This window comes from Nocardia amamiensis NBRC 102102 (assembly GCF_001612745.1).
In the GTDB taxonomy this organism is placed as follows: Bacteria; Actinomycetota; Actinomycetes; order Mycobacteriales; family Mycobacteriaceae; genus Nocardia; species Nocardia amamiensis.
The window spans coordinates 1-43,784 of sequence record NZ_BDBA01000110.1; the positions used below are offsets into that span (position 1 = coordinate 1).

At 67.3% G+C, this 43,784-nt stretch carries 46 protein-coding genes and 2 pseudogenes; 21 read left to right on the forward strand and 27 right to left on the reverse strand.

The window, feature by feature from the left end; all coding sequences use genetic code 11:
• Positions 1 to 11: 11 nt before the first annotated feature.
• Positions 12 to 587: a GNAT family N-acetyltransferase gene (locus tag NA4_RS20460; RefSeq protein ID WP_067472151.1), complete on the reverse strand. Its 576-nt coding sequence runs from the start codon at positions 585 to 587 to the stop codon at positions 12 to 14.
• Between the two features lie 103 nt (positions 588 to 690).
• Between NA4_RS20460 and NA4_RS20465 the strand changes: the two genes are divergently transcribed.
• On the forward strand, positions 691 to 1,602 hold the full coding sequence (locus NA4_RS20465; RefSeq protein WP_067472154.1) for a sigma-70 family RNA polymerase sigma factor: 912 nt from the start codon (positions 691 to 693) through the stop codon (positions 1,600 to 1,602).
• Positions 1,603 to 1,934: 332 nt separating this feature from the next.
• Complete coding sequence (locus NA4_RS20470; protein ID WP_067472157.1) at positions 1,935 to 3,101, forward strand: pyridoxal phosphate-dependent aminotransferase; 1,167 nt, start codon at positions 1,935 to 1,937, stop codon at positions 3,099 to 3,101.
• A 29-nt stretch (positions 3,102 to 3,130) separates the two neighbouring features.
• Here NA4_RS20470 and NA4_RS42685 read toward each other — a convergent pair.
• Positions 3,131 to 3,358: pseudogene (locus tag NA4_RS42685) on the reverse strand (hypothetical protein); the annotation flags it as partial.
• Between the two features lie 231 nt (positions 3,359 to 3,589).
• On the opposite strand from NA4_RS42685, the gene NA4_RS20480 reads away from it, so the two are divergent.
• On the forward strand, positions 3,590 to 3,793 hold the full coding sequence (locus tag NA4_RS20480; protein WP_067472163.1) for a cold-shock protein: 204 nt from the start codon (positions 3,590 to 3,592) through the stop codon (positions 3,791 to 3,793).
• Positions 3,794 to 4,348: 555 nt separating this feature from the next.
• Positions 4,349 to 4,708 carry a MerR family transcriptional regulator gene (locus tag NA4_RS20485; protein ID WP_067472166.1) on the forward strand — a complete coding sequence of 120 codons (360 nt, stop codon included), beginning with the start codon at positions 4,349 to 4,351 and terminating at the stop codon, positions 4,706 to 4,708.
• Positions 4,709 to 4,940: 232 nt separating this feature from the next.
• Here NA4_RS20485 and NA4_RS20490 read toward each other — a convergent pair whose 3' ends face one another.
• The 3 genes from NA4_RS20490 to NA4_RS20500 form a co-directional block, all read right to left on the reverse strand.
• A complete protein-coding gene (locus NA4_RS20490) occupies positions 4,941 to 5,537 on the reverse strand; it encodes a LysE family translocator (RefSeq protein WP_067472271.1) in 597 nt (198 codons plus the stop codon).
• A 190-nt stretch (positions 5,538 to 5,727) separates the two neighbouring features.
• Positions 5,728 to 6,231: a hypothetical protein gene (locus tag NA4_RS20495; protein WP_084497281.1), complete on the reverse strand. Its 504-nt coding sequence runs from the start codon at positions 6,229 to 6,231 to the stop codon at positions 5,728 to 5,730.
• Positions 6,232 to 6,387: 156 nt separating this feature from the next.
• Complete coding sequence (locus NA4_RS20500; protein ID WP_245671508.1) at positions 6,388 to 6,843, reverse strand: helix-turn-helix domain-containing protein; 456 nt, start codon at positions 6,841 to 6,843, stop codon at positions 6,388 to 6,390.
• A 391-nt stretch (positions 6,844 to 7,234) separates the two neighbouring features.
• Between NA4_RS20500 and NA4_RS40545 the strand changes: the two genes are divergently transcribed.
• Entirely contained in the window at positions 7,235 to 7,417 is a 183-nt protein-coding gene (locus NA4_RS40545; protein ID WP_157129171.1) for a hypothetical protein, read from the forward strand.
• A 98-nt stretch (positions 7,418 to 7,515) separates the two neighbouring features.
• On the opposite strand, the gene NA4_RS20505 is transcribed toward NA4_RS40545, so the two are convergent.
• On the reverse strand, positions 7,516 to 8,160 hold the full coding sequence (locus NA4_RS20505; protein ID WP_067472176.1) for a LysE family translocator: 645 nt from the start codon (positions 8,158 to 8,160) through the stop codon (positions 7,516 to 7,518).
• A 220-nt stretch (positions 8,161 to 8,380) separates the two neighbouring features.
• Here NA4_RS20505 and NA4_RS40550 point away from each other — a divergent pair, with 220 nt between their 5' ends.
• Positions 8,381 to 8,626, forward strand: a complete 246-nt coding sequence (locus NA4_RS40550) for a hypothetical protein (protein WP_169811077.1) — start codon at positions 8,381 to 8,383, stop codon at positions 8,624 to 8,626.
• Here the strand turns inward: NA4_RS40550 and NA4_RS20515 are convergent.
• The 3 genes and pseudogenes from NA4_RS20515 to NA4_RS20525 form a co-directional block, all read right to left on the reverse strand.
• Positions 8,612 to 9,181 (reverse strand): annotated as a pseudogene (locus NA4_RS20515) (NsdA family TPR-like regulatory protein); the annotation flags it as partial. The gene NA4_RS40550 and the pseudogene NA4_RS20515 sit on opposite strands and share 15 nt — an antisense overlap.
• Positions 9,182 to 9,234: 53 nt before the next feature.
• Positions 9,235 to 9,441, reverse strand: coding sequence for a DUF397 domain-containing protein (locus tag NA4_RS20520; RefSeq protein ID WP_067472184.1), 207 nt, complete (start codon positions 9,439 to 9,441; stop codon positions 9,235 to 9,237).
• The gene (locus NA4_RS20525; protein WP_245671509.1) at positions 9,441 to 10,349 is read right to left on the reverse strand and encodes a helix-turn-helix domain-containing protein; all 909 of its coding nucleotides are present in this window, start codon (positions 10,347 to 10,349) and stop codon (positions 9,441 to 9,443) included. The genes NA4_RS20520 and NA4_RS20525 overlap by 1 nt, the downstream gene beginning before the upstream one ends.
• Positions 10,350 to 11,263: 914 nt before the next feature.
• Here NA4_RS20525 and NA4_RS40555 point away from each other — a divergent pair.
• Positions 11,264 to 11,500 (forward strand): hypothetical protein, encoded by a 237-nt coding sequence (locus tag NA4_RS40555; protein ID WP_157129173.1) that lies wholly within the window; start codon positions 11,264 to 11,266, stop codon positions 11,498 to 11,500.
• A gap of 100 nt (positions 11,501 to 11,600) precedes the next feature.
• Here the strand turns inward: NA4_RS40555 and NA4_RS20535 are convergent, their stop codons facing one another.
• Genes NA4_RS20535 through NA4_RS20545 form a run of 3 tightly spaced genes read right to left on the reverse strand, consistent with a single transcriptional unit; the run spans position 11,601 to position 13,643 of the window.
• Positions 11,601 to 12,131, reverse strand: coding sequence for a hypothetical protein (locus tag NA4_RS20535; protein ID WP_218022326.1), 531 nt, complete (start codon positions 12,129 to 12,131; stop codon positions 11,601 to 11,603).
• A 4-nt stretch (positions 12,132 to 12,135) separates the two neighbouring features.
• The gene (locus NA4_RS20540; protein WP_373862812.1) at positions 12,136 to 13,308 is read right to left on the reverse strand and encodes a DUF6973 domain-containing protein; all 1,173 of its coding nucleotides are present in this window, start codon (positions 13,306 to 13,308) and stop codon (positions 12,136 to 12,138) included.
• A gap of 35 nt (positions 13,309 to 13,343) precedes the next feature.
• Positions 13,344 to 13,643: a hypothetical protein gene (locus NA4_RS20545; RefSeq protein ID WP_067472196.1), complete on the reverse strand. Its 300-nt coding sequence runs from the start codon at positions 13,641 to 13,643 to the stop codon at positions 13,344 to 13,346.
• Positions 13,644 to 14,048: 405 nt separating this feature from the next.
• Between NA4_RS20545 and NA4_RS20550 the strand changes: the two genes are divergently transcribed.
• The 4 genes from NA4_RS20550 to NA4_RS20565 all read left to right on the forward strand — a co-directional run bounded on the left by NA4_RS20550 (position 14,049) and on the right by NA4_RS20565 (position 18,592).
• On the forward strand, positions 14,049 to 15,707 hold the full coding sequence (locus NA4_RS20550) for a DNA repair helicase XPB (RefSeq protein ID WP_067472199.1): 1,659 nt from the start codon (positions 14,049 to 14,051) through the stop codon (positions 15,705 to 15,707).
• 41 nt (positions 15,708 to 15,748) lie between these two features.
• Complete coding sequence (locus NA4_RS20555) at positions 15,749 to 16,417, forward strand: DUF3239 domain-containing protein (protein WP_067472202.1); 669 nt, start codon at positions 15,749 to 15,751, stop codon at positions 16,415 to 16,417.
• Positions 16,418 to 16,470: 53 nt separating this feature from the next.
• Complete coding sequence (locus tag NA4_RS20560; protein WP_067472205.1) at positions 16,471 to 17,109, forward strand: LysE family translocator; 639 nt, start codon at positions 16,471 to 16,473, stop codon at positions 17,107 to 17,109.
• 91 nt (positions 17,110 to 17,200) lie between these two features.
• Complete coding sequence (locus tag NA4_RS20565) at positions 17,201 to 18,592, forward strand: M1 family metallopeptidase (protein ID WP_245671510.1); 1,392 nt, start codon at positions 17,201 to 17,203, stop codon at positions 18,590 to 18,592.
• Between the two features lie 7 nt (positions 18,593 to 18,599).
• On the opposite strand, the gene NA4_RS20570 is transcribed toward NA4_RS20565, so the two are convergent.
• Positions 18,600 to 19,430 (reverse strand): hypothetical protein, encoded by an 831-nt coding sequence (locus tag NA4_RS20570; RefSeq protein ID WP_067472277.1) that lies wholly within the window; start codon positions 19,428 to 19,430, stop codon positions 18,600 to 18,602.
• A 292-nt stretch (positions 19,431 to 19,722) separates the two neighbouring features.
• Here NA4_RS20570 and NA4_RS20575 point away from each other — a divergent pair, with 292 nt between their 5' ends.
• On the forward strand, positions 19,723 to 20,253 hold the full coding sequence (locus tag NA4_RS20575) for an LppU/SCO3897 family protein (protein ID WP_067472212.1): 531 nt from the start codon (positions 19,723 to 19,725) through the stop codon (positions 20,251 to 20,253).
• On the opposite strand, the gene NA4_RS20580 is transcribed toward NA4_RS20575, so the two are convergent.
• Complete coding sequence (locus NA4_RS20580) at positions 20,254 to 22,548, reverse strand: helicase-associated domain-containing protein (protein WP_067472215.1); 2,295 nt, start codon at positions 22,546 to 22,548, stop codon at positions 20,254 to 20,256.
• A gap of 108 nt (positions 22,549 to 22,656) precedes the next feature.
• Here NA4_RS20580 and NA4_RS20585 point away from each other — a divergent pair, with 108 nt between their 5' ends.
• Positions 22,657 to 22,845: a hypothetical protein gene (locus tag NA4_RS20585; RefSeq protein ID WP_067472218.1), complete on the forward strand. Its 189-nt coding sequence runs from the start codon at positions 22,657 to 22,659 to the stop codon at positions 22,843 to 22,845.
• Between the two features lie 79 nt (positions 22,846 to 22,924).
• Here the strand turns inward: NA4_RS20585 and NA4_RS20590 are convergent, their stop codons facing one another.
• On the reverse strand, positions 22,925 to 23,554 hold the full coding sequence (locus NA4_RS20590) for a resuscitation-promoting factor Rpf1 domain-containing protein (RefSeq protein WP_067472280.1): 630 nt from the start codon (positions 23,552 to 23,554) through the stop codon (positions 22,925 to 22,927).
• 406 nt (positions 23,555 to 23,960) lie between these two features.
• Entirely contained in the window at positions 23,961 to 24,203 is a 243-nt protein-coding gene (locus NA4_RS20595) for a hypothetical protein (protein ID WP_067472221.1), read from the reverse strand.
• 187 nt (positions 24,204 to 24,390) lie between these two features.
• On the opposite strand from NA4_RS20595, the gene NA4_RS20600 reads away from it, so the two are divergent.
• Positions 24,391 to 24,810 (forward strand): cold-shock protein, encoded by a 420-nt coding sequence (locus NA4_RS20600; protein WP_039795090.1) that lies wholly within the window; start codon positions 24,391 to 24,393, stop codon positions 24,808 to 24,810.
• A gap of 144 nt (positions 24,811 to 24,954) precedes the next feature.
• Here NA4_RS20600 and NA4_RS20605 read toward each other — a convergent pair whose 3' ends face one another.
• Entirely contained in the window at positions 24,955 to 26,427 is a 1,473-nt protein-coding gene (locus tag NA4_RS20605) for a sulfatase family protein (protein WP_067472224.1), read from the reverse strand.
• Positions 26,428 to 26,618: 191 nt separating this feature from the next.
• Between NA4_RS20605 and NA4_RS20610 the strand changes: the two genes are divergently transcribed.
• On the forward strand, positions 26,619 to 27,221 hold the full coding sequence (locus tag NA4_RS20610) for a TetR family transcriptional regulator (RefSeq protein WP_169811078.1): 603 nt from the start codon (positions 26,619 to 26,621) through the stop codon (positions 27,219 to 27,221).
• A 77-nt stretch (positions 27,222 to 27,298) separates the two neighbouring features.
• Here the strand turns inward: NA4_RS20610 and NA4_RS20615 are convergent, their stop codons facing one another.
• The 3 genes from NA4_RS20615 to NA4_RS20625 form a co-directional block, all read right to left on the reverse strand.
• Complete coding sequence (locus NA4_RS20615; protein WP_067472230.1) at positions 27,299 to 27,880, reverse strand: DUF2771 domain-containing protein; 582 nt, start codon at positions 27,878 to 27,880, stop codon at positions 27,299 to 27,301.
• Positions 27,877 to 29,814 (reverse strand): MFS transporter, encoded by a 1,938-nt coding sequence (locus NA4_RS20620; RefSeq protein WP_067472233.1) that lies wholly within the window; start codon positions 29,812 to 29,814, stop codon positions 27,877 to 27,879. The genes NA4_RS20615 and NA4_RS20620 overlap by 4 nt, the downstream gene beginning before the upstream one ends.
• A gap of 72 nt (positions 29,815 to 29,886) precedes the next feature.
• Positions 29,887 to 30,660: a glutaminyl-peptide cyclotransferase gene (locus NA4_RS20625; protein ID WP_067472236.1), complete on the reverse strand. Its 774-nt coding sequence runs from the start codon at positions 30,658 to 30,660 to the stop codon at positions 29,887 to 29,889.
• A 17-nt stretch (positions 30,661 to 30,677) separates the two neighbouring features.
• Here NA4_RS20625 and NA4_RS43690 point away from each other — a divergent pair, with 17 nt between their 5' ends.
• Positions 30,678 to 32,537 carry a DUF3027 domain-containing protein gene (locus NA4_RS43690; RefSeq protein ID WP_373862811.1) on the forward strand — a complete coding sequence of 620 codons (1,860 nt, stop codon included), beginning with the start codon at positions 30,678 to 30,680 and terminating at the stop codon, positions 32,535 to 32,537.
• The gene (locus tag NA4_RS20635; RefSeq protein WP_067472239.1) at positions 32,534 to 35,377 is read left to right on the forward strand and encodes a sacsin N-terminal ATP-binding-like domain-containing protein; all 2,844 of its coding nucleotides are present in this window, start codon (positions 32,534 to 32,536) and stop codon (positions 35,375 to 35,377) included. The genes NA4_RS43690 and NA4_RS20635 overlap by 4 nt, the downstream gene beginning before the upstream one ends.
• Positions 35,378 to 35,385: 8 nt before the next feature.
• On the opposite strand, the gene NA4_RS20640 is transcribed toward NA4_RS20635, so the two are convergent.
• Positions 35,386 to 36,003: a TetR/AcrR family transcriptional regulator gene (locus tag NA4_RS20640; protein ID WP_245671511.1), complete on the reverse strand. Its 618-nt coding sequence runs from the start codon at positions 36,001 to 36,003 to the stop codon at positions 35,386 to 35,388.
• Between the two features lie 124 nt (positions 36,004 to 36,127).
• Here NA4_RS20640 and NA4_RS20645 point away from each other — a divergent pair, with 124 nt between their 5' ends.
• On the forward strand, positions 36,128 to 38,188 hold the full coding sequence (locus tag NA4_RS20645; protein WP_067472246.1) for a neutral/alkaline ceramidase: 2,061 nt from the start codon (positions 36,128 to 36,130) through the stop codon (positions 38,186 to 38,188).
• A 9-nt stretch (positions 38,189 to 38,197) separates the two neighbouring features.
• On the opposite strand, the gene NA4_RS20650 is transcribed toward NA4_RS20645, so the two are convergent.
• The gene (locus NA4_RS20650) at positions 38,198 to 38,437 is read right to left on the reverse strand and encodes a DUF2530 domain-containing protein (protein ID WP_067472249.1); all 240 of its coding nucleotides are present in this window, start codon (positions 38,435 to 38,437) and stop codon (positions 38,198 to 38,200) included.
• A 183-nt stretch (positions 38,438 to 38,620) separates the two neighbouring features.
• Between NA4_RS20650 and NA4_RS20655 the strand changes: the two genes are divergently transcribed.
• A complete protein-coding gene (locus NA4_RS20655; protein ID WP_067472252.1) occupies positions 38,621 to 39,058 on the forward strand; it encodes a MarR family winged helix-turn-helix transcriptional regulator in 438 nt (145 codons plus the stop codon).
• 24 nt (positions 39,059 to 39,082) lie between these two features.
• On the opposite strand, the gene NA4_RS20660 is transcribed toward NA4_RS20655, so the two are convergent.
• From NA4_RS20660 to NA4_RS20670, 3 genes are all read right to left on the reverse strand, one after another.
• Positions 39,083 to 39,346 (reverse strand): hypothetical protein, encoded by a 264-nt coding sequence (locus tag NA4_RS20660; protein ID WP_067472255.1) that lies wholly within the window; start codon positions 39,344 to 39,346, stop codon positions 39,083 to 39,085.
• Positions 39,347 to 39,535: 189 nt separating this feature from the next.
• On the reverse strand, positions 39,536 to 39,937 hold the full coding sequence (locus NA4_RS20665; RefSeq protein ID WP_067472258.1) for a YccF domain-containing protein: 402 nt from the start codon (positions 39,935 to 39,937) through the stop codon (positions 39,536 to 39,538).
• 71 nt (positions 39,938 to 40,008) lie between these two features.
• Positions 40,009 to 41,211 (reverse strand): GNAT family N-acetyltransferase, encoded by a 1,203-nt coding sequence (locus NA4_RS20670; RefSeq protein WP_067472262.1) that lies wholly within the window; start codon positions 41,209 to 41,211, stop codon positions 40,009 to 40,011.
• Positions 41,212 to 41,324: 113 nt separating this feature from the next.
• Here NA4_RS20670 and NA4_RS20675 point away from each other — a divergent pair, with 113 nt between their 5' ends.
• Both NA4_RS20675 and NA4_RS20680 read left to right on the forward strand, forming a co-directional pair.
• Positions 41,325 to 42,128: a TrmH family RNA methyltransferase gene (locus tag NA4_RS20675; RefSeq protein ID WP_067472265.1), complete on the forward strand. Its 804-nt coding sequence runs from the start codon at positions 41,325 to 41,327 to the stop codon at positions 42,126 to 42,128.
• The gene (locus NA4_RS20680) at positions 42,125 to 42,424 is read left to right on the forward strand and encodes a DUF2537 domain-containing protein (RefSeq protein ID WP_281180046.1); all 300 of its coding nucleotides are present in this window, start codon (positions 42,125 to 42,127) and stop codon (positions 42,422 to 42,424) included. Before NA4_RS20675 ends, NA4_RS20680 begins: the two co-directional genes overlap by 4 nt.
• A 24-nt stretch (positions 42,425 to 42,448) precedes the next feature.
• Here NA4_RS20680 and NA4_RS20685 read toward each other — a convergent pair whose 3' ends face one another.
• Positions 42,449 to 43,192: a DUF6928 family protein gene (locus NA4_RS20685; protein WP_084497287.1), complete on the reverse strand. Its 744-nt coding sequence runs from the start codon at positions 43,190 to 43,192 to the stop codon at positions 42,449 to 42,451.
• A 412-nt stretch (positions 43,193 to 43,604) separates the two neighbouring features.
• Positions 43,605 to 43,784: septation protein SepH (gene sepH / locus NA4_RS41955; protein ID WP_245671512.1), on the reverse strand; the 180-nt coding region annotated here is incomplete at its 5' end.

Genomic DNA, 43,784 nt, shown 5'->3' on the forward strand with positions numbered 1-43,784 from the left:
GGCGCCGCAAATCAAGCACAGAACTCGGCGGGCCAGCCGTCGGCCGGGCCAGGCGGATCGGTGCGCAGCCGGGCGGCGTACCAGTGGTCGCGGCGTCGGCCGCGCTGCATGCTGCCCAGCCGGGACATACCCTCGTACCGGAATCCGGCGCGTCGGGCGACCGCGGCGGAGACGTAGTTGCCCACGAACGCACGCCAGCCGATCCGCTCCAAGCCCAGCCCGTCGGCGCGGAATCCGAAGTCGCACACCAGGTTCACCGCCTGCGTCATCAGGCCGCGCGACCGCTGCGCTGCGCTGAGCCAGAACCCGATCTCGGCCGCGCTCTGGTCGCGTTCCCCGAGCCCGATCGTGCCGACGACCGGTCCGTCGGGGCGCAGCCGGATGGCCCAGACCGGGCTGCGAGCCGCCCAGCCGGGGATGACGATGTCCTCGATGAAGGTCACCGCGTTCTCGCGCACGTACGGCACCGGGATGGTCACCCATTCCCCGATGGACGGGTCCTGACAGCATTCGGTGATGGTGTCCACGTCGTCCATCGTCGGCGCCGACAGCCAGATCGTTCCGTTCGTCAGCACGTGATGGTCCATCGGCCCATGCTGTCACGGACGGCCCACGGGATCATCCGGTTATCAGCCGCCGCCCGGATACCGCACGGCAACGCTCCATCGGCGGACCGTAGACTTCCCCGTGATGGTTGCCGCGCTGCTTTCCGACCTGTTCGAGTCACATCGGGCGCATTTGCTCTCCGTCGCCTATCGGCTGACGGGCAGCGTCGGCGATGCCGAGGACGCGGTCCAGGAAAGCTGGCTGCGGCTGGCGGGCGCGCGGCAGTCCGAGATCGAGGATCTGCGGGCCTGGCTGACCACCGTGGTGAGCCGGATCTGCCTGGACCGTTTGCGTAGTGCGGCGGCCCGCCGGGAAAACTATGTCGGCCAGTGGCTGCCCGAACCCGTGGTCACCGCCCGCACGCCGTCGTTCGCGCCCGACCCGCTGGAGGCGGTGGTGCGCAGGCAGGAGTGCCGGTTCGCGGCGCTGGTCGTGCTGGACACGCTGACGCCACCGCAGCGGGTGGCCTTCGTGCTGCACGACGGGCTTTCGGTGCCGTTCGACGAGATCGCCGAGATCCTCGGCATCTCCGCCGACGCCGCACGTCAGCTGGCCGTGCGCGCCCGCAAGGCGGTGGCGCGGACGCCGCAGCCGGTGCCGGACGCCGAGCACGACGCGGCGGTGCAGCGTTTCCTCGCCGCGCTCGGTTCCGGTGACGTGAACGCCGTGACGGCGGCGCTGCACCCGGACGCGGTGATGATCGGCGACGCCAACGGCACCACGGCCACCGCGGTGAACGTCCTGCACGGCGCGGACCGGATCGCCCGCTTCTACTTGGGGCTGGTGCGCAGGTACGGGCTGCAGGACGAGTCCTCGTTCTATGAATTCGCCTCGGTCAACGGGCAATTGGGCCTCCTGGTCGCCGGGCGTCCGGCTGAGGACGGTCGCGCGGGTTATCCCACTCGGGTTGTCGGGTTCACTGTCCGTGACGGAGTGGTCTGGGGCTCTTACGATCTGGCGAACCCAGCCAAGCTGAGTGGTGTTCGGCTGGGCTGAGTGCCACCCGCCGGGCTGAGACACGCGAGCCGGAGACGGCGCCGACTCCAGGATCTACCTGGGGACACGCGGTGGCCGGTCGGCGCGGAACCGATCGACGAACTCGCGGCCGGATCGGGCACAAGGGTGCACGGCCAGCAGGCCGATCGGGGCGGAGATTTGTAAAAGTGTCGTTTCGAGATGTCCCCGGAGGGCTTGTGGACTGGCATCATGGCGGGGTCGGCTGTGTTGGAGCAATGGACAATCTCGCCGGTGAATGACCTGGTCAGCCCCCGAACGGGATGCTGGCTATCGCTTGGTAACGATTGTCACTCCTGGGCTAGTCTCCGGGTATGCCCTCGCGACCCCAGACCGTAGCCCGCCTGCGCCCCTTCGCCTCGACGATCTTCGCCGAGATGACCGAACTCGCCATCCGGCACGACGCGGTCAACCTCGGCCAGGGTTTCCCGGACACCGATGGGCCTGCGAGCATGCTGGAGGTGGCCCGCCGCGCCATCGCGGAAGGTCACAACCAGTACCCGCCCGGGCGTGGGGTGCCGGTACTGCGCCGGGCCGTCGCCGACGACCGAGCCCGGCGCTACGGCACCGTCTACGACCCGGACACGCAGGTGCTGGTGACGGTGGGCGCGACGGAGGCGATCAGCGCCGCGGTGCTCGGCCTGGTCGAGCCCGGCGAGGAGGTCGTGCTGATCGAGCCGTACTACGACTCCTACGCCGCCGCGGTCGCACTGGCAGGCGCGCGGCGGCGCACGGCCAGACTGGTGGCTGATGGCGACCGATTCGTCCTCGACCTGGACAGCCTGCGCGCCGCGATCACTCCGGCGACCCGGATGCTGATCGTCAACTCGCCGCACAACCCGACCGGCACGGTGCTGGGCCGCCAAGACTTGGCGGCGATCGCCGAGATCGCCTGTGAGCACGACATTCTCGTGCTCACCGACGAGGTCTACGAGCACCTGGTCTACGACGGCGCCGAGCACATCAGCTTGGCTACCCTGCCGGGCATGGCCGAGCGCACGATCGTGGTGTCCAGTGCGGCAAAGACTTTCAGCGTCACAGGATGGAAGACCGGCTGGGCGTGCGGCCCCGCCGACCTGATCGACGGCGTGCTCGCGGCCAAACAGTTCCTGACCTTCGTGGCGGGCGGTCCGTTCCAGCCCGCGGTCGCGCACGCGATCAACCATGAGCTGGATTGGGTCGCGAAGTTGCGGGAGACATTGTCCGAGAAGCGGCTTCGCCTCTCCGCGGCGCTGGCCGACACCGGACTCGGCGTGCAGACCAGCGCGGGCGGGTACTTCGTCTGCGCCGACATCACGCCCCTGGGCGCCGCAGACGGTCTGGCGTTCTGCCGGGAACTGCCGAAGCGGCTCGGCGTCGCGGCGGTACCGGTCAGCGTGTTCGCCGACGACACCGCCGCCTGGAACCACCTGGTGCGTTTCACCTTCTGCAAGCGCGACGAAACGCTGGAGGAGGGCGTCCGCCGGTTGCGTCTGGGATGATTCGCCGAACCTGCCGGGAATTGTCAGGACTACCGCCGCAGCACTGGATCACGGGCATGAGTGCCGACTATTCCGCACTTGTCGCGTCCGGCTGATGACGCGGCTACCCGGCCCAGATGCCGAGCGAAGAACCGGGTCGCGCTGTCGACCTCGAACCTGGGCACCTCGCCATGCCCGCCCGCGTTGGCGTGCAACGTCTTCTCCTTCGAAGCGAAGGCGTCGAACAACGCCAGACCGGATCGACGGTCGACATCCCACCCCACCCCTTTCTCGCGCCCGGTGTCTCGACGAGGCGCGTGTTCAGCGCAGGGCGAGTGGGGAGACTTCACCGCTTGGTACACGGCCTCGGTGACTGTCTTTTCGATGGACATCCCGGCGTGCGCTGCCTCACCTTCTGCTCATGAGGGCCGGGAGTGTGACATGCTTGCTGGTGAGCACGAGCTGTTGAAGTGATTGCTCGGCTTGCTACAGAAAGCAACACAAAGTAAATGACGCAAGGCATTGTGAAGTGGTTTAACGGCGAAAAGGGCTTCGGGTTCATCGCGCAAGACGCTGGCGGTCCCGACGTTTTCGTTCACTACTCCGAGATTTCCGGCTCCGGATTCAAGTCCCTCGACGAGGGGCAGCGTGTCGAGTTCGAGGTCGGCCAGGGCCAGAAGGGTCCGCAGGCCCAGAGCGTTCGCGCCATCTAGGAGCTGACAAACCGGAAACCCGCGCCACGGCGCGGGTTTCTTGCTTTTCCAGGCCGGCTGGCGCCCTGCACTCATCTGCGCCCCGGCCGGACGTGCCGGTTGGTCCCGGCTCGGGCAGACCGCAGACACCAGCGCGGGACGACCTCATCCCAGCAAGACCTCCACCATCGACAGAAATTCTGCACTGTCGACTCTAGACTTTCTGGGAGACGCGATATACAGTCGCTGTCGTTGGAGATGCAAAGTCTGGTTGGCCGGGCAGGTGAACTGCCCGGAAGCAAGATCCACCATCCCCTCCGGCGGAGAAGAGAACCTGGTGCAGTCGGCCGGGCCGCCGGAGGGGATGGCGAAATACCGCAGGCATGTCCGCCGATCCGGGAGGTGGTCGCTGAGACAGTTACCTATACCCTCCGCGCTCAGGAAGAAGTGTCGGGCGCGGTGTTCGACGCCGACTCTGTGGGTCGGCGGATGGAATTGAAATCAAACCCCCTCGATCCCGGGCCCCGGGCGCACATTGCGCCGGGGGCCTGGCGGCGTTGACCCCCGAGAGGTGTTGTGCAACAACCCGATCCGAACCCCGCCAGCGGCTTCAGTGCCGCGGACCGACTCGATGACGAGGACTACCCCGCCTACAGCATGGGCCGGGCCGCGGAAATCCTCGGCGTCACCCCTGCCTTCCTACGCGGCCTCGACGCCGCCGAATTGCTGACACCCCAGCGCTCGCAGGGCGGGCACCGGCGCTACTCCCGCTACCAACTGCGTATCGCCGCCCGGGTCCGCGCGCTGGTCGACCAAGGCACACCGCTGGAGGCGGCGTGCCGGATCATCGTCCTCGAAGACCAGCTCGCCGAAGCCCTCGAACTCAACGCCGAACTCTCGCGACAAGATCCACCCGCACCCGACCCGGACAGCTGAACTTCAACAGCCGCCGCACCCCGCGAAAACCGCCGCCTCGTCCACGCACTCATCGCACGCCGGTGAATCAGGGCTGACCACCATCCTCGATGGAAGGCATTTACACGCGGAACAATTCCGCCACCCCAGCAGACCGACGACCCGAGGTAGCACCCTGAACCGCGCCGCCGCGTGTCAGGGAAGGGAAGCCGCGGCCGAACACTTAGCAACGCGAAGTGCGGTTCGACGCCGGTCAGGCAGGCGCGGGGCGGGTGCGGTCGGTAGCCACAAGGGCAGCGATAGCGCCGAGCATGGTGCCGGTGATGTAGCGCTGCGTGCGCAGCCACAAGGGGCGTTCGGTGAGGAACGTCGCGAGGCCTCCCGCGCCGAGGACGATCAGTCCGTTCACGGTGAGCGCCACCGCGATCTGCACCGCGCCCAGGCACAGGCTCTGCAACCACACCTTGCCGTGCTCCGGCGTCACGAATTGCGGAATCAACGCCATGTACATGATCGCGATTTTCGGATTGAGCAGGTTGGTGACCAGTCCCATCGTGAACAGCCGTCGCGTCGGATCGGCCGACAGCGCCGCGGGCGCGAAGACCGAAACCCCGCCCGGCCGCAACGCCTGCCACGCAAGCCATCCCAAATAGTCCGCCCCGGCCAGTTTCACCGCCAGGTACAACCCCGGCACCACCGCGAACACGGCCGTGATCCCGGCAGTAGCGGCCGCCAGATAGACCCCGAACCCAGCCGCCACCCCACCCAACGACACCAGCCCGGCCCGACGCCCCTGCGACACCGCGTGGTCGATTGTCGTGACAGCTATGTGAGGTAGATCACCGTTCAGGGGCTCGTGCGCGGTTCGGTAAGCACGTAATCGCTCGAGTACGAGCGGTGCGAAGTTCATGAGGCTACTTGGTACGAGGCGCCGACCCCTCTGCTCGCCCCGGCGCAGTCCCGCGGTCGCTCGCCACACGCGCGGGCCGAGTCCTCGCCCTTATCTCCCTACGGATCAGCAGATCGGAAGTCATCTTCGGTCAGATACTGGCCGCGGTATTCAAGATCTGTTGTACGTCAGCGGCATGAAGATAAATACGGACACGTTCGGCGAATCCGGGAGAATCGGCGGCACGGAGTGCTTCGGGCAACGCCTTTCCTTTCCGAGGAACCCAGTATTTCAATTGCTCCTCCATGACCCGCCGCACGAGTTCCGGTTCGGAGTCATCGATGAGCTGGAAAAAGTCATCTGCGCTGTAGATCTCGTAGGGAAGATCGTCGAAGTCGAAGTCGATAGGGTTCGCGGTCAACACGATGTCGATGCGGCCGTGGATAGCGGCACAGTGCACGTGGGCATCGAAAGCATCAGGGTAGGAAACGGTTTCATCGATCTTGTACCCAGTGATCACACTGTCGTCGCCGAAGGTGGCGGCGACAGTGCGGCGGATCCCCCCGACCTGAACCTCGGAGAGAAACGGGTTCTTCTTCCGCCGCCAGTAGAGCATCTCGGCCATGATGTCTTCAGTCCAGAAGATCTGGAACATTTCGTGACCGCCCCGCAGGTACAACAGTGAAAGCCAGTCTCGTAGCGTGCGCGAGTACAAGATGTTTGCGTCGACAAGAACCCTTTGCACCCGCCCGCGGACCATTCGGACATAGTAGCGGGCGGGCCCACCAAAGTTCAGCGCTCAGCGACCAATTCAGTCGAGAACGCCCCACTCCTCCTCGAGAGCGCGCAACTCCTCGAACGCCTTGCCCTGTTGTTCCAACTGTGCTCGGCGGAATACCAACACGTCCTTGCTGTACAAACGCGTGTGCGATCCGACCTTGTGGGATGGAATCCGTTCCTCGCGAACAAGCTTCATCAGCGACGGCCGCGATATGCCGAGCATGCCGGCAGCCACTGTGGTCGTGACTTCGGTAGGAATGCTCCCGATGGTTACCGTGCAGCCCCGACCCACCAGGTCAACTAGTTTGAAAATAACTGCGGCCAACTCCGGTGGCACTGTGAGGTGTTGATCAGGGCCCGTTCCGACCGTTACCGTCGCTGGTGTCGATCGGTGGTCGCCGAGGAAGGCTCCGACGTTTCGAGCCTGCTCGATTTCGCGAGAGCTGACCGCCACGGTAGCGCGATCATCTCGCTGTAGCGTTGCCACGGTCGACTCCTCTCGTCTCCATGCTTCACCCCAGTGGGTTGATGCCAGCGTAGGTGATTGCACTTACAAGTGCAACGAAGTTGCGGTCACAAGTGCATCCATGAGTCTGCATTTCGCAGCTCTATCGGTCCGCTCGAGGCGACGAGGCGTTCGGACGCCGGCCACACATCCGCCACGAAACCCCCGATGACCGAGTCGGAACTCACCAGCGTGGCCAGAGGTCGGCTGTATTGATGGCCGAATTCATGCACGCTGAAGCGCTTCGGTCACGATTCGTGAGGGTTCGAAGCGGTTACCGTTGGATCGGTGTCGTGGGGTCGTCACTGTCGGCTCGGGCTGTTCGGGGTGGCGGTCGTGGGCGCTGGCGCCGTGGGGGAGCGAGATTGCCCGTGTGAGTGGTTGTGGTGGAGGGGTCTGGTCTCGATTCGGTGAGCGCGGGGAGTTGGAGGGTGACCGGGTCGGTGATCGGGGTGGTTTCGACGAGGTCGACCGGATTGTGGTTGCGGGGGTGTTCGTCGTCGAGGACGGGTTCGCCGAGCCCGATCCGCTGCTGGATTCGTTTCATCCAGGGTGACGCTCGGAGCATTACTGATCAAGACTGTGACCGCCGCCGGTGAACCAGGGCTGCCACCATCCGTGTCATGAGATGGAACGCATGCGACATTCCGCCGATCACGCAGGCGTGGGGCGGGTGCGGTCGGTAGCCAGTAGGGCGGCGATGGCGCCGAGCATGGTGCCGGTGATGTAGCGCTGCGTGCGCAGCCACAGGGGCCGCCTCGTGAGGAAGGTCGCGAGGCTGCCCGCTCCGAGGACGATCAGTCCGTTTACGGTGAGCGCCACCGCGATCTGCACCGCACCGAGGCACAGGCTCTGCAACCAGACCTTGCCGTGCTCCGGCGTCACGAACTGCGGAATCAACGCCATGTACATGATCGCGATTTTCGGATTGAGCAGATTGGTGACCAGCCCCATCGTGAACAGCCGTCGCGTCGGATCGGCCGACAGCGCCGCGGGCGCGAACACCGAAACCCCGCCCGGCCGCAACGCCTGCCACGCAAGCCATCCCAGATAAGCGGCCCCCGCCAGCTTCACCGCCAGATACAGCCCCGGCACCACCGCGAACACGGCCGTGATCCCGGCAGTAGCCGCCGCCAGATAGACACCGAACCCAGCCGCCACCCCACCCAACGACACCAGCCCGGCCCGCCGCCCCTGCGACACCGTCCGCGACACCAGATACATCATGTTCGGCCCCGGCGTGAGCACCATCCCCAACGCCGCCACCGCAACCCCAGCCACCGCCGCCGTCTCGATCATGCACCCGATCCTGACCTGTCCCGCCCTCCGCCGTCTCGGTCCAGTTGCCGGTTGCTGGTTGTGCGTCTTCCCCTGGCGCGAATAGATTCCTGCTGACCGTTTTCCGCAAAACTTGGATGCGGGAAGCTGCGGAGTTGGAGCGAGGGGGTCTCTCCGCAAGGTGTTAGAGCCGAATGTGGCTATGCCCGAACCAGTTTCGATAAGGAGGAGGTAACCGGTGATGGCTGACCACAAGTCCCTGGCAGACCTGCGGCAGGAGCGAGTCGATCGTCCTGATTTCAACGCCGCCGAGTACTACGTCGGCCGCGAAGAGGCGCGACAGGCCATCGAGTTCGCCAACGCTATTCGTGAACGTCGCGCCCCCCGAGTCGGTCCCCGCGATAGGTTGGTTGAGCTGGTCGAGGGCGGTGATCACAAGGATTCTTCTGGAGCCAGCGCCGCTGGCGGTTCGTCACGCCGCAAGTAACGTTCGTGCCCGTTCGCTGAAGTCGGCGACCAGGGGATGTGGTCCGAATGCCATCATGCGTTGCTGTACGTCACGGACGGCTTCCACAGAGCGAGAGGACTTGACCCTTCGGGAGAGGTCCAGCGTTCGCACACCGGCGGCGTGGGCGGCTTCGAGGTCCCGCTTCTGCATGTGCGTGACTGCCAAGGCGGCATGAGACAGTGCCCCGCGCCGCGCCCGGTTCTGTATGCGGGCGTAGGCGATCGACTGGCGTGCGTGCGGTTCGGCTTCGTCCGGTTGTCCGAGATCACGAAAGGCGTTTGCCCACTCGCCGCATATGTACGCCTGATCGATGAACCGCGCCCATTCCGGCTCTCGGTCGGGCTCGACGACGGCGAAGGCGCGCTCGGCAGCGTTGATGGCATGCGCGACGCCGGACCTATCACCGATGACTGCCAGCGCCCGCGCTTCGAGTGTCCACAGGTCAGCGAGGCAGGCGGGCGCGTTGACTTTCGACAAACCTTGGCGACCAGCCTGGGCGAGTCGTCGGCCTTCGTGCGGATGCCCCAGCAGCGTCGCTTGATCGGCTCAGCGCAATAGTCACGAGCTTTCCCCTCACGGTTCTGCGCTCAGTAGCGCTTGAATTCCTCATCTGTCACACCAGCGGTGAAGGCGTCCCACTCGCCGGGAGTGAAGACCAGTGCCGGGCCGGTGGGGTTCTTCGAGTCACGCACCCCGACATGTCCGCCCTTGAGAAACGCGACCTCGACGCAATCTTTGGATCCGCTGCTGCGGCTGCTTTTGAACCACTTCGCGCCGGTCAGGTCAACGTTCACTACACGTACTCCTTTGCAATCTCGAGGATGAGGGTTCGGCTGCCTGCCTCATCCAGCGCCAGACGGTCCAGTTCGGCGCGAGCTTGACGATATTGCCGAACCTCGTCTGCGTCCTCAAGGTACAGGTCTCCCAGGAAACCTTGCACGTAGACCACAGGCGGCATCGTCAATTCTGCGGTGGCATGGGGTGGAAACTCCAACAACACAAACATGCCGACCAGCAGAGCGCGGTACGCACCGGTCGATGCCGGCACTACGCGGATGGAGACGTTCGGCAGCTCTCCGACGTCGGTAAGGTGTCGAAGCTGAGCATTCATGATCTGAGCGTTGCCTGTCGTCCGCCGGAGAGCGGACTCATCGACGAATACATCCATCGTGAGCGGGTTCGTTTCGTCGGTGAGCCGCGATCGACGCTTCATACCGACCTGCAACATGCGCTCAACATCCTGTGCGGGCTTGTTCGGGAACTCGGTCCAGATCAGCGCGCGCTTGTAGTCCTCGGTGTGGAGCAGGCCGGGCAGAAACGTCGTCTGGTACGAGGTGATCCGGTTGGCGGCGTCTTCGAGCCCGACGAAAAGACCGAAGTCCTTCGGGATCGCGTCGTCGGTGAACGCTTGCCACCATCCCTTCGCGCCCTTCGTCTCTTTGACCAGTTCGAGGATGACTTGCGTTTCCTTCCTGGTGGCGCTGTACAGCTGGCACAGCCGCTCCATGAGGACGGGGTAGAACCGGACAGGCTGCCCTGTCTCCATCTTCCAGATCGTGGAGCGGCCTACCGCGATTGCCTTCGCGGCGTCTTCTCTGGTGATGTCCGCACGCTGACGCAGCGTCTCGAGCTGCAAGCCCAGCAGTCGCCGGGCGATGGTGGAGTCGGTTGCCATGTCGACCTTCCGGAGTTGTTGTTTCAACCAAGACAAGGATGCCGCGGAAACGAAAACAGAGCCAGGTTTTTCGAAACGTCTCTGTCGAAACCGAGTCTTCTAGGCCTGATTCGGGTGTCTCCTTGACCTACGCGCCCGGTAGGTGGGCCTGAGGGGCTCTCCGAAACCCGGAACAACCACGCGGGGCAGGTTCCTGGGCGCGCTTTGTCCGTTTCGAGGGGAATAGAGGTCTACCGGTGGACCACATGGCTTTTGGGGACACGCCGCTGTCCCGCGTCAACTATTACCGGCGGGTGTGTGACCTGCCAGCGGTCATCGACCCGCCCTGCATGGGCCGGATCATCATGCGCGCAACCCACGTGTGGGGGATCATCATGCCAGCCGCACTTGGCGCGGCGGTCAGAAACCATCTGCGGCAACAGCATCCGAACGTTGGGCCGATCATGTCGCATCCACGATCGAAGCGGTGGACGATCCTTACCAGACCTGATCTGCCCGACGATGTGCCGCTGTTCGCGGAACTGTATCGGCTGAATGTGTCGATCGTGCGGACTGGGGGCACGATCGCTCTGCCGAGCCCGGACCAGCGGTCGGCGCATTTGCGGCTGTGGGTAGAGCCGCCGAACTGTCCATTCCGTCACTCGGGTCTGGTCGTGGTCGATGCCATTCGAGCGTGCGCCGGACCTGGCAAGCCTCCGAGGGCAGCGGCGCATGTCTGAATCCGCAGTGCGCCGATCGCTGCGGTTGTCGGAATGCATCGGCGCTGTCTTCCGGAACACCAGCGACACGCTGATGTACGTGGGCTGTCCACGGTGCCGTCATGTCGCGCCGGTGCATGACGGCGTAATCGGCGAACACGGAGGTGTGCCTAGCCGCGAATGCTCTTCCGCCGGACTCCATGTAGTTGACGACAGGTCCGATTTCGTGATCGGCGGCAGCCGGTGACCGGCAGCGGTGGACCCAGAAATGAGAACAAGTCCCCTCGTCCTACCGAGGCCGATGTCCGCCTCAGTGTGTTCTGGCACGGCCTGCACGTCGAATTCGCCGCCTGCACCACGGCTGCACACGGATTCGTCAAGGAGTGGAGCGCGGCCCACTACGGTGACGCGGTGGAAGTCTTTCCGGACGGTACGGAGGGCCTTCCGCGCCTCCCATGCGAACGCCTGTACCTCGAGTAATGATCTGAAATGCTTCCGGATTGCTGCTTCTGCGAGAGCGCGGCACCGAGCGAAATCTTTTTGCTCCGAGTTGGACGGTTCGGCCAAGCGGGGCTGTCGATCAGCCCTGCGCCAGTTCCAGATAAGGCTTATTGATCGGTGGCTGAACGGATTGGAAGCTGGAATCCGGCTCCAGAACGTCCCCACTGTGCACGCCTATGAAGAGTTCGGACCCCTGCAGGTTGCGAATCACCTGGGTAGGAGTTGAGCCTGTGACGAAGATGTAGAAGTTGTGGACGGTGTAGTCGAACTTGAAGCTGGGGAGGTTCGACCAGCAGTATCCGGGGGTTCCTGCTACTGAGCTGAGCCTCTCCGCCGGCATACCGGACGATGCCATGACGAGGCGATCCCACTGGCCAGCCCACCCTGCGGCTTCCGTCAGCGTTCGCAGCGAATACGTTCCGGGCTGAGCGGCTCGGGCACTGATGACGCGCTGCAACTCGGCGGAAGAGCCCAGAGGCTCGGCCCGCGAGTCCAGGTCGAATGTCGCCGAGCACTGCGCAGCACCCTCGTCGTGGTCATCCGACGTCGAGCACGCCGCACTGGCCAGCAGGCACCCTGTTACGGTCACGATCTGAAGAAAAGCACGCACGGAATCACCGACCTGCTGGAAGTGGGATGTCAGCACGCGCAGGGTGCCCGTTGTTATCCACTTCGACCTGGTTGCTCCATGCGACCTGACCTTGCCGGTTGAGCACGATCGCACCTCCCTCTTGGATTCGTTGATTGATCAATCGCTGTAGCTCTTCCGGTGAGGCATTCGGATTGCCGATGGCGATCTGTCGCCCAATCGAGTTGTTGTGCAGATCCATCGCTTCTCGTGTCGGAGGGTTCGCGCCCAGTCCTTCGTGCGCGGTACCGTAATTCTCGGTCCACTCCGCGCCGTACCGCTGTGTCATCAGCGCATTCCAGTACATATGCCGGAACGCATCGCCATGGCCGTCGTTGAGGGCGTTCTCTTCCGGATGCGGGTAAGTTTTCTTGGCGGCGGCCTCGGCTTGGGCTTTGATCTCGAAGAAGTCCGTAATCTCACTGATTGCGTTGGGTCCTGGCCGGGCCATCCGTGATGAGAGGAGCGCTATCTCCTCAGGCGTCATCAGGATCGGTTGGAAGTCGGGACGGACGGCACGGATGCGGTCGAGGACGAAGCCGGATGGCCACAACGTGGCCGGCGCACTCGACGGGGCGGTCTGATATTTCGTGAGGACCTCCACGAGACTCGGGTCCTGAGGCATTTCGGTGGCTCCGCGCTGAGTTTCCGGTGAAAGATCCTCCAGTAGTCGCTTGATCTTCTCCGCCCCTTCCAGATCGGTTTGCTGGATAGCTGTCAACGCAGCCCGAATCTGTGTTGTCAGGTAGAGTTCGAGCCCTTCTTTTTCGACGAGGCCGGTGGGACCGTATTTCATGAGAACCTCTGCGTTGGACATCCTGGAGTCCACTCCGCCATTGTCTCTGACAAAGAAATCAAACTTGGCGGACTCTGCTTCGGCTTTTTTGTCCTTGATCACATCGATGTAGCCGACGATCGCATCGATCTGAAGATAAACCTCGTGTTGGATGTCGATGAGGACCTGCTTCGTCCGCCGAGCATGGTCCCGGTCCTGAGCCGCCCGGTTACGAGCGGAATCGGCGACCGATCCCTTGAAATAGGTGTATGACATGTCGATGCGTGATGCCGCTTGGTGTGTCTGCTCGTCGATCCGCAGCGCGGCGTCCTTGAACACGTTGGCAATGGCGACTGTGGCACGTGGATCCCAGGACAGGACCATCGGCACCGTCAGAGGCTTTGTGTAGCTTCCACCGCTCATCGCTGGCCTGCCTCCCGAAGACCGGCGGCCCAGGCCTGGTCACGGTTCACGAATTCGACTACGGCAGTGTCCGTAACATCCGCGAAGTTGATCAGTTGTTCTGCGTGGTACTTCACCACCTTGTCCAGCGCCGCAGCAATCTGGTCGACAGAGTCTGCGACCTGGGAGTTTTGCATGGTGCCGACGGCGACGATGCCCCTGGCCAGCGGTGTCAACTGTTGTACGGCGTCGGCATGGCCGCGCACTGTCCCCGCCATCTCGCGAGTCTTGACCGGATCAAGTTCGAGTTCGCTCACCGCGCCCCCCGTCCATCGGCAGATTTGGAGCCATGCTACTGGCCCAGCTGGGCCACCGGCCAGCGCGGGCGGACGGCGATCCCTGCCTCGGAGCTCTGGCAGATACCAACCAGCGCAACGACTCTGCCCACGGATGCTTTGATGGGCCACATGCAGGAGCCACTGGGAATGGCGGTCACGATCCTGCGGTCCCTGACGGTAGCCAGACAGAGGCAGCGACATAGTCGGTTCGCTGCCTCCCCTCGCACCGTCACGGTTGCTGGTCGCCGGGGAAGACAACGCGCCCTCCCGTTGTTACACCCGGTCGCTGCCATACCCGCGCACCGCCACGAAGACCCCGGTAACCTGCGGGGTTGTCGGTGGGGTCGGGGAGAATAGCGGGGGAAAACGATACGAGGAGGGACTGTGACCGACGGTCCGCTGATTGTGCAGAGTGACAAAACGCTGCTGTTGGAGGTCGACCACCAGTTGGCCGATACGGCGCGGCAGGCGATCGCGCCGTTCGCCGAGTTGGAGCGGGCGCCGGAGCATGTGCATACCTATCGGGTGACGCCGCTGGCGCTGTGGAACGCGCGGGCGGCGGGGCATGATGCCGAGCAGGTGGTGGACGCGCTGGTCAGTTTCTCCCGGTACGCGGTGCCGCAGCCGTTGCTGGTCGACGTGGTGGACACCATGGCGCGCTACGGCAGGTTGCAGCTGGTCAAGCATCCCGCGCACGGGTTGACGCTGGTCAGCCTGGATCGCGCGGTGCTCGAGGAGGTGCTCCGGCACAAGAAGATCGCGCCGATGCTCGGCACGCGTATCGACGATGACACCGTGGTGGTGCACCCGTCCGAGCGCGGCCGGATCAAGCAGATGCTGCTGAAAATCGGCTGGCCCGCCGAGGACCTCGCGGGCTACGTCGACGGCGAGGCCCACCCGATCGAACTCGACTACGTGACCGACGGCTGGCATCTGCGCGACTACCAGCAGATGGCGGCCGACTCGTTCTGGGCGGGCGGGTCCGGCGTGGTGGTGCTGCCCTGCGGCGCAGGCAAGACGATGGTCGGCGCCGCGGCGATGGCCAAGGCGAAGGCGACCACGCTGATCCTGGTGACCAACACGGTGGCGGGCAGGCAGTGGCGTCGTGAACTGCTCGCGCGCACCTCGCTCACCGAGGACGAGATCGGCGAGTACTCCGGCGAACGCAAGGAGATCCGCCCGGTCACCATCGCCACCTATCAGGTGATCACGCGCCGCACCAAGGGCGAGTACAAGCACCTGGAACTGTTCGACAGCCGCGACTGGGGCCTGGTCATCTACGACGAGGTCCACCTGCTGCCCGCCCCGGTCTTCCGGATGACCGCCGATCTCCAGTCCCGCCGCCGCCTCGGCCTGACCGCGACCTTGGTCCGCGAGGACGGCCGCGAAGGGGACGTGTTCTCCCTGATCGGGCCGAAGCGCTACGACGCGCCGTGGAAGGACATCGAGTCCCAAGGGTGGATCGCCCCCGCCGAGTGCATCGAGGTCCGGGTCACGCTGACCGATGCCGAACGGATGACGTACGCGACCGCCGAGCCGGAGGAGCGCTACAAGTTGTGCTCTACCGCGCACACCAAAATCGCCGTGGTCGAGTCGATTCTGGCCCAGCATCAGGACGCGCCGAGCCTGGTCATCGGCGCCTACTTGGAACAGCTGGACGAACTCGGCGCCGCGCTCGACGCCCCGGTGATCCAGGGTTCGACGAAAACCAAAGACCGCGAGGAGCTCTTCGACGCGTTCCGGCGCGGGGAGATCCCGGTGCTGGTGGTGAGCAAGGTCGCGAACTTTTCCATCGATTTGCCGGAAGCGTCGGTGGCCGTGCAGGTCTCGGGCACCTTCGGTTCGCGCCAGGAGGAGGCGCAGCGCCTCGGCCGCTTGCTGCGGCCGAAGCACGACGGCGGCCAGGCCCATTTCTACTCGGTGGTCGCCCGCGACACCCTCGATGCCGAATACGCCGCACATCGCCAGCGTTTTCTCGCCGAGCAGGGGTATGCCTACCGCATCACGGATGCCGACGACTTGCTCGGCCCCGCCATCGGATAAGCGGAGGCAATTCCTCCGCAAGCTGTGCTAGGAATGAGGGCGTGCGACGCTTCGAATTCGCGGTGGACCGCAGGCATGCCCACGCGGTCAACGAAGTCGTCGCCGACCTGCGACGCCTGCGCCTCATGGCGATCGCCGCCGCGGTGGTCGCGGCGACCGGAACGACGTTCCTGATCTGGCTGAACCACACCTGGGCGTATCTGCTCGCGGTCGCGTTCGCGCTCGGCGCGGTGACCGCACTGTGGGTGGCGCTGTGGACGCCGCGGCATTCCAGCATCGACAAGCTCTACGCGGACGGTGAGCTGGTTCCGGCGGTGGTCTCGGAGACCTATCCGTCCTGCGTGGTGCTCCTTGCCCTGGTCGATGTGTCCACGCCGGAAACGCGGGACCCTCGCTACGCCCTGGTCACCAGGAAGGTCCGCAAGCTGCCCGGCCACAAGGCCGAGGCGGGCGAGCGGGTGCCCTCGGTGGCGGTGCGCACGGACCGGGCGCCGCGACAGGTGGGCGAGCGCTGGCAGTCGGTGAGCGCCATGCCGATCGCGTGGGGCACCACCGACGGTTCGGTCATCGAACGCGCCCGCGCCGCGATCAGTGAGGTCGAGTGGCGGCTGCTCACCGACAATCTCGCGCTTGCCGACAAGGTGCGGCGTACCGCCACGAAACGACTGCTGCTCGATCCGCACCAGCTGCCCGGCGAGCTCGGTACCTGAATCCGGCTGCGAAGTCCCGGTTTTCCGGTTGCGGGTATGCCTACACTCGGAAGATGGTCCCGGCTTCCAATTTGCTGGCATTCATCGCCGCCGCGGTCGTCATCATCGTGGTGCCGGGCCCCGGCGTGCTGTTCACCGTCGGTCGCGCGCTCACCCTCGGCCGGCGAGCGGCGCTGTTCTCGGTGCTCGGGCACGCCGTAGGTGTCTACGTCGCGTTGGTCCTGGTCGCGATCGGGCTCGGCGCACTGCTCACGGCGTCGGCGCTGGCGCTCACCGTGGTGAAATTCGCGGGTGCGCTGTATCTGATGTATTTGGGAGTCCAAGCTGTTCGCCAGCGTGGGGCGTTGCACGCGGCGCTGGGCGCCCCGGTAGAACCGGCGACCAATGCGCGGGTGCTGCGCCAGAGCGCGATCGTCGGGCTCACCAATCCCAAGGCGATCGTCTTCTTCTCCGCGGTGCTGCCGCACTTCGCCGACCCGGCCGGCGGCTCGCTGTCCTGGCAATTCCTGCTTCTGGGCACGGTCTTCCTCGCCATCGCGCTGGTGTCCGACAGCGCGTGGGCACTGCTGGCCGCCTCGGCCAGGTCCTGGTTCGCCCGGTCACCGCGCAGGCTGGAGGCGGTCGGCGGCGCGGGCGGTGTGATGATCTTCGGTGTCGGCGCGTCGGTGGCGTTGACCGGCAAGGCCGACTGAAGCGGCTACCATCCTGCGAGGTCGGTGCGTCGGCACCGAAAAGTGGTGGGGTTGCAGAGGGGTGGTCGTTCGTATGAGGTTGTCCGGCTGGATGTGTGCCGCGGTCGCCTGTGTGTTCGTCACCGTGTCGTCGCCGCCCGCGCACGCCGACTTGCCTGCCGACCGGCTCGTCGGCGCGCCCGGCCTGGGTGACCCCTACTACCCGCTGGACGGCAACGGCGGCTACGACGTTCGGCACTACCGCGTCGGCATCGACTACGACCCGCCGAGCCGCCTGCTCACCGGATCCACCGCCGTCTTCGCCACCGCCACCCAGGCGCTGCGCATGTTCAACCTGGACTTCGCCGGGCCGGAGGTGCGCATGGTGTCGGTGAACGGTCTGCCCGCCGCGTTCGACCGCAACGGCGAGCACGAGTTGACCGTGACGCCGCTGCTTCCGCTGCTGCCCGGCTTGCCGTTCGTCGTCACCGTCGACTACACGGGACCAGCCGTGGACACCGAGGGCGAGGGATGGACCTTCGCGCCCAGCGGGGGCGCGTTCGTCGCGGGCGAGCCGCACTCGGCGACGAGCTGGTATCCGCTCAACGACACCCCGTTGGACAAGGCCACGTTCGAGCTGCACGCCACGGTTCCCGCGGAATGGGAGGTGGTGTCCACCGGTGTGCGAACCGAGAATGTGGTGCGCGATGCCAAGCGGACGGTGGGCTGGGTTACCGCCAAGCCGGTGCTCGGCTATCTGACCACCGTCGCGATCGACAAGTTCGACTACCTCGAGCAGCGCCGTGCCAATGGCACCCCGCTGGTCAGCGCGTTCGCGCCGAACACCGAAAGCCGTCACCGCGAGATCGAGCTGCGTCTGCCGGAGATTCTGGATTTCACCGAACAGCTCTACGGCCCATATCCGTTCGAGACTGCCGGCGGCATCTACCTGGACGCCGATATCGAGTTCTCCCTGGAAACCCAGACCCGCCCCCTCTACGCGCCGAAGAGCGACCTGCAGACCGTCGTGCACGAGATCGCGCACCAGTGGTGGGGCGACTGGGTGTCGGTGCGCCACTGGTCGGACATCTGCCTCAACGAGTGCTTCGCCAGCTACACCGCCGACTATCTGTGGCCTGAGCGGATGGAGGGCAAGAACGTCGACGAGCACTACCGCGAGACCATCGGCAAATACCGCGACAATGCGAAGTTCTGGCGCATTCCGCTGGAAAACCCCGGCGTCGGAAACGAATTCACCTCTGTCTACTACCGCGGCCCGCTCTTCTTGCACGCGCTGCGCAAGCAGATCGGCGACGCGGTGTTCTTCTCCGCTGTGCGCGACTTCCTCGCGGCACACGCCTACGGCAATGCCTCCATGCCGGAGTTCCGCGCTTTCGTGCAGTCCAGGTCACCCATGGACCTGACCGGCTTCTTCGACGCGTGGCTCAACCGCACCGAGCCGCCGCCGGAGGAGTATTTGTTCCCGGAGGCACTGCGGGACTGAGTGCGGGTTATCCGGCGTCGTCGACGCGCTGACGCGCTTTGGTCACCCTGCGTTCGGCCCGATCGAGCTGGCGTTGTGCGGTGTGCAGGTGCTCCTTCGCCGACCGTTCGGCCGACTTGCGGAACTGCCGCTGCTCTTCGGCATGCGCGAGTTCGTCACGCAACGCGACGACGCGCTCATCCACGCCGGACAGTGCCCGCGCTGCGTCGTCGAGCGCTGCTTGCGCCGAATCCCGCTCCGCACGAGCGGATTCGAGTGCTTCGCGCGCCTCATCCAGTTCTCGGCGCGCACTGTCGTGCGCCTCAGGCTTCGTCGGCGCCCGGCGCGGTGCCGCCGGTTCGGGCACCACGAGCAGATTCGGCCCGCTCGGCCCGAAGCCTTCGTAGCTCGCCGCCGTGGCGAGCGTTCCCGTGCGCAGCCGCTCGGCCACGCCGGGTTCGGCGAGGGCCGCCGTCAACGTCTGGCCGACCTCCCGCACGATGCCGTCGCCCACCGGGTGTCCGTGTTCGGCGGCCAGCGCGCCCGCCTTCTTGGCCAGCGCGGTGACCAACTGCTGCCGCTGGGCGGTCAGGCTGCGCAGCTGTTCGGCGGACAGCTCTCGCTGTGCCGCGGCCAGCGCCGCGCCGAGCCGCAGCAGGGCTGCCACGTCGTCGGGCGCCGCGCGGGCGAGCAGATTCGCCGTCCACGCGGACAGCGTGGGTTTGCGCAGTTTGCCGATCGCGGTCGCGAGCTGCTTGTCGCCCGCCTTCTTCGCCGCGGCGACCCGATCCGCGCGAGCGGCGACGAACTCGGCGGGAGCCAATCCGTACAGGTCGTTCGCGACGTCCTGGACCGTCATACCGACCAAGCGTAACGACTCGATCTCGCGCAGCGACACAAACCGCATGCTGGACAAAAGTCCAGCCGATGAAATGCGAAAGGCATTGCTAGTGAATTACTCTGCATTCCAATTGCTCGGCCGTCTGGTGCCCAACATCATCGGTCTGTCACTCCTTGGGCTCCTCGGGCTGTACATGTAGCCTGCCGTGCCGTGGTGGGATACCCATCCGGCTGATGCGGCCGCCGTGGTCGGACGGGTATCCTCACCGCGTTCACGACCGGTGAACGTGTTCGGTGAGAGAGGTTTACAGGTGAAGGTTCCAGGAGCGAGGCTGCTGGCACGCATTGTGCTCGCCCTCGTCGCGGTGGCCGCGGTGGTGGTCACGGTTACCGGATGTTCGTTGGTCGAGGACGCGGGCAAGTCCGACACGGCCAAGGCCAAGGTCGGCGACTGCATCAACGTCATCGAGGGCTCGGCGGTCGATTCCAAGACCGAGCCGGTCGACTGCTCGTCGGACAAGGCCGTGTACAAGGTCGCGCAGTCCTACGACAAGAAGACCGACTGCGCTGCCGACTACACCTCCTACGAGGAGACCGTGGGCGGCGGCACCACCGCCTTCCTGTGCCTGGCGCCGAACTTCAAGGAAGGCCGCTGCTACAACGAGAGCAGCGCGACCGGGTACAAGCAGGTCGACTGCGGTTCTTCGGAAGCGACGTTCCGCGTGGTGAAGCGGATCGATGGTGAGGCCGACGAACTGCTGTGCGGTGCGGACGCCGAGGGCTTCCGCGTCATCGAAACCGACCCCAAGGTGACCTTCTGCACGGCCAAGCCGAAGAACTGATCACTCCAACAGGGCAACCGACGCGATCCGGTGCAGAGTGAAGTGCCGGACCGCGCCGGTCACCGGGTCCAGCGCGTCCAGCTGACCATTGCCCACCTTCAACGGCTCCACCACCCGCTGCGTGGCGACCCCCTTGGCGTCGACGTAGCCGATGTTCACCGACCGACGCACCCGCGCCGCCAGTTGGAGCAGGGCCAGGGTCGCCGCGGTATTGGTCCGGGTGCCGTCCGGGCGCACCGCGTGACCCGATCGCGCGCTCGCGGCACGTTCCCCGGCGCGTAGTTCCGTGACCAGCGATTCCAGTTGCTCGGCGCTGGGCGGCGCCGGGCGATACGGCTGCCGCGCGGCTGGTCGCACCGCGATACGTGCGCCACGCGGACGCAGATCGACAATCGCGCCCGCCGAATCCTCGCCCACGGGCGCGAAACCGGCCGCCCGCAGCTGTTCCAGCACTTCGCTCAGCGGTGCCTGGGCGATGGCGACGGTCGGCGCGATGGATCGCAGCGCCAGTGCGCTCGCCACCGGCGCGGACAACACCTGTGCGAGCAGCGCCGGGTCGTCGGTGCGGAGGAACGACTGCGCCATTCCCGCACGCAGCTGACCATGCCGCCGCGCCACATCATCGATCAGGTAGGTGAGGGCCTGCGGGATCGGTGTCCGGGAATGCTTGGCGAACAAGGCGTGCAGCTCCGCCGCGGTCATGCCGGCGTCGAGAGCGCGGCGCACCGAGGACTCACTGATCCGGTACACCGTTGCCGCACCGGCTGATTCGACGTCGCCGACCAGGGCGATGCCATGCTGAAGGTCCGTGGTCAGCGGCCCGGGGGCGATCACCGTCAGATCCGCTTGGACCAGCACGTGATCGACCGGCTCCGGCAGCGCCGCCGCCATCTCCGCCTCGGCGTCGGTCACGTTGGTCGCCGCCCCGTGCAGCAGCGCCCGCGCCGGTGAGCCGAGCGCGCCGCGTCCGACAAAACCGAGCGCTGCGGCCTCGGCCAGGGTCTGCTCGACCACCTCCGGCCGGAAATTGCGCCGCCTGCGCGGCTGCCGCCACGCCAGCATCCGGCCGATATCCGCCGGGTCCAGCGCGGTACCGGACGGATATTCCGCGAGCAGGCTGAGGATCGCGCGTCGGTCGCGCAGTGCATGCGGTGTGCGCAGCTCCAACGACAGCGCCGCCAGCGGCTTGTCGTTGGCGTCGCGCATGCCGATCATCCATGGCATCCGGTCCAAGTCGAGCCAGGTGAGCGCCAGGGTGGCCCAGCGCCGCGCGGGCGTCGCCTGGAGCCATGCGTCGACCGCCGGGGTCGGCGCCCAGAAGTCCTCGGTCGAGTCGAAGTCCGGTGGCGGGTCCGGCAAACCCTTCTCCAGCAGTTTCGCCGCCGCCAGCAGTTCGACCAGCAAACCGGCCCTCGGCTCGTCGACGCCGGCCTGTTTGGCGATGCGGCGCAGCTCCCGCACACCCAGTCCGCCGGCGCGCAAGGCCGGGGCGGGCGTCTGGCCGAGTACCTCCAGCACACTGGCGCAGTGCCGCAGCAGCTCACCCACTTCGCCCGCCGTGACGGCATCGACCTCGGCGGGTGCCTGTTTCGTTGGATCCGGCTGCGGTGGGGTCAGCGCATGTGGGTGAGTGACCGGTTCCCTGCGCAGCACCTGGCCGACCGTGACCGGCAGTTCGACGGTCTCCTCGTCGATCCAGTGCAGCAGCCTGCTCGCCAGCAGCCGCTGAATCGGGCGATCGACGGGCGTGCCCGGTGCGGCGTCTCTGGTGCGCCCGCGTGGGCCGGTCGTGGCCAGCTTGTCCAGCAGGGCTCGTTCGGCGGGAGCGAGCCCGGCGAGGGCGGCGACCACCTCGGGTTCGGTGAGCGCGTCGGGAATCTCGGTCGCGCTGCCGATCGACCACGGCAGGGCCTCGGCGGCGGTGGGGATCAGACGCCACCGCTGCTCGTCGTCGAGCCATACCAGCGCGCGTGCGGTCAGGCGCTCGAGCGCTTCGTCGATCGCGGCGGTAGGCACCCGTTCGCTCAGTTGCACGTGCAGGTCTGCGCTGCGCGGCGGACCATCGCCCGGGGTGCGCACGCCGTGCAGCGCAAGGGTTTCCAGGATGGCGAATTCGAGCGTGTCGAGGTCTTCCGTGGCGCGCAGCACCGAGGCGCGCTGCTCGGTGCGGGCGGCGAGCACGGCCATCGAGGAGGGCAGCGGCACGGCCAGGTCCGGCCGAAGCTGCAACAGCGTGACGAGCTGGGCATCACTGCGGCCACCGAGCCATCCGGCGAGGGAGTCGGTCGCGGTCATCCGATCCAGCCTACGGTGCTGGGCGACGGCCCGCCCAGGTCAGGACGGGACAAACGCACGCTGCGGGCTGCACCACGTCGACACGTGCGGCCGTGCCAGAATGGGGCCGTGGTGAACAAATCGAAGAAACCCTATGTCGACAACGGCTGGCCGAAGGTCGGCGACGGTGACCATGCGGTCACCGAACTCTCTTCGGCCCGCTCCGGTGGTCTCTCGCCCTACGGCGAGGACACCGAGTTTCCGGTCCCTGCCGAGCAGCTGCCCTACATGCACCCGAACACGGTGATCAACCGCTGAGGGCGCCGGAACGTTCGCGACGACGGAGAAGGGCCCCGCATCCTCGTTGATGCGGGGCCCTTCTGCGCAAGCCTGGCGGTCAGGAAGGGAGCAGGCCCTTGTTCGCCTCGTAGAAGTTCACGATGGCGGGGTCGAGGGTGGCTCCGCTCGACTTGGCGGCGTTGAAGAAGTCGAGGGCTTCCTTCGGTACGTGCACGCCCTGGGCCTGGACGACCTGGAGGGCGCGGTCGACGGCCGTGTAGATCTGCTGGGTGCTGTCCTGCGGCGCGGACTGAGCGGCCTGCGGCGCGGGGGTCCAGTTCGGGGTCTCGGTGGTGGCGGGCGCGGTGCGCGGCGTGGGCGCGCTGCTCAGGCCGAGCTTGGCCGAGCAGGAGGGCCAGGCGCCCCAGCCCTGCGAGGCGAGGACCTTCTCGGCGACAACGATCTGCTCTTCGCGGCTGGCCTGGTTGGCGGAGGCGGCGTACTCCTGGCCGCCGTGGGCGCGCCAGGTGCTGGGCGAGAACTGCAGCCCACCCTGGAAACCGTTGCCGGTGTTGATACCCCAGTTGCCGCCGGCCTCGCACTGAGCGAGTCGATCCCAGTCGGAGTCGGGTGCCGCGCTGGCGTTGCCTGCGAATGCCACACCGGCGGTGCCGATGATGGCTCCGGTGACGGCAACCTTGGCTACCGTGCGGCCGGTCGAGCTTGGCTTGCGATGGCGTCCACTCATATCGGGTTCGTCTTCCTCTCGGCGCACCTGCGACGTCTTCGGTTTCGGGTTCGGACTGAGAGGTCGTCCGTTCCGCCCTCGCCCCTTACGTTTGCGTCGGGGTCCGGTACCCGCGGGGCAAGGTTCGGTGCGGCGGGCCGGTGGTTGCCGGGTGTCCCGGCTGGGTAAGACGGTACGACGAACCGCGGGAAAAATCACTATTTGGTAACCGGCGTGTACGGACCGGTCTCGACGCGATCTCGAGCACCGTAAAGCGCCTAAGTGCAGCTAGATGAACCGCGGTCGCGGCGATGACGCGCCGTGATCGGCCCGTGACCCACTCGTAATGTGACGAGGATCACATGTCTGCGTTGGTAACGATCGCGCCGGGTAACCGGTGTGGCGCGACGGAGGTGCAACCTCCGGTTCAGCGTGATCTCCGGCCGGAACGCAGTGCGAACACGAGGGCGAGGAGGAACCCCACCGGCGCGAGCAGCGCGCCGAAGTACAGCCACAGCCCCGGCTCGCCGTCGGTCAGTATCGGGGTCGCGAAGATGATCACGATCGCCAGCAATCCCAGCGCGAACAGGCAGAGCGCGAGCCGCAGCAACCAATCGCCACGGCGCCGCGACGCGCCTCCGGACGGAGTCGGAGTGGAAGAGTTCGTCACGGCTCGACGGTAAAACTGATGTGCTTGCGTTATTCCCGCCGGGGTAGACTCGATAGCAATCGCGTCCTGCAATCGTGCTGGGCGCGTTCTTTTCGCACAGGAAAAGGGCCGGTCGCGGACCGGACCGGCAGACGGATGTGCTCGGGCCGTAGGGGTCCGAGTTTTCGATGATGAACGGGTGAGCGCAGTGCCGACCGGCAGGGTGAAGTGGTACGACGTCGAAAAGGGCTTCGGCTTCCTTTCCCAGGACGAGGGTGAGGACGTCTACGTCCGCTCGTCCGCGCTGCCCCAGGGCGTCGAGGGCCTCAAGCCAGGGCAGCGCGTCGAGTTCGGCATGGCCGCGGGGCGTCGCGGTCCCCAGGCGCTCAGTCTCAAGCTGCTGGAGGCGCCGCCGTCGGTCCGGCAGGGCCAGGAACGCAACGCGCGCAAGGAACCTGCCGCCCGCAGGCACACTCCCGACGAGCTGCACGGCATGGTCGAAGACATGATCACGCTGCTCGAGGCGAAGGTGCAGCCTGACCTGCGCAAGGGCAAGTACCCGGATCGCAAGACCGCACAGCGCATCTCGGAGGTCGTGCGCGCCGTTGCGCGCGAACTGGACCACTAGCTTTCGCGTCCGGGCAACCGCCGCTTGCGACTTCGTCACGGATGCGGCGGCCGCTCGGACGTGAGCCGGGGAATGCTCGCTCGAGAATCAGGGCGTGCCGTGTGCTCGAGTGGGCGGCTACCGCGTCACCGGTGGACCCGTTGATCAAAGCTTCCGCAGTTCCTGGGCGACAAGCGAATCGACGAGGTTGTTCATCTCTTCGACCAGTGCCGCCGCACCGCCGCGGTGGGCGAGGTTGTGCATTTCGAGCGGATCTTGCTGACGGTCGTAGAGTTCGTAGTCGAATTCGCTACGTGGCCCGGCAATGTGCTGGGGTGTCGAATAGCGGGCGAAGCTGTAGCGGGGTGTGATCGCGCCGCGCAGGCAGTATTTGACTCCGGGCACCTGGCCGCCGCTGGATTTGGCGTCGGAGGTGACGAGGATGGCGTCGCGGACGATGCCATTGGGGTTGGCCAGCAGCGGGGTGAGGTCTCTGCCGACGATCGGGCTGCTGTCGGAGGCGTCGGCACCGGCCAAGGCGGCCAGCGTAGGCACCAGGTCGACGTGCGAAGTCAGTGCGGTGGTAGTGCTTCCGTGCGTCGCGGGGTTTCTGGGGTCGGAGATGACCAGTGGCACGCGGTTGTTCTCGCGGTAGATCATGGCTCCCTTCTGCCGTAGTCCGTGCGCGCCACCGAGTTCGCCATGATCGGCGACCCGGACCACCACGGTGTTGTCCGCGCCGCCGCTGCCGTGCAACGTGTCCAGGACCGCACCGAGCAATTGGTCCGTGCGGCGCAACAACTCCAGATACCAATTGCCCCACTGCCGCCACTGCGTGCGTCCCAAGGGGGAGTCGACCTCGTTGGGCATGAGGCCGCCGACGACCTCGTTCATGGTGCGCCAGACCGTCTGCACTTGCGGCTTGGCCGACAGGTCGGATTCGAAGTTCGGCGGTATCTCGGCGCCGTAGTCGGGGACGTCCTCGAGCCGGTAGAAACGCGGGCAATACATCATGTCGTGCGGGTTGACCATACTGACCACGCACAGCCACGGTTCCGGGTCGTTGCCGTGTCGCCGTAGCCAATCGACGGCGTGCTCGACTACGCCGGGGTCCTCGTGTGTGCCCTCGTTCGGGCCGCCGCCGGACAGGATGTCGTAGGCCTCGTCGAATCCGTAGGCCGACAGCGCGGTGCTGTCGGCGCCGACGGGTTCGGACAGATGCCATTTCCCGATGTAGGCGGTGCGATAGCCGGTCTTCTTCAGCACCGTCCCGAGGGTGGGGATCGTGGTGTCGAGGTTGGGGCTCCACGCGTGCATCGGTCCGAGTGCCGCGCCCATCAGGTCATTGCCGCGGACGTTGTCGGTCATGCCGTTGACCGGAGCCTGCATTCCGGTGAAGAAGGCCGATCGCGCCGGCGAGCACGGGGCCGTCGGCGAGTGGTGCATGGCGAACCGCACGCCGGTGGCGTCGAGTCCAGCGCGGATGGGCAGCGTAAAACCCGAGGGCAGAACGATATCCGCACGCTCCTGGTCGGTCATCAGCACCAGAATGTTCGGTCGCGATGCCGGGGCCGCGGCAGCCTGGGCGCCGAGTGTGCCGCGTAGGACCGGCACGGCGGCGGATGCGGCGGCCATCATCGCGAGAACCTGACGCCGGTTCGGTGTCGACGGACGAGCGGACGCGAGGGGCTGATCGGGGGTCGATGGGGACACGGGGGTGGTCCTTTCGGAGGCGGTGGAACGTCCACACCCACTGTAACTGACGAATTGACGAAATCATTCAAATGAACTTTTCTCTACGCGGGTGAGCGTCGCGATACTGTGCAGTGGTGTCACCCGAGACGACGTCCACCACGGCACGCGGAGAGCAGACGCGGCGATCGATTCTCGATGTCGCCACTCGCCGGTTCGCCGATCAAGGCTTCCGCAACACATCGGTCGCGGCGGTGGCGCGGGAACTGGGTTTGGCGCCGTCCGCGGTGTATTTCCACTTCGCGGACAAGGAGGCGCTCTTCGTCGCCGCGTTCGATCGGGATGTCGCTCAATTGTTCGACGAGGCGCTGACCCAGCAGGGGCCGATGGACGCCGCTTACTGGCAGGAGACCGTCCGGCGGTTCGTGACGCGCCTGGCCACCTACCCGCTGGTGCATCGGGTACTCGCGGGCCGAGAGCCGGGACTGCTCGCTCGACTGGTCGGTGGCCCTGTTCCGCAACGTATTCGGCAAGCGCTGGAAACCTCGCTGCGCGCCGGTCAGCAGTCCGGGGACCTCGCCGGAGATCTCGATCCCCGCGACACCGCGATGGCGTTGGAAGCCATCTTCACGGCGGTCATCATCACAGTGGTGCAAGTCGGCGGCAGCGGCACCTCGGAGCGCATCGACGCGGTAGGCCGCTTGGTCTGGACTGCGATCACAGCGAAACGTACGAGTTGACCGGCAAGTCCGGGCGGCGCGGTCAGGGTCCTACGCGAAGAGAGTTGCCGACGAGGCCGCGGCGGGTGGAGTCCGACCTACGCCGTGCTGATCGACCAGGTGGCGTGCGGCAGGTAGAACTCCTTGCCCGTTTCATCGCGGGCGAGGATCGGGAGCTGGAATTCGACGCCGACGAGACGCAGGTCGGGCTCGGGTTTCGACTCGATGGTGAGCGCCAGGGCGCGGTCGGGGTAGTCGTTGCGGCTGATCACCCGGTCGACCTTCTCGCCGGACGGCAGGATGTAGACCAACTGAGCCAGCCATGGCGCGTCGGCGACCTGCTTCGGCAGCGATAGCTGAAGGGGATAGCCCGCGGGAACCTCCAGTTCGACGGTGCGGCCGCGATGGCAGTCCGGCGTGTCGGGAGCACAAGTCAGCGACGCGAACAGCGTGCCTTCTACGGTGTCCGCGGGCAAGATGCTGCAATTCTGCATGGTCACCGCGCAGTAGCTGAACGGCCGTACTGTGACCGTTTCGCCGTGCGCGTAGGCGGTGAGGGTGACATCCGGTTCGTCGGCGTTGCGGATCAGCACCGCCAGCACGCCGACGAAGGCGACGGTGAGCACGAGCAGGGCGGCCGCGACCAGCGCGACGATCGTGCGTGCGTTGAGCTTGCTCACCAGATCGGGTCTCCTTGCCCTCGTTGGATGCGTGTGGTGTCGCCGCCGCGCCGCGGCGCGCGGCCGTGCGCACGGGGTGTGCTCGCCGGGTGTCCGTGCGGCCGGGACGCCGGAACCTCTTGCTCGGCGTGCTGCGGACGGTTGCCGCCGAGGCCGGGCAGCAGCGAGTGCCCTCGGAAGCTCACGAAAGTCTGCACCAAGCCGATCGCGAGTATCGCGGTGATCACCGCGAATCCCTTCCAGTAATCGGTCGGCAGCAGCACGCCCGCCGACCCGCCGACAACCCAGCTGAGCTGCAGAACGGTCTCCGATCGCCCGAAGCCGGAAGCGATCGACTCGGGCGGCAGGTCGTCCTGGATCGCGGCGTCCAGCGACACCTTGGCCAGCGCGCTCGTCGCGGCCGCGACCAGGGCGGCGACCGCCGCGCCGAGCAGATTGTTCGCGAACGTCGCGAACAGCGCGACGAACGCGCACGCCGCGGTGCAGCCGAGCACGATCAGTGACGGCTTGCCGAGCTTGAGCCGGGCGCCGGTCGCGTTGCCCGCGAAATTGCCGATCGCCGCGGCCGCGCCGACCACGCCGAGCATGGCGGCCTGCTGCACCGGTCGGTGCTCGGTCGCCTTGGCGACGAACGCGACGTAGAAGGTGAGAAACCCGGTCAGCACGCGGATGGCGCCGTTGCCCCACAGTCCGGTCACCACCGCGCGGCCGAGCGGCTGCCTGCGCTTGCGCGGCGGCACCGTCGACTCTTTGCCGGACGAGAGCACCTCGGTGTGCGCGTCGGCGCCGTGATAGCTCAGCGTCGCGGGCACCTCACCTTCGGTTACCTCGACCCAGGACGGGATGCGCAGGCTCAGATACGTTCCGGCGCAGGCGATCAGCACGGCGAATACCAACGCGCCGTTGGAGCCCGCAATGGCGGCCGCCAGCCCGGCCAGCGCTCCGGCGCCGATGGTGCCGCCGACCAAACCGAACACCGTGAGCCGGGAGTTCGTGCGGACCAGATCGATATCCGGTGGCAGCACGCGTGGCGTCACCGCGCTCTTGAGCACGGAGAACGATTTGCTGCCGATCATCATGCACAGGGCGAGCGGATACAGCCCCCAGGTGTCGAACTCGATGATCAGGACCACCGCGAGCACCGCTCGCACCGCGAACGAGGTGGCCAGCGCCAGTCTGCGGCCGCGCTGCAGTCGGTCGAGCATCGGGCCGATCAGCGGCGCGATCACGGCGAACGGCGCGATAGTGATCAGCAGGTACAGCGCGACGTTCGTCTTGCTCTCCGCGGTGGCGCTGGCGAAGAACAAGGTGTTGGCCAGTGCCACCGCGATGGCCGCGTCGAGGGCGAAGTTCGCCATGGTCGCGTAGGTGAGCGCCGTGAGTCCGGACTTGTCCGCGCCGTCGGCCTTGGCCGCGCGCTGGAAGGTCGCGATGCCCTTCTCGGTGAGTTCCCTGCCGCGCATGGCGGCCACGCGGGTGACGGTGAGCTTGCGGGGGACGCGCTGTCCGTCCTGCTGAGCCGGAGTTTCGTCGGGTTCGATCTGCTCCTGGACGAGGGTCTCGGGATAGTCGCGTTCGGTGCGGCTCGGCGGCTCGGCGTGCCGGGGTGGTTGTGGGCGACGCGGGAAAACGCGACGAGATGTGCGATCGGAGGACTCCGGCCGCTCGGGTTCGTTTCCGCGTGGCGAGCGGTTGGTCGCCCGGTATTCGGTTCGCGGCGTTTCGTCGCGTCGGCCCGGCGCCGGTGATCCCGGCTGGTCGTGGCGTTGGCCCGCGCGTCGCGCTTCCGGTTCGAGTGGTGGCAGTGGCCTGCGGCGACGCGGCGCGTCGGGTGGCGGGTAGCGGTCGAAGCCGGGATGCCGTTCGAAGGGCGGGGACTCCTCGCGTGCCCACCGATCACGGTCGGGACCGGAGGGCTCACGGGGAGTAGTCACGCCTCCAATTCTGGCGTACTCCCGCGCTTGGCGTTCACTCGCGCTCCGTGGCGGCGTGTGCGGTCCCGTCGCTCATGCCGGTGTGAAGCGGACTTCGAACATTGTCGGCCAGTTCTTGCCCGTGATCAGGAACCGGTCGGTACCGGGCAGTTGGGCGATGCCATTGAGCACGTCCGCGCCGGCCCGCGCGGTCGCGGGGAGCAAACCGGTGGCGTCGATGGCCGCCAAGACCTGGCCGGACTCCGGGTCGATGCGCAGGATGGTGTCGGTGGGCCAGTCGTTGGCGTAGACCGACCCGTCCGCCGCGCATTCGAGCTCGTTGAGGCGCGCGTTGTTCCAGCTGGTCAGAGTGACCGTTCCGGTCGCGGCGAAGGTGACCGGATCACGGAAGGTGAGCCGGTCGGTGCCGTCGCTCATCACCAGCCGCCCGTTTCCGGAGCACAGGCCCCAGCCCTCGCCGTCGTAGCGTGCCCTGCCGCGCTCGGCGAGCGTGGCCGAGTCCCTGGCGATGGCCACGCCGTCATGCCAGGTGAGCTGCCAGAGGGTGGCACCGGCGAGGGTGATGCCCTCCCCGAAGTAAGGCGCGGGCAATTCCGCCCTGGCCAGCTCCTCGCCGGTCGCCAGCCGCGACGCGCGCACGCTCGACGCTCCGGCCAGGCCGGTGCCTTCGTACAGGACGTCGCCGTCGACCTCCAGTCCTTGGGTGAACGCCTGGCGGTCGTGTGGTCTGGTGCCGACTACCTCGATGTTCATCCTGGCTGCCTGCTTCTCGGCGGCACTGCATCCACCCGCGACGAGCAGAGCGACCAGCACACCGATGGCCAACCGACGCCGACTGCGATTCATACGGCAAAATGTAGGCCGTGAGCGCAGTTTCTGTTTCGGAGTCCGGCATGCGGCCGATTCTGGCTGATGCCGTCGACCTGGCCCGCCGTGCGCTCCTGGAGTTGGAACCGGTAGCGGTGGGGACGTACCTGGGTGTGATCGCCGAGGACGAGAGTTCGGCGACGCACCGATTCGAAGCCACGCTGCCCGGCTATCGCGGCTGGCAATGGGCCGTCGTGGTGGCCGCCCCGCCCGGGGCTGATCACGCGACGGTCAGCGAGTCGGCGCTGTTGCCCGGGCCGGATGCCTTGGTCGCGCCCGACTTCGTGCCGTGGGAGCAGCGGATTCGTCCCGGTGACCTGGCGCCAGGGGATCTGCTCGCACCGCCTGCCGACGATCCGCGCCTGGTGCCCGGTTATGTCGCGACCGGCGATCCGGTCGTCGACGAAGCCGCCTACGAGGTGGGCCTCGGCCGCACCAAGGTGCTGAGCAAGGAAGGCCGCGAAGAGGCCGCCGAGCGCTGGTACGCCGAACACGGCCCCGACACCGAGATGGCCAAGGCCGCACCGGGCACCTGCGGGACCTGCGGCTTCTATCTGCCGCTGGCCGGGTCGCTGCGCGCCGCGTTCGGCGTGTGCGGCAACGCCATGGGCGCTGACGGGCGCGTGGTCCATATCGCCTACGGCTGCGGCGCCCACTCCGACACCGAGGTGCCCAGCGGCAGCGGCTCCCCGCTGCACCAGGCGTACGACGACGCGGCGATCGAGATGATCTCGCTGGAGCCGGCGACGCGTGCCGAGCCCGCGTCACGCGTCGCCGAGCAGGCCGCCACTGAAGCCGCGACAGACGCGACAGACGCGGGCGAGCATCCAGCGGCCGAGGTCGGGGGCGATGGGTCCGGCGCTGCCGCCGAGCAGGCGGAGGATGCCTCTAGCGCGGCGGTGGCCGAGGGTGTCGCCGTTGTCGAAGGTGACGCCGCGATCGAAGGCGATACCGTCGCCGAGACCACGGCTACCGAGGTGTCCGCGCTCGGCGTCGTCGTCGCTGACACGGTTACGAGCGCGAGCGAAGCTGACGAAAGCGATGCGCCCGCCGCAGTTGCCGAATCGAGTGCCTCGCCCGAGGAACACAGTGCGGAGCCCGTAGCCGAGACCACAGCTGCCGATGTATCGGAACCGGCCGCCCTCGCGGACGCGGTGACCGGCGCGAGCGAAGCTGACGAAAGCGATGCGGCCGCCGCAGTTGCCGAATCGAGTGCCTCGCCCGAGAACACCGGTGTGGAATCCGCGGCCGTCGACGGTCCCGCAAGTGCGGCGGACCACAGTGCCGTGCCTGATGAGCCGGCTGGCGACGAGTCGGGCGCGGTGACGATCGACACCGGCGGTGTGGGCGAGACCGCCGAGCAGAAGCCCGGCACGACCGTCTCGTCCCATCCCGCTGTGGGTGGCGAAAGTGGCCCAGCGTCGGTGGAGGCGGGGTTCGCCAGCAGCTCGGCTGGCACGCAGAGCACCACCGCCCCGGCACGCGAGGCAACCGAATCCCCCGCGGATGAGTCGCAGACTTCGGTCGAGCCCGCCGCAACCGCGACGGAGTGGCCTGCCATCGAGTCGGACTCGGTGCAGCCCACGACTCGACCGAACGATGCCGTATCGAACACAGGGGAATCGGACTCGTCGGACGCCGATCCGGCTGGATCGGCTGCGGCCGCGCCGAACGCGGTCCAGCCCATCGTCGAGGCTGCGCCGGAGCCCGCTGCCGAATCGGAATCGGGCGCCTCGGAGAGGTCGGTCGCGGAGCCGACTGACATCGAAGAGGCTGGCACGCAGGCTGATTCGGACATCGAGCCGGCCGGTGGGGCCGAGGCGCGGCCGGAGTTCCCGTCATCGCCGCAGAGTTGACCGGGGCCGCCGATCCGTTCGGCACGTGGACGCTGCGCACGGCAGTGCTCGCCGCATGGCGCGATTCGCCGACCCGGTTGCGTGAGGATGCCGCCACCGAGAACGACCTGGTGCGCGCGGGCTACCGCGACCGGCTGCTCACCGAGTTGGCGCAGAACGCGGCCGACGCCGCGGGTAAGGCGGGCATCGCCGGTCGCCTGGTGGTCCGGCTCGACGGCCGGGATCTGCACATCGGCAATACCGGTGCGCCGCTGGACATTTCCGGCGTGCACGCACTGACCGCCCTGCGCGCGTCCGGAAAGGCCGAGACCGGCACGGTGGGCCGGTTCGGCGTCGGATTCACCGCGGTGCTCGCGGTGAGCGACGACATCGAGGTGCGTTCGACCTCGGGATCCCTCCGGTTCTCCCGCGCGCGGACCAAGGACGCCCTGCACCGGAACGAGATCCGGGTCCCCTCCGTCGAAACGGGCGAATTCGCCCCTCCGGTGCTGCGGTTGGCTTGGCCTGTCCAGGCGCGACCCGCCGATGGTCTGGACACCGAGATCGTGCTGCGCCTGCACGAGGACGTGGACGCCGACGCATTGCTGGCCGCGATGCGCGCGGAAGCCGTCGACCTGCTGCTGGAACTGCCAGCGTTGCAGTGCATCCGCATCGGCACGGACGAATTGGTCAGCAGCGCCGAGGACATGGGCGACGGCATGCACGAGGTGTACGTCGACGGCCCCGGCAGCGAACAACGGACCTGGTGGCAGTACCGCGCGCCGCGCGCCCGCTGGCTGCTGCCGGTGCGCGACGGCAAGCCGGTGTCCGCGGCTGCGGACGTGCTCCGGGCACCGACCAGGTCCGATGAGGAACTATCGCTGCCCGCGCTGCTCATCGCCGATATCGCGATGCAACCGGATCGCCGGAGATTGTTGCCCGGCGCCCGCCTGGGCGACTTGGCCGAAGGCTACGCGGATTTCGCCCGCGCTCTGCCGCCGCGCGACCGCCTCGTGCTCGTCCCCGCGCCCGGTTTCGCGCGCAGCGAGGCCGACGGTCTGCTCCGCGAAGCTCTGATCCGCGAATTGCAGACCCACCCTTGGCTTCCCGTCCTCGCCGGCCATCGGGAAGGGTTCGACGGCGAGCTTCCCGCCACGGCCGGCGAACCACTGTGGGCGGACGCTGCGCCGACCGCCACCGAGCCGTCCCTTGACGTCGCGGTCCCCACCCGCGCATCCGTTTTCACCGGTCTGACCGCCGAATTGTCCACGCTGCTCGCGGACGTGGTCGGTCCGTTGGTGATCCCTGACCTCTCCGGGCGGGCACAGGCCGAGGCCATGGGCGTGCTGGACGTGCACCGGATCGGATTGGCCCGGCTCGCGGAGCTGTCGAGCGGGCTGGAGCGGCCTCCGGAGTGGTGGCGGTCGTTCTACGCGGCGTTGGAGACCTTCGTGGTCGATCCCCTCGCGGCGGAAGAACTCGGCGCGCTGGCGGTGCCGCTGGCCGACGGCAGGCTCGTCACCGGTCCGCGCACAGTGGTGCTGGACGACCACCTCGAGGTCGCGATCCCGGTGCACTGGGCCAGACTCGCGCATCCGGACGCAGCGCATCCGCTACTGGCGCGGCTCGGTGCGCGATCGGCCACCGCCGAGGAACTATTGAGCGATCCGGCCCTGCGCGCCGAGCTGGAGGACCACCCTGGCGATCCCGACACCGCCGACGCGGTCCTGCGTCTCGCCGCGCACGCCGATCCGGCCGCGTTGCCGTCCTGGCTCCGGCTGCTCGAATTGCCCGGCACCGAGGGCGAAACGCTGCCCGCTGACGAACTGCTGCTGCCCGATGCGCCGTTGCGTGACCTGCTGGTGCCGGACGCGCCGTTCGGGACGGTCGACCCCGACCTGGTGGATCGTTACGGGCCGGACGCGTTGCGCGCCATCGGTGTTGGCTGGGATTTCAGTGTGATCGTCGAGGCCGATCCCACCGGGCCGGACCACGATCTGGCCGACGAGGAACGCTGGTGGTCGACGCTGCCGGACGATCCGCCGGAACTGGCCGCGGTCCGCGACCTCGACCTGGTGGACGACACCGCGTGGCCGGAGGCGTTGCGGCAGTTGGCGGCAACGCCGCGGACGCGACGCCTACTGACCGACGCCGAGGGTTACACCGCGTGGTGGCTGCGCGGATACGCACGGATCGACGGCACCCCGCTGGGGCTGCTGCGCCATCCCGGTGACACTGAATTCGCGGGACTGCTACCCGTTTTCGCCGCGCCGGATGTCGATCCCGACGCCTTGCGCGCCGTCCTGGCAAATCCGGACTCGATCACCGACGAGCTGGCTTCCGCGCTGCTGGAAGCGCTCGCCGATCCGTCCAAAATGCCTGTCCCGGAGATTGTTTCGCGCACGCACGCCCGTTTGTCCGCTGCCGTCGCGGCGAACCTGCTCGATCTCACCGACCTCGAGCCGCCCGATCGCGTGCGCGCGCTGTCCGGCGCCGTGGTCGATCCGGGGGACGCGTTCGTCCTCGATCAGCCGTGGTTCGGCTTGGCCGTGCCGCCGGACCGCTTGGTGGTCGGTGACGCCGAAACCGCTTCGGCCCTAGCGGCTCTGCTCGATCTGCCGCTGGTCTCGGAGGCGGTCACCGCCGAGGTCGCCGACCCGGGGCGCCGGACCACCTGGGCGGCGGAGCCGCTGGGCGTCGTGCTGCGCCAGCTGTTCACCTTGCCCGTGCAGGACGGCGAGCTGGTGCTGCACGACGATCTACTGGTGCGATTGAGCGGCGCGATCGAGTCCACGGTCGCGGTGCCCTGGTGGCGTATCGGCTCGACCGTCCACGTCCGGGTGCCGCGCCCGCGCAACTGAGCCGCGGCCTACTGCTCGGCGTAGCTCGTGATCATCTCGCTCAGCAGATCCAGCTGCCCGCGTACGCTTTCGCTGTCGTTGTCCACCAGCCAGCGCAGCACGACACCGTCGATGACATTGAGGGTGAACCGGCTCAGCGTCCGCACCGGCACCGACCACCGGGTGGCCGTCGCGTCGCGTGCGTGCTCCAGGATGTCGGCGACGGTGGAGTCGTTGAAGTTGTACTGTTCGCGCGCGATCGCGAGTTTCGCCGGGGTCTGCTCGCCTTCACGCAGCGCGTAAGTGGTCGTTTCGTAAGTGAGCAGCTGTCGTTCCGGAGTGGCTTCTATGTTCAACCACATCAGTTCCAGTCCGGCGCGGACCAATTTTTGAAGGGCTTCTTTTCCACTTTCGATGTCTTGCCAAACCGCTTCGTTCGCATCGACCGAATCGCGCAATTCCATCGACAACGCTTTGACCAGCTCGGTCATCAGCGCGTCCTTGTTTTCGAAACAGTAATGCACCACACCGAGCGAGACACCGGCCGCCTGGGCGACATCGCGCGTGGTCACGCCGGCAACGCCCTTTTTTTCGGCAAGGCCGATCGCGGCCTCGATAAGGTGGGCCCGTCGTTCTTCGACGCTCAATCGGGAGGACACCCAAGGGAGTTAAGCGCGCACTGCGCGCGCAGTCAATTCACGGGCCGAAAAAATTGGACTGGACGAGTGACCAGTTGTGTGGTTCGCTGCATCGGACGGAAGGGAGACGGGCATGCCGGTGTCGCGCAGAACTGCTGTGGCCGCAGCGGCGGTCGGTTCGGCTGCGCTCGCGGCCGCCACGGTGCCGGGGATCAGTGACGCACTCGGCGTTCCGGCGGGCGCCGCGCCCGATTCCGGCGGCTATGAGATCGGCGTCGGGCTCTCCGACATCACCGGACCGGCCGCCGAATGCGGCATGATGGGCTACTCCCAGCTCGAGCAGCAGACCGCTGGCATTCACCTGCGCCCGCGCGCCAGGGCGTTCATCATCGGCAGTGCCGGGCGACGGGTGGTCTTCGTGGTCGCCGAGAACGGCATGATCTTCCAGTCCGTGCACCGGGGCGTGCTGACCGAACTGGCCCGGCGCTTCGGTGATCTGTACACCGAGCAGAACGTCCTGCTCACCTCGACGCATTCGCACGCGACCTGCGGCGGCTCCAGCAACGACTACGCCTACAACCTCTCCATCCTCGGCTTTCAACAGCAGGTGTACGACGCCGAGGTGAACGGGATCGTCGAGGCGATCGCCGCCGCGCACGCCGACATCGGCCCCGGTTGGCTCGCGCTCGGCCGCGGCGAGCTGCACAACGCGAGCGTGAACCGTTCCCGGGTAGCCTGGGAACTCAACCCGCCCGAGGACAAGCAACACTTCCCCGATGCCATCGATCCCGCGGTGACCGCCCTGGCCCTGCACAAGGGCGGCGCTACCGTCGCGACGATCACCTGGTTCGCCACCCACAACACCTCGATGACCAATGCGAACCGCCTGATCAGCTCGGACAACAAGGGTTACGCCGCGTTCTCCGCCGAGCACATCGAGCACGGCGTGCGCTACCTGGACGGCAAGCCGTCGTTCGTCGCCGCCTTCGCACAGACCAACGCGGGCGACATGTCCCCGAATCTGAATCTGCGGCCCGGTTCGGGACCCACCGAGGACGAGTTCGAGAACACCCGCATCCTCGGCGAGCGGCAGTACCTGGCCTCGAAAGCGGCCCTGGCCCGGGCACGCTCGATCGCGGGACCCGTCGACGCGATGCTCTGCTACATCGACCTGGCCGACGTCGCCGTGGATGGTCTTTTCACGCCCGACGGCCGACCGCATCGCACCGCACCGGCCGCCGCGGGCGTTTCACTTATCGCGGGCAGCGTCGAGGACGGCCCAGGCCTGCCCGGCGGACCCGTCCCGGAAGGGGTGCGCAACCCGTTCCTCGGGTCGATCGGCGATCCGGCCCAGCCCGCACCGGCCTGGTTGGCTGACGCGCAGGCTCCCAAGGTGATCGCCGCGCCGCTCGGCCTGCTGCCTCCGGTCGCGTGGGTGCCGAATGTATTGCCGATTCAGCTCGTTCGCATCGGTGAGCTCTATTTGGCCGCCGCGGGAGGCGAATTCACGATTACATCGGGGCTGCGGATCCGTCGTGCCGTCGCGCAGGCGCTGAATGTTCCGCTGGAGCAGGTGCTGATGCAGGGTTACGCGAACGCCTATCACGAATACGTCACGACGCCCGAGGAATACGACTCGCAGCAGTACGAGGGCGCCTCGACACTGTTCGGCCGCTACACGCTGTGCGCCTATCAGCAGGAATTCACCCGTCTGGCTGCGGCATTCGCCGCACGTCGGCAGGTGCCGCGTGGCCCGGCGCCGCGCGACGTTTCGCAGCTCCAGCCGAATTTCCAACCGGGCGCCGGACCGGATGCCGCCGCACCCGGCCGCGGTTTCGGCGCGGTGCTCGTGCAGCCGGACCCGTCCTACGGACTCGGCGGCCGAGTAGTGGCCGAATTCGTCTCGGCGCACCCCAAACACGACAACCGCCGCAACGGCACGTTCTTGGAGGTGCAGCGCAGGAATGCCTCCGGCGAGTGGGTACGGGTGGCCAACGAGGGCGAGTGGGCGGTGAAATTCTTCTGGAGCAAGCACGGCACGGCGACGTCGGTGGCCCGATTCACCTGGGATATTCCCCGCGACGCCGAACCGGGTGGCTACCGATTCCAGCATTACGCGACCCGTCTCGGTGCCGACGGCGCGCGGCACCCGTTCACCGGCATCACCGACGAATTCCAGGTGGGCGGGCCGTAACCCGGCCGGCTACAGACCGGTCTGCGCGCCCTTGTCGCCGCGTCGCGCCCCGCGGCGCTGGACCAGGTAGATCACCAGGGCGATCAAGCCGACCACGAGTCCCATCAGACAGACCGGGCGGGCCTGCTCCCACCGGTCGCCGCCCACCCACACCACCACGGTGGCGATCAACCACAGCGCGCTGCCGACCGCGAGCACGGGGCGCGGATCGGTCAGCCGCGGTGGAAGTTGCGGGACATTCTGCGTCACGCACTCCAGCCTAATGGGCGCGGTCGGTCGGTAGTCGCGCACCGGGCGGAGCCGAGAGCTGAGGCGGCCGCGGCTCGGGAGGCCGCGGGGTGGCGGTCCGCCGGTAGCCACCGAGCGCGGCGAGGTGGCTCTAGCGGCGAGAACCGGCCGCGCCGTGCGGCGGTCGGCGTATCGTTTGCCACTGTGACAACGCCATCGGATCTTCGAGCCCTCGCTGGTGAGCTCTCGCTGGCGGTCGTTCGGCTGACGCGGCACCTGCGCGGACGTCGTGCCGATTCGCAGATCTCGCTGACTCAGCTCTCGGCGCTCGCGACGCTCGCGCGGGAGGGGGCGATGACGCCGGGGGCCCTGGCGGCGAAGGAACGCGTCCAGCCGCCGTCGATGACCCGCGTGATCGCCTCGCTCACCGATCTCGACCTCGTGGAGCGCAATCCGCATCCGACCGATGGCCGCCAGATCATCGTCTCGTTGTCTTCGGCGGGGCGTGCGCTGATCGCCGACGAGGCCAGCGCCCGCGAGGCGTGGATGACCGAACAGCTGGCGACACTCAGCGAGGACCAACTCGTCGTGCTCGGCCGCGCCGTCGCAATCATGAAGCAGATCGTCGCGGAATCGGAATAGGCGTCTCGGCCGCAACGAGATTCGTCATCGCCGCCGCCGCGACATCGGGTCGGTGTGCAGAGCGGATGAGCCGGATCTGATCTTGGCTCCCCACCACAGCAGCCGGGCCGCGCTTGCCAGGTAGAGGCCGAACGCCGGATAGACCAGCACGCCGTAGTCGTCGGACCACGCCGGGAGATGGGTGAGTTGCGTGGCCGCGGCGACGAGCAGCAGCAGCCCGAGCACCGCCGCGATCGGCGCGAGGGGCGCGGTGTCCTGATCGGCCGGTGGAGCTGGGCGGTCGGTCATGGTGGAGCCCTCCTGCTGAGGTCGGCTCGGCGCCGAAACGCGGCGCGGGGGCACTGGCGAGTCAGTTACCTTCTAGCTAACTTTCGCATCCCGGCGTCGTTTCGTTAACAACCTGTGACATGGATCACTATCGTGTCGCAGATCCAGGCGAGCCGAGCGGACCCGGCGGAACGCCCGCCTTGCCGACGCCTACCGAGCCGTGAAGGGCTGGTCGCTGTCCACGATCTCGCGGCCGAGCGGGAACAGCGAGATCGGTATCAGTTTGAGGTTGGCCCAGCCGAACGGAATGCCGATGATCGACAGAAACAGCGGAATACTCGTCAGGAGATGCCCGAGCGCCAGCCACCATCCGGCCACGATGAACCAGATGATGTTGCCGATCAGCGAGCCCGCGCCCGCGCCGGGCTTCTCCACCGTGGTCCGGCCGAACGGCCACAGCACGTAGACCGCGATCCGGAAGGACGCGATGCCGAAGGGGATCGTGATGATCAGGATGAAGCAGATGATCCCCGCCAGTATGTAGCCGAGCGCCAGCCAGAAACCGGCGAAGATGAGCCACAGGATATTGAGAACCAACTGAATCGGCTTCATGAAACCAGCATGCCAGCCCCACGCCGATTCGGACATCGTTGTCCTTCCCGGCGGCGGAACGCGGGCCCGTGTCAGAAGAACCAGCCGAGCACCGCGTCCCGTTCGGAGCGAAAGGCGTCATCGAACGCACGCAGAATGGCGGGATCCTTGGCTCGCAACCGGTTCGCCGCGGCGAACAGCCGGGCGGGATATGCGCCGAAGTACATGCTGCCGAGGACGTCGATGCCGAGTTCGATGTCGGCGGCACGGTCGGTGGGTTCGCAGACCGCCTGTCCGTCCCGCACCCGCAGCACGAAGGTGCCACCGGCGTTACGGAACGGGTCGGTTACCTCCAGCACCACATCCAGATCGCCCGCGTACGCGCGCGCAGCCAGTGCGGCGGGAATATCCATGAGGCGCAGCCACAGGCCGTCGTAGCGGGCCTTCGTGCGCACCAGTCGCGGGTCGGTGAGCAGGTAGGGCAGCGGGTCGTGGTCGGTGAGCACGGCCTCGACCTGCTGGACCAGGTCCAGTCCGAGCAGGGCCCGCCACAGCGCTGCGTGCGCCTCCGCGGTGACCGCGCGCAATTCCACGACCTCGACCGTTCTGGCCCGGCCTTCGGAGTGGAACCGATAGAGCGCATAGCCGTCGGCGTGCAGCAGCGCGAAAAGGCCGCTGCCGCCGTCGCGAAAGCGTTGCGGGTCGTCGAACAGAATGTCCCAGCTGGCGGTCGGACGCACCTGCGCGCCCGGCACCAACCTGCGCCAGCGGTCGTAGATGGTCTCCGCCGCCGTGCGCATGTCGCGCGGATCGCGCAGCGTGACCCCGCCGGGGTCCGGTGCCGAGGGCAGGAATTCGGCGAATCGGCGCTCGATGGTCACCGCGTTCTCCCGGGTCGCCGGGCCGTAGCCGAAACGACCGTAGATGCCGCCCTCGCTGGCGGTGAACATGGTCAGCGGCAGGCCCGCCGCCTCGATGCGCCGGTGCTGTTCGGTGTACATGGCGCGGAGGATGCCGCGGCGCCGGTGCGTCGGCGCCACACCGACACCGGCGATGCCGCACGCCTGCACGGTCCGTTCGCCGGGCACGGTCACCGTCAGGGTGGTGGACTGGACGTGTCCGACGACCTGTCCGTCCGCCACCGCGACGATCGAGTTCTGCTGCGGAAACAGCAGCGGTACCCGGTCCAGCTCCGCCGGGTCGTAGCGGGTGCCGAACGAGGTCTCCACCAGCGTCATGATCGCGGGCCCGTCCTCATCGACGGCGGAGCGAATCGTGATTCCCGGAACGGTCATGCCTCGACCATCCCATGTTCCCGCATGCGACCGCATCGGATTTTCCGCGTGCAGGCGACTGTTGAGCGAACGCCGATTCGGTCCCGGTGGGAGCCGCCCGGCAGGATGGAGCCGTGGCCGAAGTGATCGATATCGACGACCCCGCCGACCCCAGGGTCGACGACTTCCGCGATCTCTCCTCGGCCGACCGGAGGCCCGATCTGCCCGGGCGCAAAGGACTTGTGATCGCCGAGGGCGTTGTGGTCGTCCAGCGGATGCTCGATTCGCGATTCACCCCGCTCGCGCTGCTCGGTGTGGAACGCAAGCGCGCCGAACTGGCCGACGACCTCGTCGCGGTGGATTGTCCGTATTTCCGCGCCTCGGCCGAGGTGATGGCCGAGGTGGTCGGCTTCCACCTCAATCGCGGCGTGCTCGCCGTCGCCCGGCGTCCGGCGGAACTCGATGTGGCCGAGGTGATCGAGAAGGCGCGGACCGTCGCGGTGCTCGAAGGCGTCAACGACCACGAGAATCTCGGGGCGATGTTCCGCAATGCGGCCGGACTGGGAGCCGATGCGATCCTGTTCGGCGACCGCTGCGCCGATCCGCTCTACCGCCGCGCCGTGCGGGTGTCGATGGGCCATGTGCTGCGGGTGCCCTTCGCCTCCGTGCCCGCTTGGCCGGGTGGGCTGCATATACTGCGGCGCAAGGGATTCCAGATCGTCGCGCTCACCCCGAATCCGGCGGCGGTGAATCTCGCGACGGCTATGACGGGGGAGCGGGTGGCGTTGTTGCTCGGGGCCGAGGGCCCGGGACTGACCGAGGAGGCTATGCGGGCCACCGATATCCGGGCACGGATCCCGATGACGCCCGGCACCGACTCGCTCAATGTCGCGACCGCGGCGGCGATGGCCTTCTACGAGCGGGTGAGGACCGCGTGACCGGTCCGTATCGTCCGTACCCGGCCTACCAGGACCCGACGCCGTGGGGCGCCGGGCTCGCCGTGACGGTCATGGTCGCGCTGCTGTCGGCGGTCGCGGTGTACTCCTTCGGCGCTGCGCTGGCCGAGGTGCACCCGCTGCTCGCAGTGGCGGTGAATCTGGTCGCGGCGGGCGGTGCCGCGCCCACCGCGTGGCGGTGGCGCTTCGCTCCGGTGACCCGGTGGGTGATCGGCGGCGTTGCTGTGGGTGTGCTGCTCGGATGGACGATCCTGCTGATCGGCGCGCTCGCTGCCTGATGGGCACAGCGGGCCGCGGCCGACCTAGAGGACCCGGTCGTGGCCGCGCAGCCAGCCGAACAAGCCCCGCTTGCGCTGGGCCGCATGCGCTTCCCCGTCGGCCGGGACCCCTCTGGCGGGCTCGGGCGCGTGGCCCTTGGGGTAGAGCGTGAATCCGCAGATGGGGATGTCACCCGGCACGAGCGCCCCGGCCGCCGCGGGTGCGCGGTAGTGGAAGCCGAGCCATTCGTTGTTGGCGGCGTCGGCGAAGCCGAGCGGATCGAACGGCAGCGTCTGCGGGTCGGGTAATTCGCCCGCGCGCCACCGGACCGGATGCTCGCCCGCCCAGTACGGTCGCTCCCACACCAGCGGAAGTCCCTCGTCCTCCAGGATGTTCACCCGGGTCGAGCTGAACGACCTGCGGAGTTCGCCGCGCTCCCAGTGCGCGAACGCCCCCCAGCCGTGCTTCGCGTCGAAGGACACCAGGTAGGTGTGTTCGGAGGCCAGCGGGCGCACCAGCAGCTCCGGGATCTCGGTCGGATGGACGCGCGCAGCCTGCACCGAACACAGCACGGTCACGCCGGGATAGCAACCGATGTACACCTGGCCGGCTTCCGGGCCCGCGCAACCGGCCAGCGTACCGACCATGATCGGCCGGATGTCGCAGTCGTCGTGCAGTTGCTTCGCCAGTGCGAGGGCGGCGTCCCGGTTGGGGTCGTGGTTCGCGCGCAAGACCGCCAACGGGTCGGGTGCATCGACATACCACAGCGATGAAGCCCTCGAAAGCACGTCCGGCACCTCCCGACAGTTGCACGAATGAACTCCGCGAACTTCGAGCAACGCGCGGTGGCGCCGATCGGGGCACCCCTGCGGTGACCTGCTCGGCCCGACGCACGTCGTCGACCACCTCAAAAACTACTCGCTCTCCTCCGCCTGTCCGGGTCTTTGGGCCGTACTGGTAAGGAGCTGCGGAATTTGTGTTCAGGCTCCTACCTTGGGAGCCGAACAAGCTCTGGGCGTCGCGGGGCAGGTACCCATGCGGTTGCGCGAATCAGTCGTTGCGATCGGATGCTCGATTGCCACCGGGGTGGCACCTGTCGCGGGAAATAGTCGGCGCGGGATTCGCTTTCCTGTCCTGCGTTGCATCAGCACAGGACACGAGCGCGAATCCCGCGCACCCGACCAGTACGGGCCTGCAGCCTCAGTGACCGGAGCTGCGCACCCCGAGCAGCACGTCCTCCCAGGACGGCATCGGAGCCTTGCCGCGCTTGCTCCGGCTCGGCTTCGCAGGAGCCTTGGCCGCAGGCTTCGCGGGCTCCTCGGCGGCGGGTGTGGCGGGTACCGGCGCGGCGGGCGCGGACGGGGCGGTGTCCGCGGCAGC

What these genes read in the sequence shown, in the direction of transcription:
- NA4_RS20460 (WP_067472151.1), bottom strand. Translation starts at nt 587, where the DNA reads ATGGACCATCACGTGCTGACGAACGGAACGATCTGGCTGTCGGCGCCG.
- NA4_RS20465 (WP_067472154.1), top strand. Translation starts at nt 691, where the DNA reads ATGGTTGCCGCGCTGCTTTCCGACCTGTTCGAGTCACATCGGGCGCAT.
- NA4_RS20470 (WP_067472157.1), top strand. Translation starts at nt 1,935, where the DNA reads ATGCCCTCGCGACCCCAGACCGTAGCCCGCCTGCGCCCCTTCGCCTCG.
- NA4_RS20480 (WP_067472163.1), top strand. Translation starts at nt 3,590, where the DNA reads ATGACGCAAGGCATTGTGAAGTGGTTTAACGGCGAAAAGGGCTTCGGG.
- NA4_RS20495 (WP_084497281.1), bottom strand. Translation starts at nt 6,231, where the DNA reads ATGTTCCAGATCTTCTGGACTGAAGACATCATGGCCGAGATGCTCTAC.
- NA4_RS20505 (WP_067472176.1), bottom strand. Translation starts at nt 8,160, where the DNA reads ATGATCGAGACGGCGGCGGTGGCTGGGGTTGCGGTGGCGGCGTTGGGG.
- NA4_RS40550 (WP_169811077.1), top strand. Translation starts at nt 8,381, where the DNA reads ATGGCTGACCACAAGTCCCTGGCAGACCTGCGGCAGGAGCGAGTCGAT.
- NA4_RS20540 (WP_373862812.1), bottom strand. Translation starts at nt 13,308, where the DNA reads ATGGTCCTGTCCTGGGATCCACGTGCCACAGTCGCCATTGCCAACGTG.
- NA4_RS20560 (WP_067472205.1), top strand. Translation starts at nt 16,471, where the DNA reads ATGGTCCCGGCTTCCAATTTGCTGGCATTCATCGCCGCCGCGGTCGTC.
- NA4_RS20565 (WP_245671510.1), top strand. Translation starts at nt 17,201, where the DNA reads ATGTGTGCCGCGGTCGCCTGTGTGTTCGTCACCGTGTCGTCGCCGCCC.
- NA4_RS20570 (WP_067472277.1), bottom strand. Translation starts at nt 19,430, where the DNA reads ATGACGGTCCAGGACGTCGCGAACGACCTGTACGGATTGGCTCCCGCC.
- NA4_RS20580 (WP_067472215.1), bottom strand. Translation starts at nt 22,548, where the DNA reads ATGACCGCGACCGACTCCCTCGCCGGATGGCTCGGTGGCCGCAGTGAT.
- NA4_RS20590 (WP_067472280.1), bottom strand. Translation starts at nt 23,554, where the DNA reads ATGAGTGGACGCCATCGCAAGCCAAGCTCGACCGGCCGCACGGTAGCC.
- NA4_RS20605 (WP_067472224.1), bottom strand. Translation starts at nt 26,427, where the DNA reads ATGATGGCCGCCGCATCCGCCGCCGTGCCGGTCCTACGCGGCACACTC.
- NA4_RS20625 (WP_067472236.1), bottom strand. Translation starts at nt 30,660, where the DNA reads ATGAATCGCAGTCGGCGTCGGTTGGCCATCGGTGTGCTGGTCGCTCTG.
- NA4_RS20645 (WP_067472246.1), top strand. Translation starts at nt 36,128, where the DNA reads ATGCCGGTGTCGCGCAGAACTGCTGTGGCCGCAGCGGCGGTCGGTTCG.
- NA4_RS20660 (WP_067472255.1), bottom strand. Translation starts at nt 39,346, where the DNA reads ATGACCGACCGCCCAGCTCCACCGGCCGATCAGGACACCGCGCCCCTC.
- NA4_RS20665 (WP_067472258.1), bottom strand. Translation starts at nt 39,937, where the DNA reads ATGAAGCCGATTCAGTTGGTTCTCAATATCCTGTGGCTCATCTTCGCC.
- NA4_RS20670 (WP_067472262.1), bottom strand. Translation starts at nt 41,211, where the DNA reads ATGACCGTTCCGGGAATCACGATTCGCTCCGCCGTCGATGAGGACGGG.